This is a genomic window from Gemmatimonadota bacterium, assembly GCA_022560615.1.
In the GTDB taxonomy this organism is placed as follows: Bacteria; Gemmatimonadota; Gemmatimonadetes; order Longimicrobiales; family Gaopeijiaceae; genus UBA1138.
The window spans coordinates 57,672-115,342 of the sequence record JADFSR010000005.1 but is presented as its reverse complement, the minus strand read 5'-3'; the positions used below and the strand labels follow the sequence as shown (position 1 = coordinate 115,342).

49 protein-coding genes and 1 pseudogene (2 of these 50 cut by a window edge) are annotated in these 57,671 nt (G+C 65.1%); 25 read left to right on the top strand and 25 right to left on the bottom strand.

Annotation, left to right across the window (positions count from 1 at the left end):
- The 4 genes in view from IIB36_04995 to IIB36_04980 are tightly spaced (at most 34 nt apart) and all read right to left on the bottom strand, a layout consistent with a single transcriptional unit that may run on beyond the window.
- Positions 1 to 280, bottom strand: the 5' portion of a protein-coding gene (locus tag IIB36_04995; protein MCH7531106.1) for an ArsA family ATPase. Its footprint begins 737 nt before the window's first position; 280 of the gene's 1,017 nt are visible here — the first part of the coding sequence; its start codon is at positions 278 to 280; its stop codon lies off the left edge, out of view.
- A gap of 34 nt (positions 281 to 314) precedes the next feature.
- Complete coding sequence (locus IIB36_04990) at positions 315 to 578, bottom strand: DNA helicase (protein MCH7531105.1); 264 nt, start codon at positions 576 to 578, stop codon at positions 315 to 317.
- Positions 565 to 1,014: a hypothetical protein gene (locus tag IIB36_04985; protein MCH7531104.1), complete on the bottom strand. Its 450-nt coding sequence runs from the start codon at positions 1,012 to 1,014 to the stop codon at positions 565 to 567. Before IIB36_04985 ends, IIB36_04990 begins: the two co-directional genes overlap by 14 nt.
- A gap of 9 nt (positions 1,015 to 1,023) precedes the next feature.
- A complete protein-coding gene (locus IIB36_04980; protein MCH7531103.1) occupies positions 1,024 to 2,715 on the bottom strand; it encodes a carbon starvation protein A in 1,692 nt (563 codons plus the stop codon).
- A gap of 379 nt (positions 2,716 to 3,094) precedes the next feature.
- On the opposite strand from IIB36_04980, the gene IIB36_04975 reads away from it, so the two are divergent.
- Together IIB36_04975 and IIB36_04970 are read left to right on the top strand one after the other, a co-directional pair.
- Entirely contained in the window at positions 3,095 to 6,307 is a 3,213-nt protein-coding gene (locus tag IIB36_04975) for a TonB-dependent receptor (GenBank protein ID MCH7531102.1), read from the top strand.
- A complete protein-coding gene (locus IIB36_04970) occupies positions 6,307 to 7,896 on the top strand; it encodes a hypothetical protein (GenBank protein MCH7531101.1) in 1,590 nt (529 codons plus the stop codon). The genes IIB36_04975 and IIB36_04970 overlap by 1 nt, the downstream gene beginning before the upstream one ends.
- 102 nt (positions 7,897 to 7,998) lie before the next feature.
- Here the strand turns inward: IIB36_04970 and IIB36_04965 are convergent, their stop codons facing one another.
- Positions 7,999 to 9,159 carry a DUF3179 domain-containing protein gene (locus IIB36_04965; GenBank protein MCH7531100.1) on the bottom strand — a complete coding sequence of 387 codons (1,161 nt, stop codon included), beginning with the start codon at positions 9,157 to 9,159 and terminating at the stop codon, positions 7,999 to 8,001.
- A gap of 129 nt (positions 9,160 to 9,288) precedes the next feature.
- Positions 9,289 to 10,281, bottom strand: coding sequence for a TonB family protein (locus tag IIB36_04960; GenBank protein MCH7531099.1), 993 nt, complete (start codon positions 10,279 to 10,281; stop codon positions 9,289 to 9,291).
- 163 nt (positions 10,282 to 10,444) lie between these two features.
- Here IIB36_04960 and IIB36_04955 point away from each other — a divergent pair, with 163 nt between their 5' ends.
- Both IIB36_04955 and IIB36_04950 read left to right on the top strand, forming a co-directional pair.
- Positions 10,445 to 11,206 (top strand): TonB-dependent receptor plug domain-containing protein, encoded by a 762-nt coding sequence (locus IIB36_04955; GenBank protein MCH7531098.1) that lies wholly within the window; start codon positions 10,445 to 10,447, stop codon positions 11,204 to 11,206.
- Positions 11,203 to 11,580, top strand: coding sequence for a hypothetical protein (locus tag IIB36_04950; protein ID MCH7531097.1), 378 nt, complete (start codon positions 11,203 to 11,205; stop codon positions 11,578 to 11,580). Before IIB36_04955 ends, IIB36_04950 begins: the two co-directional genes overlap by 4 nt.
- Here IIB36_04950 and IIB36_04945 read toward each other — a convergent pair.
- Positions 11,564 to 13,495 (bottom strand): malate synthase, encoded by a 1,932-nt coding sequence (locus IIB36_04945; GenBank protein MCH7531096.1) that lies wholly within the window; start codon positions 13,493 to 13,495, stop codon positions 11,564 to 11,566. The two genes, IIB36_04950 and IIB36_04945, sit on opposite strands and share 17 nt — an antisense overlap.
- Positions 13,496 to 13,530: 35 nt before the next feature.
- Here IIB36_04945 and IIB36_04940 point away from each other — a divergent pair, with 35 nt between their 5' ends.
- Complete coding sequence (locus IIB36_04940) at positions 13,531 to 13,989, top strand: hypothetical protein (GenBank protein ID MCH7531095.1); 459 nt, start codon at positions 13,531 to 13,533, stop codon at positions 13,987 to 13,989.
- Between the two features lie 10 nt (positions 13,990 to 13,999).
- Here the strand turns inward: IIB36_04940 and IIB36_04935 are convergent, their stop codons facing one another.
- Together IIB36_04935 and IIB36_04930 are read right to left on the bottom strand one after the other, a co-directional pair.
- Complete coding sequence (locus tag IIB36_04935) at positions 14,000 to 15,283, bottom strand: tetratricopeptide repeat protein (protein ID MCH7531094.1); 1,284 nt, start codon at positions 15,281 to 15,283, stop codon at positions 14,000 to 14,002.
- Positions 15,284 to 15,380: 97 nt separating this feature from the next.
- Positions 15,381 to 16,094: a TonB family protein gene (locus tag IIB36_04930; protein MCH7531093.1), complete on the bottom strand. Its 714-nt coding sequence runs from the start codon at positions 16,092 to 16,094 to the stop codon at positions 15,381 to 15,383.
- A gap of 257 nt (positions 16,095 to 16,351) precedes the next feature.
- Between IIB36_04930 and IIB36_04925 the strand changes: the two genes are divergently transcribed.
- Positions 16,352 to 17,431: a matrixin family metalloprotease gene (locus tag IIB36_04925; protein ID MCH7531092.1), complete on the top strand. Its 1,080-nt coding sequence runs from the start codon at positions 16,352 to 16,354 to the stop codon at positions 17,429 to 17,431.
- 73 nt (positions 17,432 to 17,504) lie between these two features.
- Here the strand turns inward: IIB36_04925 and IIB36_04920 are convergent, their stop codons facing one another.
- The 5 genes from IIB36_04920 to IIB36_04900 all read right to left on the bottom strand — a co-directional run bounded on the left by IIB36_04920 (position 17,505) and on the right by IIB36_04900 (position 23,023).
- Positions 17,505 to 18,740, bottom strand: a complete 1,236-nt coding sequence (locus tag IIB36_04920; GenBank protein MCH7531091.1) for a hypothetical protein — start codon at positions 18,738 to 18,740, stop codon at positions 17,505 to 17,507.
- A gap of 140 nt (positions 18,741 to 18,880) precedes the next feature.
- Positions 18,881 to 20,590, bottom strand: a complete 1,710-nt coding sequence (locus IIB36_04915; protein ID MCH7531090.1) for a GMC family oxidoreductase — start codon at positions 20,588 to 20,590, stop codon at positions 18,881 to 18,883.
- Positions 20,591 to 20,623: 33 nt separating this feature from the next.
- Complete coding sequence (locus IIB36_04910) at positions 20,624 to 21,358, bottom strand: gluconate 2-dehydrogenase subunit 3 family protein (GenBank protein MCH7531089.1); 735 nt, start codon at positions 21,356 to 21,358, stop codon at positions 20,624 to 20,626.
- A complete protein-coding gene (locus IIB36_04905) occupies positions 21,345 to 22,007 on the bottom strand; it encodes a YbhB/YbcL family Raf kinase inhibitor-like protein (GenBank protein ID MCH7531088.1) in 663 nt (220 codons plus the stop codon). Before IIB36_04905 ends, IIB36_04910 begins: the two co-directional genes overlap by 14 nt.
- Complete coding sequence (locus IIB36_04900; GenBank protein ID MCH7531087.1) at positions 22,004 to 23,023, bottom strand: NADP-dependent oxidoreductase; 1,020 nt, start codon at positions 23,021 to 23,023, stop codon at positions 22,004 to 22,006. Before IIB36_04900 ends, IIB36_04905 begins: the two co-directional genes overlap by 4 nt.
- 150 nt (positions 23,024 to 23,173) lie before the next feature.
- Here IIB36_04900 and IIB36_04895 point away from each other — a divergent pair, with 150 nt between their 5' ends.
- The 5 genes and pseudogenes from IIB36_04895 (at position 23,174) to IIB36_04875 (ending at position 28,487) form a co-directional block, all read left to right on the top strand.
- Positions 23,174 to 24,733, top strand: a complete 1,560-nt coding sequence (locus IIB36_04895; protein MCH7531086.1) for a hypothetical protein — start codon at positions 23,174 to 23,176, stop codon at positions 24,731 to 24,733.
- Positions 24,734 to 24,893: 160 nt separating this feature from the next.
- Complete coding sequence (locus tag IIB36_04890; protein ID MCH7531085.1) at positions 24,894 to 25,826, top strand: carboxypeptidase regulatory-like domain-containing protein; 933 nt, start codon at positions 24,894 to 24,896, stop codon at positions 25,824 to 25,826.
- Between the two features lie 141 nt (positions 25,827 to 25,967).
- Positions 25,968 to 26,258, top strand: a pseudogene (locus tag IIB36_04885) (hypothetical protein).
- Between the two features lie 76 nt (positions 26,259 to 26,334).
- Positions 26,335 to 28,056 carry a hypothetical protein gene (locus IIB36_04880; GenBank protein MCH7531084.1) on the top strand — a complete coding sequence of 574 codons (1,722 nt, stop codon included), beginning with the start codon at positions 26,335 to 26,337 and terminating at the stop codon, positions 28,054 to 28,056.
- The gene (locus IIB36_04875; GenBank protein ID MCH7531083.1) at positions 27,939 to 28,487 is read left to right on the top strand and encodes a hypothetical protein; all 549 of its coding nucleotides are present in this window, start codon (positions 27,939 to 27,941) and stop codon (positions 28,485 to 28,487) included. Before IIB36_04880 ends, IIB36_04875 begins: the two co-directional genes overlap by 118 nt.
- Here IIB36_04875 and IIB36_04870 read toward each other — a convergent pair.
- Positions 28,444 to 30,060 (bottom strand): M28 family peptidase, encoded by a 1,617-nt coding sequence (locus IIB36_04870; GenBank protein MCH7531082.1) that lies wholly within the window; start codon positions 30,058 to 30,060, stop codon positions 28,444 to 28,446. The two genes, IIB36_04875 and IIB36_04870, sit on opposite strands and share 44 nt — an antisense overlap.
- 108 nt (positions 30,061 to 30,168) lie before the next feature.
- Here IIB36_04870 and IIB36_04865 point away from each other — a divergent pair, with 108 nt between their 5' ends.
- Positions 30,169 to 31,677 carry a M28 family peptidase gene (locus IIB36_04865; GenBank protein ID MCH7531081.1) on the top strand — a complete coding sequence of 503 codons (1,509 nt, stop codon included), beginning with the start codon at positions 30,169 to 30,171 and terminating at the stop codon, positions 31,675 to 31,677.
- A 203-nt stretch (positions 31,678 to 31,880) separates the two neighbouring features.
- On the opposite strand, the gene IIB36_04860 is transcribed toward IIB36_04865, so the two are convergent.
- The gene (locus tag IIB36_04860; protein MCH7531080.1) at positions 31,881 to 33,986 is read right to left on the bottom strand and encodes a PQQ-binding-like beta-propeller repeat protein; all 2,106 of its coding nucleotides are present in this window, start codon (positions 33,984 to 33,986) and stop codon (positions 31,881 to 31,883) included.
- Positions 33,987 to 34,225: 239 nt separating this feature from the next.
- On the opposite strand from IIB36_04860, the gene IIB36_04855 reads away from it, so the two are divergent.
- The 9 genes from IIB36_04855 to IIB36_04815 all read left to right on the top strand — a co-directional run bounded on the left by IIB36_04855 (position 34,226) and on the right by IIB36_04815 (position 42,399).
- Positions 34,226 to 34,798 carry a hypothetical protein gene (locus tag IIB36_04855; protein MCH7531079.1) on the top strand — a complete coding sequence of 191 codons (573 nt, stop codon included), beginning with the start codon at positions 34,226 to 34,228 and terminating at the stop codon, positions 34,796 to 34,798.
- Between the two features lie 96 nt (positions 34,799 to 34,894).
- The gene (locus IIB36_04850) at positions 34,895 to 35,161 is read left to right on the top strand and encodes a hypothetical protein (protein ID MCH7531078.1); all 267 of its coding nucleotides are present in this window, start codon (positions 34,895 to 34,897) and stop codon (positions 35,159 to 35,161) included.
- A complete protein-coding gene (locus IIB36_04845) occupies positions 35,131 to 35,544 on the top strand; it encodes a hypothetical protein (protein MCH7531077.1) in 414 nt (137 codons plus the stop codon). Before IIB36_04850 ends, IIB36_04845 begins: the two co-directional genes overlap by 31 nt.
- Positions 35,545 to 35,561: 17 nt before the next feature.
- Entirely contained in the window at positions 35,562 to 36,593 is a 1,032-nt protein-coding gene (locus IIB36_04840) for an alpha/beta hydrolase (GenBank protein MCH7531076.1), read from the top strand.
- Positions 36,587 to 38,926: a carbohydrate binding family 9 domain-containing protein gene (locus IIB36_04835; GenBank protein MCH7531075.1), complete on the top strand. Its 2,340-nt coding sequence runs from the start codon at positions 36,587 to 36,589 to the stop codon at positions 38,924 to 38,926. Before IIB36_04840 ends, IIB36_04835 begins: the two co-directional genes overlap by 7 nt.
- Before the next feature lie 18 nt (positions 38,927 to 38,944).
- Positions 38,945 to 40,591: a TlpA family protein disulfide reductase gene (locus tag IIB36_04830; GenBank protein MCH7531074.1), complete on the top strand. Its 1,647-nt coding sequence runs from the start codon at positions 38,945 to 38,947 to the stop codon at positions 40,589 to 40,591.
- A gap of 36 nt (positions 40,592 to 40,627) precedes the next feature.
- Entirely contained in the window at positions 40,628 to 40,906 is a 279-nt protein-coding gene (locus IIB36_04825; GenBank protein MCH7531073.1) for a hypothetical protein, read from the top strand.
- A gap of 63 nt (positions 40,907 to 40,969) precedes the next feature.
- Complete coding sequence (locus IIB36_04820) at positions 40,970 to 41,158, top strand: hypothetical protein (protein MCH7531072.1); 189 nt, start codon at positions 40,970 to 40,972, stop codon at positions 41,156 to 41,158.
- A 119-nt stretch (positions 41,159 to 41,277) separates the two neighbouring features.
- On the top strand, positions 41,278 to 42,399 hold the full coding sequence (locus tag IIB36_04815; GenBank protein MCH7531071.1) for a hypothetical protein: 1,122 nt from the start codon (positions 41,278 to 41,280) through the stop codon (positions 42,397 to 42,399).
- Between the two features lie 76 nt (positions 42,400 to 42,475).
- Here the strand turns inward: IIB36_04815 and IIB36_04810 are convergent, their stop codons facing one another.
- From IIB36_04810 to IIB36_04770, 9 genes are all read right to left on the bottom strand, one after another.
- Entirely contained in the window at positions 42,476 to 43,396 is a 921-nt protein-coding gene (locus IIB36_04810; GenBank protein ID MCH7531070.1) for an SUMF1/EgtB/PvdO family nonheme iron enzyme, read from the bottom strand.
- Positions 43,384 to 44,958, bottom strand: a complete 1,575-nt coding sequence (locus tag IIB36_04805) for a hypothetical protein (GenBank protein ID MCH7531069.1) — start codon at positions 44,956 to 44,958, stop codon at positions 43,384 to 43,386. Before IIB36_04805 ends, IIB36_04810 begins: the two co-directional genes overlap by 13 nt.
- 113 nt (positions 44,959 to 45,071) lie before the next feature.
- Positions 45,072 to 45,494 (bottom strand): hypothetical protein, encoded by a 423-nt coding sequence (locus IIB36_04800; GenBank protein MCH7531068.1) that lies wholly within the window; start codon positions 45,492 to 45,494, stop codon positions 45,072 to 45,074.
- Positions 45,446 to 46,885: a Gfo/Idh/MocA family oxidoreductase gene (locus IIB36_04795; protein MCH7531067.1), complete on the bottom strand. Its 1,440-nt coding sequence runs from the start codon at positions 46,883 to 46,885 to the stop codon at positions 45,446 to 45,448. Before IIB36_04795 ends, IIB36_04800 begins: the two co-directional genes overlap by 49 nt.
- The gene (locus tag IIB36_04790) at positions 46,882 to 48,510 is read right to left on the bottom strand and encodes a GMC family oxidoreductase (GenBank protein MCH7531066.1); all 1,629 of its coding nucleotides are present in this window, start codon (positions 48,508 to 48,510) and stop codon (positions 46,882 to 46,884) included. Before IIB36_04790 ends, IIB36_04795 begins: the two co-directional genes overlap by 4 nt.
- 194 nt (positions 48,511 to 48,704) lie before the next feature.
- On the bottom strand, positions 48,705 to 49,988 hold the full coding sequence (locus IIB36_04785; protein ID MCH7531065.1) for an iron-containing alcohol dehydrogenase: 1,284 nt from the start codon (positions 49,986 to 49,988) through the stop codon (positions 48,705 to 48,707).
- A gap of 337 nt (positions 49,989 to 50,325) precedes the next feature.
- Positions 50,326 to 50,496 (bottom strand): hypothetical protein, encoded by a 171-nt coding sequence (locus tag IIB36_04780; GenBank protein ID MCH7531064.1) that lies wholly within the window; start codon positions 50,494 to 50,496, stop codon positions 50,326 to 50,328.
- 32 nt (positions 50,497 to 50,528) lie between these two features.
- Complete coding sequence (locus tag IIB36_04775) at positions 50,529 to 50,885, bottom strand: hypothetical protein (GenBank protein MCH7531063.1); 357 nt, start codon at positions 50,883 to 50,885, stop codon at positions 50,529 to 50,531.
- Positions 50,872 to 51,084 (bottom strand): hypothetical protein, encoded by a 213-nt coding sequence (locus tag IIB36_04770; GenBank protein MCH7531062.1) that lies wholly within the window; start codon positions 51,082 to 51,084, stop codon positions 50,872 to 50,874. The genes IIB36_04775 and IIB36_04770 overlap by 14 nt, the downstream gene beginning before the upstream one ends.
- Before the next feature lie 99 nt (positions 51,085 to 51,183).
- Between IIB36_04770 and IIB36_04765 the strand changes: the two genes are divergently transcribed.
- The 4 genes from IIB36_04765 to IIB36_04750 all read left to right on the top strand — a co-directional run.
- Complete coding sequence (locus IIB36_04765; protein MCH7531061.1) at positions 51,184 to 52,494, top strand: cytochrome c; 1,311 nt, start codon at positions 51,184 to 51,186, stop codon at positions 52,492 to 52,494.
- A gap of 5 nt (positions 52,495 to 52,499) precedes the next feature.
- Positions 52,500 to 53,945, top strand: coding sequence for a serine hydrolase (locus tag IIB36_04760; GenBank protein MCH7531060.1), 1,446 nt, complete (start codon positions 52,500 to 52,502; stop codon positions 53,943 to 53,945).
- 134 nt (positions 53,946 to 54,079) lie between these two features.
- Positions 54,080 to 56,512 carry a DUF1592 domain-containing protein gene (locus IIB36_04755; protein MCH7531059.1) on the top strand — a complete coding sequence of 811 codons (2,433 nt, stop codon included), beginning with the start codon at positions 54,080 to 54,082 and terminating at the stop codon, positions 56,510 to 56,512.
- Between the two features lie 42 nt (positions 56,513 to 56,554).
- Positions 56,555 to 57,671: the 5' portion of a DUF1552 domain-containing protein gene (locus IIB36_04750; protein ID MCH7531058.1), read on the top strand. The gene runs 272 nt beyond the window's last position; only the first 1,117 of its 1,389 coding nucleotides appear in the window; the start codon lies at positions 56,555 to 56,557; its stop codon lies beyond the right edge, outside the window.

Genomic DNA, 57,671 nt, shown 5'->3' with positions numbered 1-57,671 from the left:
GCCTCATCGTTGCCTTCACGCGAGCGAGGTAGCTCTCCACTTCCGCCTCCGGATCGATCTCCAGAGCGTGAAGCCCGGGCAAGATCTCGCGCTCTCGGTCGCCGATGGACATCCCGAACAGGTCTCCCAGAGAGTGCGCGGGGTCGGTCGATACCAGGAGGATCCGCTCACCCGCTTCGGCCATGCTCACGGCGAGGGCTCCAGCGGCGGTGCTCTTTCCCACGCCGCCTTTGCCGCCCACGAAGAGGATCGAGCGGCCCGCCAGATCGAGATGGGTCATGGACAGGTGGGCGTCCTAGTGGACTGGCGGTCGGCTAGCAGCAGCGAAAGTGCTCGAATGGGGAGTGATCCATGCCCATGCGGATGTGCCACTCGTGGAAACCCTCGTACAAGAGGGGCAGCAGCTCCAGCGTGTAGTAGCTCGACGGGTTTTCGATCCCCATCATCTCCGAGAAGACCAGGAGCATGAAGAGGTCGTCCTCATCTCGGCGCTCCCGCGCGAGCGCCCCGCGGTGACGGACCTCGTAGAACTCTCTGACGAGCTCCCCAGCCCGCGCCAGCCGTTCACGCCACCCCACCCACGACCTCCTCCCGCTCAGACGGTGGATCCCCCAGCGCGGCATACACCTTGGCGGGGTCGGGCCACCGCCCCCGGGCCAGGAGGCGTCCGTTCACGACGACCGTATTCACCTTGAGACGGAACAGCGTGCGCAGCGCGTCCAGAATGCCGACGTGGTGGGCGCGCGCGTCACGCAGAAGCAGGGCGATGACGGAAATGAGGTTTCGTGGATCCACCACCGTGATCTCGAGCGCGGCGCCGTAGCGCGAGCGGAGGTCTCGGTACAGGGGGCCCATGGCCTCCATCACCGCGCGCCGCTCGGGGAAACATCGCTCTCCCCTTTGCAGCAGGAAGTCGCCCTCCAACCGGCCGCAGCATCCGGAGGAGGACATCTGGGTCTCCCACTCCCGGATCAGTATGACGCTCGGCCGGGCGATCGCTTCCGTATTTCGCATGATTCGTTTCTACCGCGCCAGCGCGCCGGGGTTCACCCGGCGGCGCGCTCGCGCGGCCTTCCGCAGCGCGGTCAGCGACTCGAGGGCCACCCAGATCGTGGTCGCGAGGATCACGACGTCGAGCGTGACCAGGAAGTAGCTGCCCAGCTCCCAGAAGGCCCGGAGCTGCCAGAGCAGCGCGAGCACCGTCATGCCGAGGATGAAGACCATGGGGGCGAGTGTGTAGATCGTGGGCCGCCCCTTCTTGAGAAGGAAGACGCTCAGTACGAGCAGCGTGAGTCCGGCCAGGAGCTGATTGGTGGTGCCGAACAAGGGCCAGATGACGAGGCCCCCCGTTCCGGCTCCACCCCCCGCTCCGAAGGCCAGGACCAGGCAGCTGCCAACCGCCAAGCCGGTGGACAGCCCCTTCCCCGTGAGCGCCGGGATATCGTAGATCGTCCCCCACTCCTGAACGATGTAGCGCTGTAGCCGGACCCCCGTGTCCATCGTCGTGGCGGCGAAGAGGATCGCCATTACCGCCAGGAGCGTCTCGCCGTACTCGATCGGTAGCCCGAGACCAGCAGCGAGGATGCCCCCGCCGCCTTGCACGAACGCCAGCAGTCCTCCCGAGGCGAACGAGGTGTAGTAGCTCTGCCAGTCCACCTGCGTAGCAAAGCCCGCAGTGCACGCGATGATCGCCGCTAGGGCCAGGGCGCCCTCGCCCACCGTGCCCAGGAAGCCCACGAAGCGTACGTCCTGCTCGTTGTTGATCTGCTTCGAAGTCGTCCCCGACGACACCAACCCATGGAAGCCGGAGATCGCGCCGCAGGCAATCGTCACGAAGAGCAGCGGGATCATGGGCGGTACGTCGTCCGGGAGCGACGCGTTGATGGCCGGCGCCACCACGGTCGGGTTCGCAAGCAGAACCGCCAGGAAGAAGATGCCCAGCCCGATGAAGAGCTGGAGCCCGTTGATGTAGTCGCGAGGCTGGAGGAGAAGCCAGACCGGGAGCAGCGAAGCGACGGCGGCGTATGCGAACAGGACGAGGACCCACATGCTCGGTGCGCCCAGCCCGAGGACGGTTTCCGGAAGGGTCAGCGGTAGCGCGACGCCCACGAACATCGATCCGTACAGGAGCACGACGCCGATGATGGAAGGCCACAGGAGCGGGACGCCCTTACGGTAGAGCAGGTAGCCGATGGTGATCGCGACGCCGATCACGAACCAGGCCGGGATCACGCTGCTCGGGAAGCTCACGAAGAGCCCGGCGATGATGATGGCGAACACCGCGTTCACCATCAGGAGCAGCAGGAAGATGACGATCATGAAGAGGGAGCGAGCCCTCTTTCCGACCACCACCTCGGTGAGAGCCCCAATGGATTTGCCTTCGTTGCGCACGCTGGCCCAGAGGGCTCCGGCATCGTGGATTCCCGCAAAGAACACCGTCCCCAGCGTGACCCACAGAAACGCGGGCAGCCAACCCCACACCACGGCTATCGCGGGGCCCACGATGGGCGCGGCACCTGCCACGGAAGTGAAGTGGTGTCCCCACAGGACCCACCGGTTGGTGGGCACGAAGTCCACCCCGTCCTCCAGGGTGTGGGCCGGCGTCCGGAAGTCCGAACTCAATTGGAAGACTCGCTCCGAGATGAAGCGCGAGTAGAAGATGTAGCCCACCGTGAACGCCCCGAGCCCAATGGCCATGAGCAGAATCGCGCTCATCTATATCTCCGTCCCGATCGTGGTCCCGTCTCGTCGAGCCCGGCGGACTTCCCGGCCCGACGTGGGACTCCCGCGTGTGGGAGCCGGGGCATTATCCGGGACTGGCGGCAGTCGCGCAAATCGGGGCTACGAGCGAAGGGGTCTCGCGGTAGTGGACGAAGGACCCTTGCACGGTGCCGCTTCAGGTCGTACGCTGTCGTTGAGGCTCTCTATGAGAGTCCCGACTTTTCGTCCATCCATCGGTGGTCGTGCGGCGTAAAACCGTATGACAAGGTGGTACTGACTGATGTGTGTACCCTCCCAGCTCTGGCTGTACGCTGCCCGCTCTATGCGGCGAGGCCGGCTTGTGGGGTCCACCCTCGAGACGGAGGAGTGACCCATGTATCGATTTATCCGTTTGCGTATGACACTAGCTCTGGGGGCGCTGGCAGCCGTGCTGCTTTTCGCGCCGCCCGATCTCGCGGCCCAGGGCGGTTCGATAACCGGTCGAGTCAGCGACAGTCAGACCGGCAACCCGGTGGCCGCGGCACAGGTCTTCATCGCGGAGCTTGATTTGGGCGGGCTGACACGGCAGAACGGCTCGTACCTCCTCCTCAACGTACCCATCGGAACGCATACCCTGACGGTCCAACGGATCGGGTACCGCACGGTCACCGTGCAACTATCGGTGGCGGCTGGCGAGACGATGGCGCAGGACTTCCAGATCACGGAAGAAGCGCTCAGCCTCGACGAGATCATCGTTACCGGAACGCCGGGCGGTACTCAGCGGCGGGCCATCGGGAACACGGTCACCACGGTGGACGTGAGCGACATCGTCCAGAACGTGGCGATCTCGAACATGCAGGACCTGCTGTCCGGACGAACCCCCGGCCTCCAGTTCGCGCGACTGAGCGGAAACGTGGGGACCGGCTCGCCGATCACGATCCGGGGCGTCGGAAGCTTCAGCTTCACGCGCAATCAGCCGCTCGTCTACGTGGACGGCGTCCGGGTCAACAACGACCCGGAAGCGGGCCCCAACCTCGGTAGCGGCGACAACGTGAACGTGCTCGACGACTTCAACCCCGAGGACATCGAGAGCATCGAGATCATCAAGGGACCGGCGGCGGCGAGCCTGTACGGAACCGAGGCGTCGGCCGGTGTGATCCAGATCATCACCAAGAAGGGACGCGAGGGCGCCCCCCAGTTCAACTTCTCGATCAAGCAGGGGACCAACTACCTGAGGAATCCAGCCGGCAGGCTGGGCGACATGTTTACGTGCCCGACGGACCCGAGCCCGGGTCCGACGGACTGCTCAACCGAAGCGGAACTCGCGGGCTACAACATGTACAACGAGGCGAACCGGTATATCCGGGAGGGATACTTCCCCTGGCCTACCGAAAACCTCTATCAGAACGGTCTCAACCAGAGCTACAACGTGGACGTGCGCGGAGGCACGCAGTCGATCCGTTACTTCCTCTCGGCCAATTACGAGGAGGAAGAGGGCATCGTCTGGTACAACAAGGACGAGACGTTCAGGATCCGCGGCAACGTGGGCGTAGTCTTCTCGGACAAGTTCTCGCTCGACATGTCCACAGGGTTCGTGGACGGATACACGAGGTTCGCGGCTCCGACCATCTCCGACGGCGGACTCTGGCAGGACCTGCTCTGGTCCAACGGCTTTTATCTGGACCGCATCAATCCGTTCGACGGGTCCAAGAGCTCGCGCGCCAACGCCCGTCTCGGTGGCTTCCAGGAGCACCTGCCTTCGGACGTGGCCGACATCGAAGCCACGCGGGACTACACGCGCTTCACGGGGTCCGCGACGCTGAACTTCCAGTCCGGTGACTTCGGTTTCGCGGGTATCACGTCTTCGCTCACGCAGCGGCTCGTCGTCGGGATCGACAAGGGCTGGGACACCAACCGGAACCTGTTCCCGTTGGAAGCGGGCCCCGTGCCGGAGAACTTGACCGACTTCAAGGACACTTGGGCGTCGGTGTACTCCGAGACGGTGGACGGGACGATGGTATACGAAAGACCCGTGCAGACGAATCTCAGCTTCGATTACTCGCTCACGCTGGACACCGACGTGAGCGATGCGTGGGGGCTCAAGTCGTCGTTCGGAGCCCAGTACTACGCGGACGAACAGGACTTCTTCGCCAGCAACGGAACCGGCTTCGCTTCGCCGTTGTCGACCACGATCAACCAACTGTCCCCCTCCACGATCACCACCCGCTACGCGCTCGTCCAGAACAGGTCCCTGGGCTTCTACGTCCAGGAAGAGGTGAGCTGGAACGGTCGGATCTTCGTGGTCGGCGCGATGCGCTTCGACGACAACTCGACGTTCGGCGTTGACGCTCCGGCGCAGAAGTACCCGAAGGTCTCGGGCACGTGGGTCGTGTCCGAGGAAAGCTTCTGGAACTTCGACCTGCTCAACTCGCTCCGCGTACGCGGAGCGTGGGGGCAGGCGGGTCGCCAGCCGTCCGCCACCTCCGGCCAGAACATCTACCGGGCGATTCCCGGGCCGGGCGGGACCGCGGCCATCCGGCCGTCGAGCCCGGGCAACCCGGGCATCAAGCCTGAGGTGAGCACGGAGCTCGAGCTGGGCTTCGATGCTGCGCTGTTCGATGATCGCATCTCGGCTGAGGTCACCCATTACTGGCGGAAAGACGAGGACGCGCTGCTGAATATCGCGGTACCGTCGAGCTTCGGCTTCCCGGGCTCGGTCTCGACGAACCTGGGCCGGATCGACAACTGGGGCTGGGAGGCGATCGTCGGCGCCCGGGTCTACGAGAACTCAGCCTTCTCGTTCGACCTCGATCTCGCGGCCGACTATACGAACAACAAGATCATCAGCCTGGGTGCCTACCCGGGCACGACGCGCATCGCGCTCGGCCTGCCGTATCCCAACCACAACGAAGGTGACATCGTGGTGGCTGCGCGCTTCGACCCCGACGGCGACCGCAGGAACCCGTTCGGCCAGAGGATGAGCGCGGAGTGCGACGAGGGCATCAGCTTGGCTCCCGAGGGCGCCGCGGATCCGGAGAAGTGGGGCCGTATCGAGGGCGGCGCGGCTCTGCCCTGCGCAGACATTCCGAACCAGAACATCTACGTCGGCCGGTCGTTCTTTACGAACACCTTCAGCGTGGCACCCAGAATCAGCCTGCTCGGCAACCAGCTTCAGTTCTTCGCGCTGGCCGAGGGCAAGTACGGCAAGACGCACACCGATAACGGCGGCCAGTGGGGCCACGTCTACAACAATACGAAGGCTTCCAGGCTCGAGAACGACCCGATTTGGTCGTACAGTGATGAGCTCAACCCCGGAGGCCAGTTTACCCGCACGAAGACGTATTTCGACGCGGACTTCTGGAAGCTCCGTGAGGTCGGTGCGCGCTTCACGCTGCCGCAGGCGTGGATCGAGGGCATGGGAGCTTCGCGTGCTTCCTTGGCGGTTTCGGCCAGAAACCTGTGGACGATCTGGCAGAGGCAGGACAACATCTACGGGCAGTCGATCGCCGATCCCGAGTACGGCACGTCGTCTCTCTCCGGGACCAGCAACTACTGGGAGACCCCGCCGCTCACGAGCTTGAACCTGACGCTGCGGGTGACGTTCTGATGAGGACGATGACAGGGAAGGGATGGGGGAAGGTCACCGTGGGCCTCAGCCTCGGCCTGTCGCTCGGCGCGCTGAGCGCCTGCGACGAGCTGCTGGAGGTGAGTTTGCCCCACCTGCTCACGGATGCCGCGATCGAGGGGCAGGCGACAGCCGAGACGCAAGTCAACTCGGCGATCGCGCTCTTCGAGTGCGGATATACGGCGTTCGGGCTCATGGGGATGGGCGCCGAGGACCTCATGCAGTCGATCGCGGGCGTGGCGGGCGGCATGCACGTGTACGACAACACGCCCGACACAGGCACGTGTGACTCGAGCTCGTCGAGCGATGCCTGGTTCGACCAGATCATGGGCACCAGGGCCATGCTCACGACTTCGCCGGACCGACTCGTCGCCACGGCGACCGGGGCCGGGAGAGGCGTCTACGACCGGATGCAGGACGAGTGGGAGCTCGGTGCGCCCGGAGAGAGGCTCTCGGCGATCGCCGCGATCTACGTGGCGGCCAGCCTCGGCCACATGGGGGAGTTTCTGTGCGAGGCGGCCATCGACGGTAGCGACCTCTTGACGCCGACCGACATGCTCAACATGGCCGAGAGCTGGATCACGAACAACGCGCTCGGGCATATCGCCAGCTTCGGCGACTTTGCGATGCCGCACGGCATCGCGAGCAGCGCCCAGAGCATGGCGATATCCATGCGGGCGCGGTTCCGTTGGGCGAACGGCAATCTGTCGGGCGCCGCGGCCGACGCCGCGACCATTCCACAGGGCTTCACGGCCTGGGTGACACGAGAGCAGGGGGCCACGCGGAGGAACAAGATCTACCACGCGGCCACGGAGGTGGGTTTCTCCGGCATGCTCGGCATCAACACCTGGTGGAACCCGGCGATCCGACGGCCCAACCCGGCGACGGGCCAGCTGTGGCCCGATCCCATCCCGTTCACGGGGTACTTCTTCTTGGGCATCATGCCCGACGGACGGGCTCTCGAAGCCGGCAACCTTCCGGTTGTGTGGGCGGAGGAGGTTCGGGACGCCAATGGCGATCCGATCTCGACCGGCAATGGCGCGGTGGCGGACAGCCGGGTCCAGCACCACATACAGCCCATCCAGGGCCCGGTGCCGGAGGAAGTGCCTGACAAGTACTCGGCGAACGACGATGACATCGCGTACTCGAGCTGGCAGGAGATGCGGCTCATCGAGGCCGATTTCGCGCACTCGACCGGGAACCTGCAGGGTGCCATCGACTTGGTGAACATTCTCCGGACGCACAGCGGCTTGCCGCTCATTTCGGGGGCGTATCAGACGACGCTCTTGGCCGACGGCACCGCGGTCCGCTCCATGCTCATGGAGGAGAGGAGGAGGGAGTTCTTCGCCGGAGGAGCACGCTACTGGTCGACGAAGATCCAGAACAATGACATTCTCTGGTTCCCCCGGCGCCAGGGAGACACACCGTTCCAGGGGTTCGCCTTGTTGGGTGCGGTCCGGCAACTGTTCGCCGGCGACGAGTACGAGCAGAACCAGTACTTTATCGACAGGGGTGGCTTGGATGCTCGTGGGACCGGCTGTTCGGCCCTCCAGGCTCCCAGGATCAACTGATCGGACGGGAGCTAGTCCGAGTGGCCTGACGAAACGGGCCCGGGGGCGCATCGCCCCCGGGCCCGTTTTGCGCGTGCGTGCGCGAAGTCGACCGGTTTGCGGTTACTCCCAGAGTCGAGTAGTCGGATGGAACGCCGCCCAGGCGCCCCAGAAGGCCGTATGGGTCCGTTCGATGGGTAGCAGGCGGGCTCCCTCCAGCGGACCGGAGACGGCCCGACCTTCGACGGTCCAGCGGCTCCCGGTCCCCTCGTCCTCGAACCCCGAGGGCGTGGCACGCAGAGTCAACGGCTCTCCACCCTCCGTCACCGGCCGAAAGGCCGTTCCGCCCTGGGCTTCATCGCTCCACAGCACGAGCGCGGCGTTGCCCTCGTAGACGAAGTCAACGACCTGGAAGGATCCCTCCCGGTCCGTCAGCGCTCCGAAGGGGAAGGCGATGCCCGCATCCGAGGCGGTCGGGGGAAGGCCCACGACCCTTTCCTTCGAGAACCGCCTCAGGTCCAGCGGCGGCATGGTCGTGGCGGCCCTCCAGTACGGCTCGGTCTCCCGGTAGTTGCCGTAGGGATAGCCGAGCCTGTCGTATTGGAAGAAGATGGGATCGAAGCCCTGGTCCTGGGCGAGCACGCGGGTGGACGGGTGGAGCTCGACCCAGTGGGCCCACTCCATCTCGACGAAGGGGTGCTGGGCGAGCTTCGCTCCGATCCCCGAGCCACAGCGAGCCTCCGCGAGCATCTGGGGCCAGAGGGCTTCGTCGGGCCCGCGCCGATCGAAGAGCACCAGGTTGTTCATGAAGGTGAGGCCCGAGACGCCGAGGGTGGCGCCGCCGACCGACTCGCGATCGAAGACCAGGGACGAGCCGGTGAGGGGGCAGTACGTGATGGCGAGCTGCGGCCCGCTCGGCCCGCCCGGCTCGAGGTTCACGACCTCGTGGTGCCACAGAATGTTGTGGGGGATGGCGTACACCAGTCCGAAGACCTGGATGCCGATGACCCGTGTGTCGGGATCCAGATAGGCCGGTATCGACTCATCGGCCCGCACCCACCGCGGGTTGTCGAGAGATTGGATGCCGCCTCGGGCCGCGGCCGCGATGAGGAAGTCGACGTTCAGGTCGCACCCTTCGAAGCGCGGCGCGTCTCCGGGGTCCTGGAGATCGATCGGAGACTCCACTTGGCAGGCAGCGAGTCCCACGACGGCGAGGGCCACCTGAACGGTGCGGCGGGCGGAAGCGAGGACCGCTCCCGTCGCCCGCTTCATCTCCTTAGGCATCGTCGTGTCCTGGCGGCTTCGCGCCGCGCCGCGGGATCGGGCGCGGGATCGGAGAGGGAGCGGCCTGGCAAACCCCCCCCTGTAATCTCGAATCGGCGAGAGGGAGGCGCGGTTCCCTCTCGCCGACGACTACCAGGGAAAGGCGACAGAGAAAGTTACGGACCTCGATACGGATATGCCCTGTTCGCGGGCGGCGCGAAACACGACGACCTCGTTGAACAGCGCTAGCGCAAACTCGTCCAGGTCGAGGCGTCCGCTGGACTTGCTGATCTCGGCAAACTCCACGGAGCCTCTCTCATCGATCCAAAGCGTCACGCTGACCGACCCCGTCGCCGCGGGATCCAGTGTCCCCCGCCTGTAGCTTCGCTTCAAGAACGCCTCGACCTCCGTCGGATTCCGCACCAGCACCCACACCTCCGGCGTCAAGAGAGCGAGCTGGGGGCGCAGCGCCGCCAATCGGTCGAGGTCCAGTGAGCTCAGCTCGGGCGACGACGGCGGGTCCGGCGTCGAGACCTCGACGCTGATCGCGGGGAGCCCTCCGTCGCTTGCGACAGCACCGGGGTTGGTAGCTTCGCGATTTGCCTCGGCTTCGGCTTCGGGCTCGGGATCGGGCTCAGCTTCGGGGTCGATCTCCTCCTCCACCTCTGGCTTGGGCTCCGCTTCGGGCTGGGGCTCGGCCTGAACGTCGGGTTCGGGATCGGGCTCCGCGACGGAAGGAGAGGGGTCGGCCCCCCCGGCCGGCCGCTCGCGAGGAGTATCCGACCGTTCCACGACGCCTGCGTCGGCTAGCACCCCCCACTCCTGGAGACCGGCCTGGAGATCGGACGGGCCGGGCTCCCCAAGGCCCGACACGGCTGCCAGACGCACACCGCTGAGACTCGACCGGTCCGCGACGAAGGGAGGAAGCCCGAACCCTCGACCGGATTCCAACGACAAGTGGGTGGATGGGAATGAGACCGCCTCCCAACTGGGTCCGAAGATGAAGAGCGCCGCGTGAGCGGCGAAGGCCGCCATCATCGACCACGCTACCCGGGCATTCCAGCGCGCCTTGAAGCGCGCGTTGGCGTTGGCGTTACTGACCCGCACGTGCGTCGGGTCTCGGTCACCGATGGTTGTGCTCATCACATGGGTACTATAACTCGGCACTCGTTGAAGCGCACAAGAACGGTGACGGCGCGCCGACGGCCACATGTGCGCTTGGGACCCCGGTTGGGACGGACGGGGTAACAGTGCCGTGTCGTTCCACTATTTCTGTTTGTCAGGGTCTGTTCGTCAGGACCAAGAGGTGATCCCGATGATCCTCTTCCGCCGCCCCTCCCTACTCGTTGGCCTGGTCCTCGTCCTGATCGCCCTCGTCCTCGCTCCGGGCTCACCGCTTGAAGGTCAGGGGGCAGGCTTCTTGGTCGGTACCGTGCTGGACGAGCGCAGTAAGGACCCGCTGAAAGGGGCCACAGTTTCGATCGTCGGCACGGAATTCGAGGTCGTCACCGACGAGGAGGGGTGGTTCGAGCTCGTAGGTCTTCCCATCGGAGCGGTCACGATGAGGACGTCGATGCCGGGCTATGCCTCGGTTGTGGAACCGCTCGTGGTGTCGGCGCCCGAGCTGGGCTTCCTTCAGGTCTGGCTCCGCCCGGTCGATGCGATCCTGGATGAGCTCCTTGTGAGCGTCGGCAGGGCCCCTCCCCGGAACTCCGGCCTCGGGGGGCGCGAGACGAGGCCTCAGGAGACCTGGAGGAGTGCCCTCGACCTCATCGAGCAGGAGGTCCCGGGCGTGGAGGTTCGGAGGGCCGGCAGTAATGTCGGCACGGGCGCCTCCATCTCGATCCGGGGTGTGGGTTCATTCGAAAACAACGCCCCGGTCATCTACGTGGACGGAATCCGCATCGACGATTCGGCCGGCACTCTACGGGCCATGCACGCCCTGGACCTCATTCCTGCTGACATGGTGGCGCGTGTGAGGGTGCTCCGGGGTCCGTCCGCGGCCGCTGCCTACGCCTTCGGAGCCAACGGGGTCATACTCATCGAAACAAGGAGGGGCGGACGATGATCATTTCGCGCGGTCCCAGGCTCATCGCCCGAGCACTTTCAGGCTTCTTGCTCGCGGCAACGCTCACGGGTTGTGCGGTGCAGGGGGGGCAGCTAGAGGCGACTCCATTCACCGAGGTGCGACCGTTCGACGAGGACGTGCTCCTCACCGTCGAGAACAACGACTTCCGGGATGCGACGATCTACGTGTTTTGGAGCGGGGTGAAGCGCCGTGTGGGTAGGGTGACGGGGAAGACGAAGAAGACGTTCCGGATGGAGTGGCTGTCCGAGGAGGCCCAGTTTGGGGCGGACTTCCTCGGTCGGGGCGGCTTTCGCACGGAGACCATCCCCGTCGTTCCCGGTGACCACCTGAATCTCCTCATTCCGATCGGCTGACCGGAGACACGAAGTCCAGATTCTCGGTGATCCGAGTACCGTCGTCGGCGAACGCGTCCAGGTACGTCCGGATCCGATCTCGAGCCGTCGCTAGGTCGAAGTTGTCTAGGTTCACGTTGAGCAAATCGATGTACCAAGGCGTTTTCAACTCGGCTTTGACATACGCTTCGACGATCTCGCCCGCGATCGGCAGCGTTGTGGCTTTGGAGTCATCATAGACGTCGCGGTTGCCGGCGCCGTGCAGCTTCTCCATCTCCTCGCGATGCAGCCGCTCGTAGAGCTCGAGCGTAAAGATGTCGCCGGCTTTCACGCCCGTCTCCGGATCGTCCTCCGTGAGCCGCCCGCGCTTGTGTAGCCATTCCCACAGGATGCTCAGCCGGATCTCGCCAGTGGCTGCGTCCTCCATGAGGTACAGGACGTCGTCGTCGCCGAAGAAGTCGGCGGGCTTGAGCGCCGCCGCCTGCATGCCCTGGCCGAAGGCGTTGCCGTACTGCAGCGCCACGCTGAGGAGGTTGCGAGCGCCGCGGATCGTGCGCGGCGCCGGCTCGAGAAGGAACAGGTCTGCCGCGTCCTGCTCCGTGTAGGTCAGCGGCGGGAACGCGCGGCCGGCCTGGTTGGCGTCCCCGATCTTCTCCCACACCGGGCGCACGATGTGCACCATCTTCCAGTGGGCCACCCACTTGCCGCAGGCGCCCTCCCGCTGCTCGCGTTGGGCGCCCTCCAGCGCACGCTTCATGCTGTCTTCGACGCCCTTCGCCGAGCCGACCGGAATGTTGGGCTCCATGCCGCCCTGCCACAGCGCGAAGTTGCCCGCGCGGTCGGGCGTGTTCGTCGCGCGGCGCACCCGGTCTTCGTAGACTCGCATGTAGCCGTAGGTCATGCCGATGGACTCGATGTTGGGATCGATGAAGCTGGAGTCCCAACCCATCGCGTCGGCCACGGAGTTGATGTAGTCCCAGCGACCCGTGTTGTAGCCCACGAAGTGCCTGCCCAGCACCGCGCGGATCTCCATGAGCTGGAACGACGCCTCGACCTGCTCGACGAGCACGTACACCTTGATGGTGCCCACGTCGAGGCCCAGATGTTGCTCGAGCGCGGATAGGACGCTGTCCCAGACCGCGGCTTCTTCGGCCGTTTGGATCTTCGGCAGATACAGAACCAGCGAGCGCCCCGCGTCGAGCAGCGCCTCGCGGTTGTTCACGACGAACAGGCATACGTCCACGATGGACGCAGAGAAGCCCGAGCGATCCGTGTTGCGGATGTGCCGGTCGTCGAGGTGCAGCCCACGAGCACGAAAGATGACCGTGGTGAAGTCCAGCTGCTCGCGCCAGTCAGAGATGATGTCGCGACCGAAGAAGCCCCGTGCCCATTCATTCATTTCGCCGGCCACGCCTTCCGCTACGCGTAGGAACAACTCGTCGCGGGCGAGCGCTAGCTTGAGGTTGCGCTGGTTGTCCAGGGCCATCGTGTTGGTCTGACCGAGTGCGTCCTCGCCGTCGAACATCCAACCGTCGGCGCCGCTCAGTAGAGCATAGGCGACGTTACGGATGGATCTCTCGAGCGGCGTGTTCGGCTTGGCTGCGGGTCCAGTGCCCTGGATCCACTGGCGTCGCAGGTCGTGCGGGATCTCACTGCCCACGAAGTTCCCGTCACGCGCGTCCTGCACCTTGATGTCGGCACGAGGGATCGTGGCTTCAGGATCGAGGAACGCGATACGCTGGCGGTCGCGGTAACGAGACGTTCGTCGTTCGATGCGCGACGCCATGACCGCCTTGCGATCGTCGTCGAGGGCGGCCAGCGCTTCGATCGCCGCCAGCGCCTCGGGGGTGTAGACGTCCGAGTACTCTTCCTTCAGGCCTGTACGAATCTCAACCTTGCGAGGCTGTCGAGATCCGAGCCCGTGGGCCTCTCCCATCGATTCTCCCCCCTGCAAAGAAGTACCTTCCTGGCATGCGCCACAGTGGTCCAGCCTTCTCGCTCTTTGTGCTCGGAAGTTTCCTCGCCTCGTGCGGCGGCGAAGCGAACCCGACAGCTCCGAGCGGAGACCGCGACGAGCCCCAGATGGAGCGCATGATCAGGCGGCTTCCGTCGTTCAAAGAGGACATTCAAGAGATTCTCGTACGAAGGGGGTGCACCAGCGCGCTCAACTGTCACGGCATAGGCCAGGGCGGTCTGACGCTCGGCGCCGACGCCGTCACAAACTACATGACCCTCGTGAACATGCCCGCGGAAGCCGAAAGGGAGTTCTTGCTCGTCAAGCCTCTCGACGCCATGAACAGCTACGTGATCATCCGGCTGGAGAATCGCCAACGTGTCGGAATACCGATGCCGGCCGCCGGCGCCCCGCTCGACAGCATCGATCTAACCAATATCAAGAACTGGATCAACAACGGCGCACCGAACAACTGACGTGCCGAGGTCAGGGGAGCACTTCATACCGATAGGCCGTAGCTCGCCCTTCGAATGCAACCACGAACGCTTCGTCTTCTCCAGCGGGAGGAGCAAGCACCGTGACGGTCTCGCTCCCTAGAGCCCCCTGATCGCTGTAGAAGGTGAATCGCAGACGGAAGGCAGTGCCCGGTGCCGCCCGGTTCCCGACGATGCGCCCCTCGACCGTCGTCTGAGCACCCGAGGGGCGTAGCTTCAGCTCCTTCAGATAGACGGGAGCTTCATCGGTGCGCCCGAGCCCCCTGCGGGCGGCATCTTCGTCACCCGCTTCCAGATGAGCCCGGGCTGTGATCAAGCCTGCGTTCTCGCTCAGCGGATCAAGTTGCACGAGCCGGTCACCTGCCGCGGCCAGCGCGTCCCAATTCTCTGCGGCGAAGAGCGAGTTGGCAAAGTTGAACCAGGCGTCCCGCGAGTTCGGCTGGAGTTCGGTCAGCCGCTTGAACGCCTGCCCGGCGCCGAAGAAGTCGCCTGAACGAAACAGCGCGACACCGAGGTTGCGGGCCTGAGTGGCCGCTATCGTCGTCGAGGAGAGGAGGGCCGTATAGATCTCCGCGGCCTCGGTGTGCCGCCCCTGGCCGGCGAGTGTGGTCGCCAGGTCGCTCTGAGCATCGAGATTGCCAGGCTCACGGGCGAGCCGGCGCCGGAGGAGAGGTTCCGCCTCCGCGAACCGGTTCGTGAAGAGGAGAAGGCGCGTGAGGCTCTCCTCTATTCCGGCGCTCCTTTCTTCACGCTCCCGGAGTGCCTCCCGCTCGAGCACACGGGTAGCGGGCAGTTTCTCCAGTCCGGCCAGCGCTCGCTGGTAGACGTCGATCGCCTCGGAGTACATCCCTTCTCCGGCGAACAGAATCGCGAGGTTCCGATGGGCCTCCGGCCGCAGATCGTAGATGTGAGCCGCGCGCTGCCATGCCTCGGTCGCGGCATCGAGCTCCCCGACATTGAACGCCTCCAGCCCGTCGTTGAGCGCCACTGCCCACGCCGCTGCGCGCTCGGGCTCTACCTCCAGTTCGTAGGCCGGGTAGATGCGCTCCGCTTGGTCGAACATCGCGTCGGCTTCCTCGAGCACGCCGAGTCGGGCGTACGCAGTGCCGGCGAGATAGTAGTGGACCGCATTCTCCGGATCGGACTCGATGCCTTCGAGCGCCAAGTAGAGCGCGCGCTGAGGGTTGTCCCGACGCAGGTAGAGTGTCCCGGTCTGCGAAAAGCGGGTCGCGACAGGTGGGGTGCCGAGCGGGTATACGAACCCTGTGGGTGACACGACCGGTCCTGCCGGCCCTCCGCCCGCGGCACAACCTCCAAGTATAAGACTCGCGGCGAAGCCGACGACCGTGGCGTGGCTGCGCCTCATCCGGCGATTACCACGGAAAGTTGACGGCGAAGACCACGGACCGCGAAACGGAGACGCCGTTGTCGCGCGCCGGTCGGAAGGCCACGACCTCGTTGAACAGCGCGAGGGCGAGTTCGTCGAGATCCGGCCGTCCACTGGACTCGGTGATCTCCGCCCACTCGACGGAGCCCCTCCTGTCGATCCAGAGCGTCACACTCACGCGTCCGGTGACCTCGGGATCCAGCCTTCCGAGCCTGTACGTCCTCGCCATGAACGCCTCGACCTCCGTCGGGTTCTGCAGCATCACCCAGGCCGATACCAACGAGAGAGCCAACTCGGGGCGAAGGGCGGACAGGCGGTCGAGGTCCAGGGAGCTCGAATCCACCGACGTCGGCAGCTCCGCGAGCGAAGCCCTACCACCGATCACCAGGGATTCTTCGTCCGCGGCGGACGGATCGTCGGTGGGACTCTCGGGCTCGGACTCGGGTTCGCTTTCTGCGATCGCGGGCGCCGGCAGGGATCTGCTCAGCAGGCGGGCGCGAAAGGACTCGAAGCTCTCCTCCAGGTCCCCTCCTTCGACCGCCGTTCCGTCCGCCAGACCCGGTTGGACTGGAGTCGGGCCCTGCTCGTCACTGACCGGCGTGGCGAGTGGAAGTTCGGCTCCACGACCCGGAAGAGCCCCGTCGGCGGGAGTCCAAACCAGCCGCACGGCCTGCAACCGCTCGGCATCGCTTGTCGTCAAGGACGCTCGCCAGCTAGGTCCTGCCGCGAAGATCACCACGTGCACGGCCACGGCCACCAAGGTCGACAAGGCCAGGCGGGCATTCCACTGCGACTTCCAACGTTGGTTGGCGCTGTACAATTGCCGGTCTCGCGAAGTCTGGTTCCGCGCTGGTGGCCTCATCGCTTGCCTCTGCTAGCAGCCTGAACTACTTAGGGTATGCGACACAAGCCGGCCTGCACAACCGTAGCAGCCCCTGGTGGAAGGGGATCCAAGTCATGAGAATGCGATTCGCGATCGGCGTGGGGGTCCCCGCGCTACTCGGGCTGGCGGCGTGGACCGCGCGGGGCGAGCCGAGCGGACTCGACCCGGGAAGCTCGCTCGCTGGTCTTGACCGCGCCCAAGTCCTGTCCGATCGGACAGATGGATCCGCGGTCCCGTGCGCAGTCCCCCTCGCCTGGCGAATCGCCAGGGTGGACGATGAGTTCGGCCTGGGCATCGCCGCAGCGAGAGAGTCTCTAGTCGAAGCGGCTGGCCTTTGGGAAGCAGCCGTGGGCCGCTCTCTGTTCTTGAACGACTCCACCGAGGGCTTTCCCATCCGCTTCGTATACGACGACCGTCAGGCGAGGACGAGGGAGCGGATCCGTCGTCAGGCGGAGCTCGACGACTTCGACCGGAGGCTGGACGCCTGGCGCGGGGAGCTGACCGAACAACAGGAGCGCCACTCGCGAATCCGGGCCCAATACCAGGAGCGTCAGCGGGAGCACGAGCGGCGCACCTTCGGCCACAACGCTGCCGTGCGCGACTGGAACGGGAGGGGGGGCGCTCCGCAGAGCGTACGGCGGGAGCTTCAGGCCGCCGGCGACGCGCTGGCGGTGGAACGCCGGGAACTGGACGATGAAGGCGGAGCGATCGAGGCCGCCCGCCGAGCGCTCGGGGACCAGGCACTGCGCTTGCACGGGCAGGTGGAAGAATACGACCGGCAGGCCGAGGCGCTGGTCATGGAGTTTCCGCCAACACACATCGAGTCAGGGCTCTACCGGGAAATGGTCCGGACGAAGAGTGGAGGCGTCGTTTCAGTCAGTCGGGAAATCCGGATCTACCGGTTCGACGGCCGCGATGACCTTCGGCTCGTGGCCGCCCACGAGCTGGGCCACGCATTGGGGCTCGGCCACAGCGCCGCTCCGGATGCAGTGATGAGCGAAGAGTACGGTAGACAGGGCGATTCCGGACGAGGCCGAACGAGTGGATCCGAGCGAGTCACCGGGATCCAATCGGCCGACTTGGAGTTGCTGCGATCACGGTGTCCGGACTTGCTGACGTCGCGTCCAGGACCGCCTATGCGGTCCGAGAGATGACCGGCCTCCAGGCCGTCGGGAGACCACCTGAACTTCTTACGTCTTCAAGCTGCCTTCGCGCTAGCGGTAACGTCTAGCTGCCTCGCCGCCGGTCCGCCGGCCACGCCGCTCCCATGTCACCCGACGGGACCGAACCCATGCCCATGTACTTGAACTTCTGGATGCGCTTACCCTCGTAGGTCTCCGTCGTGTAGATGTTGCCCTGGGAGTCCACGGTAATGGAGTGCACCGCGAAGAAGAGCCCGGGCTGCCGGCCGCCGTCGCCGAAGCTGTACAGGATTTCCAACGACTCCCGGTCGATGATGTACACTTTCATGTTCTGGCCATCGGCCAGATAAAGGAACTTCTGCTCTTCGTCGTGGGAGAAGTCGATATCCCAGGTCGACCCCTGCGACAGGGTCGCGGGCGCGATGATCACCTCTTTCACGAAGGTCCCATCCGTCTGGAATACGGAGATCCGGTTCGACGGGCGGTCACACACGTACAGGAGCCGATCGTTCGAGAGCTCCGCACAGTGCACCGGTGTGCGGAACTCCTGAGGTGGCGTCTCGCCCGGCTCGTAGGAGCCCGGATTCTCGCTTGCGTCCGGAGGATCGCCGTAGGCGCCCCAGTAGCGCTTGAGCTCACCCGTGCTGGCGTCGAGAACCGCCACCCGCCGGTTGAGGTACCCGTCGGCGATGTACGCCTCGTTGGCCACGCCATCGACGAAGATCTTGGCCACTCGGCCGAAGCTCTCCATGTCGTGGCTGTCGGCGCGGGGGACTGAGTCTCCCTCGGGCGTCCGTGCGCCCGAACGACCGTATTGTGCAAGGAACTGTCCATCTCTGGTGAACTTCACGATGTGCGAGTCCCCTCCGCCGTTGCCGCCGATCCAAACGTTGTCGTTGTGGTCCACGGTGATGCCGTGGTTGGACGTCGGCCACTCCCACTCACCCGTATCCGTTGGGCCTCCCCACGAGCCGACGAGGTTGCCGTCCGGGTCGAACTCGAGCACGGGAGGCGCGGGGGAGCAGCACTCGCTCACCGGGGGGTCTTGTGCCGAGCCGAGCTCCGTCCCAGCCGCGAACTGGTTGGCGGTGTTCCGCTGCACGAGCCAGACGTGATCCCGCGAGTCGACATCCACGCCAATCGTCGCGCCCATGATCCAGTGGTTGGGCAGCGGCTTCGGCCAGAACGGATCGACTTCGAAAGTCGGGACCATCCCGTCCTCGGCCATGGCCATGTCGTCCAGCGCGTCGGCGGCACAAGCGAGGGCCGTAATCGACACTGCGAGCGCCAGCGCGATGGTCAGTTTTCGCTTCGGCATCATCCATCTCCCGTAGGGCATGGGCAAAATCGTGACAGAACCGACCGATACGCTACGCCGCGGACCGCGATCCGGCAAACCGGCCGCATAGCGCCGGCCCCCTATCCGCGCATGGCCGCCCTCGTTCCGAGGCGGATCGGTCCCTACTCGGCGATCTCGCTCCAGCTCTCGACGAGGTGTTGTGCCGTACGCCAGGAGAGAGCCTGTGCGGTGAGCGTCGGGTTGCGCGCGCCGCTCGTTCCCATCACCGAGGCGCCGAGCACACCGAGGTTGGGCGCCTCATGCGAGAATCCCCAGCGATCCACGACGTTGGTCTCGGCGTCGTCTCCCATGCGGGTACCGCCGTACGCGTGCGTCGAAGGACCCATGGAATTCCCGAGCCCGCCGCGCACGATCTCGCTCGCGCCCGCCTCCCGGTACCACTCCTCCGCCCGGTCCTGCATGAAAGCGGCGATGGCTAGCTCGTTCTCCTTGTACTGTCCGGTGATGCGAATGACGGGGAAGCCCAACGGATCGGTGACCCGCGGATCCAGATCCAGGTAGTTGTCCTCGTACGGCAGGGTCGTCTTCTGGATGTAGAAGTAGTGGGAGCGGTCGGAGTTCTCGCGGATGAATCGCTTCCACGTCGAGCCCCAGTTCCGGCCGTGCCCGAAAGTGCTCATGCCCGCCGCGGAGATCGGGCGGCGGTCGGACATCGCCCACAGGTTTCCACCGCCGATGAAGTCGAGATCGGAGTGATCGAAGTTGTCGTCCGCCCAGTCGTCCACCGCCACACCCTGAGCGGGCAGGCCGTACCACGCATCCAGGTCGTACGGGAAAAGCGCGGACACAGCCGCCCCCTGGTGATGGCTCAAGTAGTGGCGTCCCACCTGCCCGCTGTTGTTCGCGAGACCGTCCGGGTATGCCTGAGACTTGGACAGGAGCAACAGCCGCACGTTTTCGTACGTGTAGCTGGCGAGCAGGACCACCTTGGCGGGCTGGAAATACTCTGTGCCACCCGACAACAGGTAGTTGACCCCCGTGACCCGTCCTTCCGAGTCCACTTCCAGCGTGGTGACATGAGCCTGAGTCACGACCCTCAGATTCCCGGTGTCGACCGCCTTGGGAATCGTCGTGAGGTGGGTGGCGTTCTTGGCGTCGATGGGGCAGCCACCCTTGTTGCAGAATCCATGGTAGACACAGCCACGGCGACCCTGGTAGCGCTCGGTATTGATGGCGGCCGGCCCAGGGAACGGATGCCATCCGTGGTTGCGGGCCGCTTCGGCCATACGCTCGTTGAAGGCGGTCCACCGCAGGGGCGGCATCGGGAACTCCCTTCCGCGAGGACCCTCGAACTTGTTCCCTCGCGCATCGATCGCACCGCGAACGTTGCCGGCCTGTCCGGACACGCCGATCTCGCGCTCGACCCGGTCGTAGTACGGCTCCAGCTCGTCGTATTCGAAGGGCCAGTCTTCGACCGTCGAAGCGAGTGGAATCCTCGACCTGCCATAGCGACGAGTGGTTTCGGTCACGACCCGGAAATCCCACGGGTTCAAACGCCAGCTCTGAGCCCAGTAGTGCAGGGTGGTTCCGCCCACCGCATTCATCATGGGGTGGCTGCCGACCTGATTGGCCGTAGACGCTGACGTGGCTCGCGACGTGGGCCGTTCCTGCTCGGCCTTGTCGACCAGCATCGGCCAATCGCGGTAGTTGTTCCGAATCTCGTCCGGGGCAAAGTCCCTCCGATCTAGCCAGGTCCCGGCCTCTAGTCCGACGACGTCGAGTCCGGCATCGGCCAGCGGGTACGCCGCTACGCCGCCTGCTGCGCCCAGCCCTACGATGACTACGTCGGTCCCGCGTAGTTGAGTCGCCATGACGTCAGCACCCCCGCGCGGAGCGCCGCGGCTTCACTGGGGATCTCCTGTTCGGAAGGTGGCGTAGTCGTACGCGGACTGGCGGACCGGTGTCAGTTGGTCCGCTTCGAGGAGCTGTTGCTCTTCCTCGCTGACGTTCATGCGCACACCCGGATAGCCGATGAGGTCCCAACCGATGAAGTCCACGTTGCCACCGTAGTGCGGATCCCCGAAGGTCCCCTGCCACGTATGGCTCTTCACCATGTTGAAGAACGAGCCCGAGCTCCCCACGAAGCCGACGTCTGCGCCCGTCGCGCCGCCGGTCTGGAGGTCGATGAGGACCGAGTCCTGATCGTTTGCCGAAAGCTCAATGAAGGCGGTGCCCCGCGAGTATCGACTGTAACGGTCGAGCGCCGCGAGGCCGGAGCGATACGCGCTCGCCGAGTCGGACTCCGCTTCGCTCAACGCGCGATCGATGAAACGCAGCGCTCCGGCTTCGAGAGCACCTGGACCGAGCTCGTCCGAGGGGATCAGCCGGTCCACCATGGCGCTGAGAATCTCCGTTTCCCTTGCGGTCAGATTCATCAGTGGAAGCGTGGGTGCCGGGGCGGCGCCTATGCTCGGCCCCGTCAGGGCGGCCGCGACGGGCTCCATGGAATCGGCCGTCATGGCTGCGGTTACAGAGCGCGGAATCAGCGCGGCGGCACCGGCTGCGCCGGCTGTACGAAGGAGATCTCTGCGAGAGATCGCAGAAGCGTCGGATTTCTCCTGAAGGTCATCGTCGTTCATCGAGGTCCTCTGGAATCAGAAACGGAAACGGAGCGCTGCCGCCGGAGGGCTGTCTTCGGTACAAGGGCACCATGCTCCCGAGCCCGATGACGTGGCCTTCGATCGCCTCGAGCAGCTCGTCCCGAGTGAGTCCCGGTGGCAGATCGAGCTCCACATCCAACGCGAACACGGCGAAGTGATAGTGGTGGAGCGATGTTCCGGGAGGTGCCGGGCCACGATACATGGGTAGCCCCCAGCCGTTGTTCCCCTGCGTGGCCCCGGCGATCTCAGCGGGCATGGGCTCGGACGGGTCGAAAGGGATTCCCTCAGGCAGCCCGGCGGCGTTTCCGGGGATGTTGTAGATGATCCAGTGCACCCACGGCGGAGGACGGCCCGCGCCATGATCCTGGCAGAGGACCGCTATCTGGCGGGTTCCGTCGGGGAGCCCCTGCCACGTGAGCGGGGGAGAGACGTTTCGCCCGTCCGGACTGTAGTCTCGGGGCATCGTCACGCCGGTCTGCATCGTCGGACTCTCCACGATGAAGCTCGCGGGCGTCTGAGCGCTCAATGTGGTCGCCGCGGCAGCCGTCACGAGGAGGGCCGCGCACACCGGCACGGGAAGGCTAGCCGGGCGCAGGAGGCGCGCCGGGCGCGAGACGCTCGGCTTCACGCGTCCGCCGCCAGCCGCACGAGCATTTTTCCCATATTCCCGCCGGAGAAGAGGCCTATGAACGCCTGGGGCGCATTCTCGATGCCCTCGTGCACGGTCTCCCGCCACACCACCTTACCCTCCGCGATCCACGAGCCCATCTCCTGTGCGAATGCCGGGAACCGATCGAGGTGGTCGGACACGATGAACCCCTTCCACATGAGCCTCTTGCCGATCATCTGAAAGAGGTTGGGGGGGCCGGGCTGAGGCTCCGTCGCGTTGTAGGTGGAGATGCTGCCGCAGGCGATGATACGGCCGTAGTTGTTCATCCCCCACAGCGCCGCCTCGAGATGGTCTCCTCCCACGTTGTCGAAGTAGACGTCGATGCCGTCGGGGCACGCTTCGAGAAGAGCCGCGCGCAGGTCCTCGACCGTCTTGTAGTTCAAGGCGACGTCCACTCCCGCTTCGTCCTGGAGCCAGTCGACCTTTTCCTGGGAGCCGGCGCTGCCCACGACCCGACATCCCTTCTCTTTCGCGATCTGGCACGCTGCGGATCCAACGGCTCCGGCGGCACCCGATACGAACACGGTCTGCCCTGGCTCCGGCTTTCCGATGTCCGCGAGCCCTAGGTAGGCGGTGAGGCCCGGCATCCCGAGCACACCCAGGTAAGCGGACAGAGGCGCCAGACTTCCATCGACCTTCCGAAGCGTGTCCCCCGACGAGAGGAAGTACTCTCGCCAGCCGTTCATGCTCAGGACGTGGTCGCCCTCCTGGAAGCCGTCGGCCCTCGACTCGACGACCTGCCCCACCGCGCCCCCCTGAAGTACCGCACCGACCTCGAATGGGGGTGTGTAGCTCTTCCGGTCCATCATGCGGCCCCGCATGTACGGATCGACGGACATATAGATGTTCTTGATGAGGACCTCATTCTCGGTCGGGGACCCGACCGTAACCTCGGCGAACTCGAAGTCCGACTCCTTGGGTAGTCCCACGGGGCGCGTCTTGAGGCGGACCTCACGACTCCGATGCTCGCTCATGCCTGGTCTCCAGCCGACGGGGAAGCAACGCTACGACTCGTTGTGCGCGCATGGTCAAAATGCAGCCTGGGCGTAAAACCGCCAGGGAACGATGTTGACACGACATCGTCCCAGCCGGACGTTCGCGCCACGCCAACCGAGAGGTCGCCCATGCGCCGCATTCTCCCCTCCTTCGAGTTCCCCGCCCTTGCGAGCCTGGTTCTCCTCTGTGCCTGCGGGCCTACGGACCGCGGCTCATACTCGGCCATGTCACAGCTCGACGCCGACCTGCTGCTCACGGCTGAGCAGGCGCTCGAGTGGCACGCCGCGAAGGACGCAGGAGGGCCGACGTACGCCGGCAACGAGTCGTGGCTCGCGTATCTGGAGCTCATCGAGTCAAGTTTGCGTGACTACGGAGCGGTGGACTTCATCAAGAATCCGTGGACGTACGACCGCTGGCACACGTCGGATTGGCCGGATGACTCCGGATGGTCGCTCGTCTCTGGCGGTGAACCGGTACGCGTCGCTCACTACGCCGCCAACTCGGGCTCGACGCCTGAAGAGGGCGTGACCGCGCGCCTGCTCTTCTACGATCCCGCGGATCCGCCGGAATCCTTGGAGGGCAGGATCGTGGTGTTCTGGACGCGAGCGCCCGACCCGGATTTCACGCTTGGCCAGTATCAATACCCGTCGCCTGTGGACTACGAGTACATCTCCGATCCGGAGACCTTCCCGGACATCAATACACCGCGGGGCGTCAGCATGGAAGTGACCCCGCGGCCCCAGATGCGACAGGTCGGTGGCTACATCAGCATCCTACGCGACAGTGGGGCTGCAGGAGCCCTCTTCGTCCTCGACGCGGGATACGAGCGCTTGGCCGGGCTCTACACCTTCCCCGTGAACACCGTGTTCGGCGTGCCCGCGCTCTACATCGACCGAGAGGCAGGCGCACAGGTCGTCGAGCACGCGCGGTCGGAGCGGACGGCCACCTTGAGGTTGGTCGCTCCGGTCGAGCCGACCGAGACCTACCAGCTGCTCGCGCACCTTCCGGGGCGCGACTACGGAACGGATCAGGACGAGATGATCCTGCTCGTCACGCACACCGATGGCCCTTCGATCTCACAGGAAAACGGACCGTTCGGGCTGATGGGGATCGTGCACTACTTCTCGTCGATTCCGCAGAACGAGCGGTCGCGAACCCTCCTCCTCTTCATGGACAACCGTCACTACATGCCTGGCGCCGAGAGAGTTTTTTCGGAACAGAACTGGTTCGCCAAGCATCCCGACGCGTACGACCGCGTCGTGGGTGTCATCAGCACCGAGCATCTCGGTCAGTTGGAATATCGCGAGGTGGGTGATGCGCTCGAGCCGACCGGGCTGGTCGAGCATTCGATGTTGCACGTCACCAACAACGACCAGCTCGTCGGCCTCGCGATCCAGGCCGTGCGCGAGCACGACTACCGGAGGGTTTCGGTCCACAGCGTCGGTCGGCTCGGCATCAATGGTGGCGACCAGGGCAACTGGTATGGCCTGGGGGGCGTCGCGCGTCGTCTGACTGTTCCCGGAGCCGCGACCATGGGTTCGATGGGCGCGTACTGGGGGACCAGCGCTCGCTTGGCTCAATTCGATGCGGAGCACTTCGTGACGCAGGTGGCCGTGATGACGCAGCTCACCGCCGTGCTCATGACTGCCGACCTGAGCGAGCTGGCGGCCGAGGGGGACAACCGGTGAGGCGGCGGCTGCACTCCCCCTGACGCGCGGACGCCATGGCCGCTGCAAGCCTCGCACACTATTTTGGAACATGAACATTTTGTACCGAGCGCCATCCGCCTGGGCCGTGTTCACCGCGTGCCTAGCGTCAACTGTGCTGGCGCAGGAACCGACGAGCACCGTGACCGGCTCCGTGGTCGACTCCTCGAATCAACCGATCAGGGGGGTCCTCGTCTTCATGGACGAAGGGCCTGGCTCAGACACGACGGGTGCGGTCGGAGCGTTTCGACTGGAAGGCATTACTCCCGGCACGCATATGCTGAACGTTCGCAAGGCGGGATTCGCGCCGCGCACGTTTCGCCTGGTATTTGCACCAAACGAGCCGGACCGCCGTGATGTCGGCGGCATCGTGCTCCAGGACGGACCCGATCCGACAGCCACCATTGTGGGTCAGGTAACCGCAGGGGTCGGTGGGCAACCGCTTGGGGGCGCCGTGGTGGAACTCAACGGCGACCGCATCGCGCTCACCGATGACGACGGCTTCTTTCTTGTCCGCGACGTAACTATCGCTTGGGGCAGCAACCGGCTCGAGGTGCATCACCTTTCCTTTACAGATGCGAGCGACGAGTTCTGGATAGCCAACCTGAACGAGACGCTCGAGTTCTTCGTGTCCCTCGACGTTCAGCCGATCGAGCTTTCTGGGATCGTTGTCGAGACTGCACCCACGCTGAACGAGATCAGAATGAGGCCGTTTTACGAGCGGCGAGGAAAGGGGTATGGGCACTTCATTACCCGCGAGGACATCGAGGCAAACGATCGGAACACCTTCACCGAACTGTTGCGTGGTATCCCCGGGGTGCGTGTGGAATACGGGGGGCCCTACGGTATTCAGGTCTACTTAACCCGCTCTCCGGGGAGCCGAAGTCAGTGTCCGTCCCCCGTGGTCTATCTCGATGGAATGCTCATAGTAAACACAGGCGAGGCCGTTGACCTCAACACTCTCGTGACACCCGAGCAGATAGAAGGGATCGAGCTGTACGGGAGCCTCAATGTGCCCATACAGTTCAACAGGAGTGGCAGTACGTGCGGTGTCATCGCGATCTGGTCGCGATGAGGGTCTCGACCGGCGAAATTTAGCGAGGTACTCTCGTCAGCCGAGCGGTCGGCGCGCCCTGTGAAGGGAGCTTGGCGAGCTCAGTAGGCCGGCTTCCCGGTAGCGGAGGGTTGTGACGGACTCACGCGCGCGCTCGACGATCTGTGCCAAGCTGCGGCATCGGCCGTGGACGAGGGGCACAGCGCGCTCGTCATCAGCGATCGTCTCGTGGATGAGCAGCGAGCGCCAATCCCGATGTTGCTGGCGGTTGCCAGCGTACACCACCACCTGATCCGGACCGGCCGGCGCATGCGCGCCAGCATTCTGGCCGAGGCGGGCGACGCGCGCGATGTGCACCATCTGGCCGCGCTAATCGGCTTCGGCGCTTCGGCGATCTACCCGTATCTCGCGCTGGAGACGGTGGCTGCACTCGTCGACGCTGGAAAGCTCGGGGAGAGCGACCCCGAGGAGGCCGGTCCGAGCCTACCTCCTGGCTGCCGAGGACGGCATCCTCAAGGTGATGTCCAAGATGGGTATCTCCGCCGTGTCGTCGTACCATGGAGCTCAGATCTTCGAGGCGCTGGGGCTCGGCGACGAGGTGATTCAGCGCTCCTTCCCGGGCACCACGTCCCGCATTGGCGGCATCGGATTTCGCGAGATCGCCGAGGACGTGCTCGAGCGCCATGAGCGGGCGTTCTCTGGGGAGGCGCTGGAGCGCGGTGGGTGGTACAAGTACCGCCGCGGCAGTGACTATCACGCCAACGGGCCGCCGGTCTGGAGGGCGTTGCACGCGGTCGTCCAGGGGGGTGGCCGGGAGGAGTACTGCGCGTACTCCGAGCTGGTTCATTCCCGCCCGCCAACGGCCTTGCGCGACTTACTGGAGTTCGCGCCGGACCGTGAGCCGATCGATATAGAGCGAGTGGAGTCGGTGGATCAGGTGCTTCGTCGATTCCAGACAGGCGCGATGTCGTTGGGTGCGCTGAGTCGTGAGGCCCACGAGGACGTCGCTCGAGCCATGAACCGGATCGGAGGCCTCGCCAACACCGGCGAGGGAGGTGAGGACCCCCGCCGCTACGCGCCTGACGGCGACAAGCGGGATGCGAACTCGGCTGTCAAGCAGGTCGCTTCGGGTCGCTTCGGAGTGACTCCGGCGTATCTGGCCGGCGCACACCAGCTCGAGATCAAGATGGCGCAGGGCTCCAAGCCGGGAGAGGGTGGCCAGCTCCCGGGCCACAAGGTCACCCCGTACATCGCTAGCCTCAGGCACGTGATCGCGGGAACGCCTTTGATCTCTCCACCTCCGCACCACGACATCTACTCGATCGAGGACTTGGCCCAACTGATCTACGACCTCAAGACCGCCAACCCGAAGGCGAAGATCGCCGTGAAGTTGGTCGCGTCAGAGGGTGTCGGGACGATCGCCGCAGGCGTGACCAAGGCGTATGCGGACACGATCCAGATCAGTGGCGCGGATGGTGGTACGGGCGCCTCGCCACTGTCGTCGGTCAAGTATGCCGGGGCCCCCTGGGAGCTCGGCCTGGCGGAAACGCAGCAGACCTTGGTCATGAATGGACTCCGGGGGCGCGTGACCTTGGCCGTCGACGGTGGACTCCACACCGGGCGCGACGTCGTCATGGCGGCCCTCCTGGGGGCGGACCGGTTTGGCTTTGGCACGACGGCATTGATCGCCATCGGGTGCAAGATGGCGCGACAGTGCCACGACAACACCTGCCCGGTGGGGATCGCCACGCAGGCAGAGGACGTCCGTAAGAAGTACTTCGGCACGCCGGAAATGCTCATCAGCTTCCTCACTCATGTCGCTGAGGAAGTACGCGAGATCCTGGCCGAGTTGGGATACGAGCGGCTGGAGCACCTCATGGGTCACGCAGATCTCCTCCGCCAGATTCCCTCGCACGAGAATCATCGGTGGCGAGCCGTCGACCTGTCGAAGCTCATCACGCCGGCAGCGGGAGCGCCTTTGCACTGCGTTCAGGATCGCAACGATCGCCCCGGCGCTCCGTTCGACGACCACATCATCGAGGAGCTCGGCAGCACGCTCGAGGACGGCACGCCCTTCAGGAGCTCGTACGAGATCGAAAACACGGACCGTGCAGTCGGCGGGAGGATCTCGGTGTGCATCGCAGCTGTCCACGGCCACGCGGGGCTCGCGCCGGCGAGCGCTTCGCCGTACGCAACTCGGGCGGCGTCGCGGTGGTGGAAGGCGTGGGAGAGCACGGGTGCGAGTACATGACGGAAGGGGTGGTCGTGGTCCTGGGTGAGGCCGGCCGTAACTTCGGCGCCGGTATGTCGGGCGGCCTGGCCTTGGTGCTGGACCGGCGCGCCGACTTCCCGACCCGCCTGAACCGAGAGTTCGTGACCTTGGAGCGGACCAGCGAGGCTGGAGAGATCGAGCTGCTGAAGGCGTTGATCGAGCGCCATCGGGAGGAGACGGGTTCTCTATTCGCCCGCGAGCTCCTGAACGACTGGCCGGCCGCGGTGGGGAGCTTCTGGACGGTGGCTCCCAATTCCGTTGCGATGGAAGAGGGGCGGGCCGATATCGTGCTTCGCCAGCTAGAGACGCTTCAGGAGCGGATCTCCGTAGCGGATCTCGGGGATGCCGCGCCAGCGAAGCTCCTCCCTACGGATCGATTTCGTTCAGCGGAGCACGATCTACTTCCTTGATGAAAAACGCGAGGAAGCGCGCCATGCGCTCCAGACCCGGAGTGGAGATCGTCTCCAGCACCTCACCGCTGGTGTGGTACAGCGGGGGCGCCTGCATCGTGGTGACGATCGGCACATCGAGCGACCTGTATCCGCCCCCCTCGCCGCTCGCCATCGAGGAGCCGCCGGAAACGAAATTGGTCCCGTAACGCGTGACTCCGCGCCGGAAGAGGTCCTCCAGAAACGGCGAGCGATTGGTGACACCCGCGACGATCGGCGCTTCGCCCGAGTCCGCGATGTACTCCCGGTAGCCGTCGTCGAACAGGCTGCGGGCCCTGGACAAGTTCCGCTGCGCGACGTGCTCGATGTTGAGGACGAGCACGGTGCTCTCCGCGAGCTCCGGGTTCATCGCGACGAAGTTTCGTGGACCGTTCAGGCCCGGCGAATGGTGACCCGCACTCGCGACGAACACGAGCGTTCGCGCGGGCCGGTTCTCGGGCTGGGCGAAGTGCCGAGCCAACGCGAGCAGCACCGACAAGCCGTCCGCGTTGTCTCCGGCCGCGTCGAACCAACCGTCCGCGTGGGCATTGAGAATGATGCTCTCATCGCTCTCGCTGCCACGGATGATGGCGACGCCGTTCTGCGCTTCGAGGCCCGACCGGCGCTCCACCTCCAGGCTGAGGCGGACACGCAGCTGACCCAGCGTGCCGGCTTGGGCCGCCCCGTCCATGACGCGCTCGAGAAAGAACCCGTCCCGACCGCCGAGGTTGAAGCATGGACCGCCGCAATTGCTGAAATCCCGCGCGCGGCCATTGCCGGGCTGGTCGATCACGGTGATGACCGCGACGGCTCCTCGACTCATGAGATCTTGGGCCCTCGGCACTGCGGGAGTCCGCTCGAAGACCGTGTGGGCCTGCGGCCTGACATGTTGGACAGCCACCTTTCCCACGACATCGATGTGTACGAGCTCGGCCGGGCTGGCCGTCCCCACGAACAGCAGGGGCGCCGTCAGGCTGCCGCCCTCTATCTCGGAAGTTGAGAGAGGCATCGCGGTCTCGAGGACGACGTCTTCGCTTCCCGTGCCGAACACGCGGTCCCCCATGAGTCGCACTTCCCACCGCAGCGGCAACCAGAAGGATGCGTCTGAGGCTTGATCGAACGCTTGCAGCTCGACTTCCGAAATGCCCGCGGCTCTGAACTGCTCGGTGGCCCAGGCTACGGTCTCCGCGCCAGACGGGAAGCCGGTGATGCGCCCCCAGAGTTGTCCGTCTCCCACCTCGCGACGTTGACGACTCTGCCGGGAGAACGCGACGATCGTCTCCAGGTCCCGTTGGATTCGTGCACCTTCGAGCTCGCGGTGCCCTTCCTCCCCCGGGGGCACGGTCGCCGGCACGGGTCCACGGTCACCGATGATCGCCGGCGGCGTGTGAGGTTGAAGCCCCGGCGGCAGGGGAAGACCGAACCAAGCGTCTTGCCCCGGGTCGATCTGGGCCGCGGAGGCTCCCCATGGAAGCGAGCCGATCAGCGCGACGAGAAGTAGAGCGCGTCGAGGGACGTCCACGCGAGGCCGGCTCTTCCTTACCGAGGCATGCATGACCTGCTCCTTCCGGGTGTTGGCCGAGCGCCTTCTACGCACACTAGCGTGAGCGGCGTGAGGTAGCTACGCATGACGCCCGTCCGTCCCTTGCTGTGAGGACCTTCCATGTCAGCCATTGAGCGCATCTGTCGTCGGTGGAGTCTGTTGGGCACGATCGCAGTTCTGGTCACGTCCGTCGGGCCCGGGACCGCACTAGCGGCCCAACAGAGCGTGCCGCCCAACCCGTTGGGACAACCCTTGCTCGATGCGTCAGGCAACCTGCGCGAGGACGCGTTCATCCACATCCCGCTTCGCCCCGAGGACTCCCGATACGCGGATATCCAGGGGGAGCGCCTGAAGACGATCCTACTGGAAGTCGATGCCATCTCTCTGTCGGACCGCGACGCCGGCAACGTCTTCTGGGGTCGCAACGTCGGCACCGCCGGACACGAAGCTATCCAGGACTGGGTCGAGAGCTACTTCCGCGAGAACGGGCTGGAGGACGTGCACCGCCAACCGTTCGACCTGCGCCCGCAGTGGGCTCCCCGCAGTTGGGAAGTCACGTTCATCTCCGGCGCAGAGACGTTCACGCTGGAGTCGGCACGTCCGCCGCAGGGCGCCCCGTCGACTCCGCCGGGCGGCCTGGAGTTCGAGCTCGTGTGGGTCGGAACGGGGAGTGACGCCGACTACCTTGGACGCGACGTCGCGGGCAAGGCGGTGTTGATTCACGACATTCCGAGACCGGGCACGCTGCGGCACACGCTTCGTACCGAGGGCGCGGTGGCTCGCGCCTATGAGAGGGGTGCCGCCGCCGTAGGCATCGTCTACGGGATCTCGGACAACTTCGCCGTTTGGCAACGCACCGGCGACGGGCCAGGCTTCAACGTGGGCTATGCCGACGGCATGCGGCTGCGTGACAGGCTCGGCCGAGGCCAACGGGTGACTGTCCGACTGCAAATGGAGAGCGAGATGCTCGCGGGCCTGTCAGCCGCCAGCGTTTGGGGCACGCTGCCTGGCATCAGCGACGAAGAGGTCCTCGTGATCGCTCACATGGACGGGTACTTCCAGTCGGCGCTCGATAATGCGTCGGGGCTGGCGGTCATGATGGGGCTCGTGGAGCACTTTTCCAAAGTCCCACGCGCCCAGCGAAGGCGGACCATTCGCTTTCTGGGCTCCGTGGGTCACCACGGCGGGCCAGGTACGAGCTGGCTTCACGACAACCGTGAGACCGCCCTCGCGAACACCGTGTTCGCGATCAACCTGGAGCACGTGGCCGTGACAAGGACGAAGTATTGGGGTCCGAACCTCCGCATGATGAATGCGGTCTCCCCCATGCGCTGGTGGTTGTATAGCAGCCCGGCCGCATTGCACATCGTGCTCGATGCCTTCAACCGCTTCAACGTCGGGGTCACCGCGGATCTGGAGCCGGGCGCCTCGGGCGAGATGGGGAGGATGGCCCGGGACGTGCCGTCCATGCAGGTGATCACGTCACCGGAGATCAAGCACACCGAGCAGGACACACCCGAATGGATTCCGGCTGTAGGTCTGGAGCAGATCGCTCGCGCCTACGCGAAGATCATCGATGAGCTGAATACGCTCGAGCGGTCACAGATCGCGCCTGAGATCGGCCTGTAGGTTGGTGTCAGTCCTCCATTACGCCCGGCGCTAGGAGTCGCTCCGATGACAAGAGCCCTGAGCCGTCCTCTCCAGCCCGGACTCGTATCCTTCATGCGATCCCACCTCCGCCGACTGACCTCGTTGAGCGATCTGGACCGATGACAGAAAAAGCCCCGGCCGGAGCATCGCTGCTCCGGCGCGGGGCGCCTTCAAGTCCAGCGTCAGTTCGGGAGCGCTAACGCCGCCAGCCCGTCATTGAGCTGGATGATGATGTATTGCTTGCCCTCATGCACCCAACTCGACATGCCGTACCGTGACCCGCCCGGCAGCTCTACCGCGCCAACCCGCTGGCCGGTGGCCTTGTCGATCGCGAACAGGTGAGGTGTGCCATCACTCGTTTGGCCTGAGGCAAACAGCAGCGTGGGACTCACCACCATCGCAGCGTGCCCTCGCCGGCCCTGGTTGATTGGAACTCCACTGACGCCCTGAAGCAGAGCGTGGTTGCGGATCAACTCCTGCTCGTCGTCCGGCGCATCGCCGTGCGGGATCGTCCAGAGGTGTTCACCTGTGTTCATATCGATGGCGACGATCCGTCCCACAGGTCCCTTCCAGATCGACAGGCCGTCGATGGTCGATGCCGCTGCACCGCCGCCCCGGCCGCCCCGGCCGCCGCCGCCTCCGAGCGCCCGAGAGAACTCCGAGTGGGTTACACCCGTCTGTCGGTCGCTGTCCAACGGTGACTCGACGCCCGGTGCCAGGTACGCGGGTGAGCACCCGCTGGTCGATGTAACGAAGAGCACACCCTCCACCGGATCGGCCACGGGTGGTCCGGTGATGTTCGCGCCGCCGCCGCCCCCGGGGCAGATATTCGCGGGTCCGGCCGGATCACCCACATGCGTCGGCGGATTGAACAGCGGTGCGAACAGGTTGCCGTTCTGTGCCACTTCCATCGCGCGCCGAAGGATCTCGGGCGAATAGTCGATGAGGTGGTCCTCGGTACGTCCCTGGAGGTCGAACGGCGCCGGCTTGGTCGGGAAGGGCTGCGTGGCGGACAGCTGCTCGCCAGGCACCCTCGACTGCGGTACGGCGCGCTCCTCGATGGGCCAGATCGGCTCGCCCGTTTCGCGGTTGAGCGCGTAGACGAAGGCCTGCTTGGTGACTTGGAAGACTCCCGGGATCTCTTGGCCGTCGACCGTGACGTCCATCAGGATCGGTGCAGTCGGCGTGTCGTAGTTCCAGATGTCGTGGTGGACCATCTGATAGTGCCAGACCCGTTCACCGGTCTCTACGTCCAGCGCGATGAGCGTCGTGCTGAAGAGGTTGTCGCCGGGATGGAAGCCACCGTAGTAGTCGATCGTGGCCCCATTGGTCGGGATGTAGACCAGCCCCAATTCAGGATCGACCGACATCGGCGCCCAAGACGAGACGTCGCCCGTCCACTCCCACGCGTCGTTCTCCCACGTGTCGTGGCCGAACTCGCCCGGACGCGGGATGACGTGGAACTTCCACTTGAATGCTCCGGTGCGCGCGTCGTACGCCATGATGTCACCGGGGACCATCTCTGTGCGGGTCTGGTTGTAGCCCTGCTCGGCGGAGTTCCCGACGATCACCACGTCGTTCACAACGATCGGCGGCGACGAAGCGGTGATGTAGCCGATCTCGAGCGGGATGCCCTGATAGGGATCGTACGTCTGGTTGAGATTCTCCCACGGGCCCCAGTCCTCGATCAGGTCCGCGACGAGGTCGACGCTGCCGCTCTCCGGGAAGCCGGGGATCGGTACTCCCTCACCCCAGTTTTCGAGGGGCTGGCCGGTCTCGGCGTCCAGCGCGTGTAGGAAGAAAGCGGGGGTCGTGATGTAGACGACGCCTCTGCCGTCGATCTCGCCGTAGGCGATCCCCTTACCGTAGCCCTTGCGCATCGAATACTGGTAGCGCTCGGTGTTGGGCTCGGTGAAGCTCCACAGGAGCTCCCCGGTGGACGGATCGAGCGCGATCACGTGCCGGCGCTCGCCGGTGACCGTAATGAACTTGCCGCCGACGTAGGTTCCCGTCGACTTAGGGGTGCTCGGACCGAAACTCGCCGCCTGAAACTGCCACGCAATCTCGAGGTTCTCGAAGTTGGCTGCGTTGATTTCGGTCGCCGGCGTGTACCGCGTATGCCACGCGTCCCCGCCGAGGAACGTCCACTGACCGTCTTCAGTGCCCGGTCCCTGAGCCGTTACCGCGATCGGAGCGGTGACCAGCACGCCGAGTGCCAGCGTGAGCCAGAGGAAGGGGAACGGGGAGGGGGACGGTCGCGGGGACCGCCAGCACTTGTCGTTCGTCATAGTCGTCTTCCCTTCGCGGGTTGAGCCCGCCTGATTTGATCCGGTCCCAGGGGACCGGATCTTCACTGCACAATTCGCCATCGTGACCGATTGCTCGGAAGTGCGCAAGACCACCCACGTTAACGATCGGCGAGGGTCCCGGCTGCTTGACCCCTGGCGTCGCGACGGGGGCGTGAATAACGTCGCCATTACATCCGGTCCGCACGCTTCAGCTTCACCGCACCGCCAAGGAAAATCCGATGCGCAACGTCATGTCCAGGGTCATGCCCGTCCTCTGCCTTTTGTGCCTTCTCGGGGCGTTGTCGCCCAGCGTGGTTCACGCCCAGGGGCCCACGGTGGCCATCGATATTCCCCTGTCCGACATCGAGGCCGTGCTCGCCGTTCCGGACGGAGGAACCGATCGGCAGATTCGCATCCTGGATATGGGTAGCTACAACCTGGCCGTGGGAGTCATTCACCGGGGTGCCACACAGGGAGACGGGCCTGTCATGGGCATCATTCACTCCCTTGTGACCGAGACCTACGTGATCACTTCGGGGACCGGCACGCTGGTCACCGGAGGCGGAATGGCGAACCCCAGGGAGGCGGCGGCTGACAGCCACGTGGTTCGGGTCCTCAACGGTCCCACCCGGTTCGGTCGCAGTGAAAACGGACGGGCCCGCGTGGTGGTGCCGGGCGACGTGATCATCATTCCGGCCGGCGTCCTCCACGGCTGGACCAACATCGCCGATCACGTCACCTACCTCAGCGTGCGACCCGACCCCGAGAAAGTGCTCGAAGCGGGGTATGTGAACCCGGCTGTGCAGCGCTAGCAGCCCGCCGTACTTCTACCGCGGGAGGCTAGGGGGAGGTTGCCGCCGGCAGGACCGCCCAATCGCTGTGTGAGCGTAAGCCGCTTACGTTACTACATGGACGATTCGATCCGAAGCTACCTGGCCACCATCGGCCGCGCAGGCGGCCGCAAGAGCCGCCGCACGCTGGATCCGGAGACCGCCCGAGACATGGTTCGAATCCGGGAGGCCCGACGCGCGTACCGGCGGTTCCACACGTCGTGCTTCTGGTCGTACCGGGCAGACCTGACGATCGGTAAGGATGACGTGCTCTGGGTGGCTGAGACGCTGATGAAGAATGGAGGTCGTGAGGCGTGGCGGGTCGCGACGGCACTTTGCCGCTGACCGAGTTCCAGGGGAAAATCCTCGCCGTGGTCGCTCAGACGCGAGCGCCGGACAGTTACCTCGCTGGCGGCGCGGCGCTCCACTTCGCTCCCAACTCTGTTCGCTACAGCAACGACCTGGACTTCTTCCACGACTCAGTGGAACGGGTCGCTACGGCGTTCGGCGCGGACGCCAGGCTGTTGGAAGACGCCGTAGCTCCACTCTTCGATGAGCTGTATCAGAGTGTCAGCTCGGGGAACGAAGCCCGGATCGTGATCGAGACCTGCAGCGCGGACGACTACCGAGACCGGTTGGAGAAAGAGCTGGCCGAGCTCGCCGACGAGGAGATCTGGCGCGCGGGGAAGCAAGTGCGCTCATTGAGGCCGGAAGCATCCGGAACCTAACTCTGGGAGACGACTGAATGATCATGCGAAACACGCTTCGGCCGTATCGATTGGGGCGGTACCTATTGGCTCTGGTCATGCTGTCGTACGGCGGCCGGCTGCAGGCTCAGTCGGCTTCGCCGCCGTCCGAACCTCCTGCGGACTGGGGCCCCGTCTCCATCAACATGGAAGACGTGCCCTACCCGCATCCCGTGAGATTCCTCGATCGGAACCTGTACGGCCAAGATGTGCGGATCGCATACATGGACGTGGCGCCCGTCGGCGAGCCCAACGGCCGGACCGTCGTCCTGTTGCACGGCGGGAGCTATTACGGGTGGTACTGGGAAGCCACCATCGAGGCGCTTCGCAACGAGGGGTACCGGGTGGTCGTGAAGGACCGCCTCGGATGGGGCCGCTCGTCGAAGCCGATCCTGCCGTACAGCATGAACCTCCACGCGTCGAACACGCACGCGATTCTGGAACATCTGGGTATCTCCAAAGCGGCGGTGGTCGGCCACTCCATGGGTGGGCAGATGGCGAGCCGCTTCGCCTTTCTGTATCCCGAGACGACGACTCATCTCGTAATGGTGAATGCGATCGGGATGACTGATTCGCGGCTGGGGCGTGGCTGGAGGGAGCCTTCCGGCGGGAGCTCGACGCCTGATCTCCAACAGGTGTATGAGCGCAACCTGGCTACCGAAGTACGCCGGGTCGTGGAGTGGAAGCCCGAGTTCCTGGAGCACGTGCGCATCCGCTACGGCATGGTCCTGAGCGGTGAGTGGCCCCGCCTGTCCTTGGTTCGGTCCATGGCCAACAACGCCCGTTCGATCGATACAGTGGTGAACGACTGGCCTCAAATGGCGACCAAGGCGATGATCATCGGAGGCGCGGAGGATGGGCCTAATTTCCCGGCAATCGCTCGAAACGCCGCGGAGTCACTCCAGAATGCCGAGCTGGTCCTCATCCCGAACGTGGGGCACAACCCGCACCTCGAGGTACCGGACATCCTCAACCGAGAGTTGATCCGCTTCCTGGCGTCAGACCCAGTGGCCGTGACGGGAAGGTGGTAGCACGCTCCACGCCCCGACTCCGTGTCGGCCCCCTTCTACCGCTCGGGCTGCTACTGGTCGTTGCACCCATGCAGCTATCCGGTCAGGCGGAAAGCGAGCGGCTCGAACCGACCCCTAGCGTAGCGAGTCCGAGCCTGGCGGAGTTGGGTCTTCTGCCGGGGCGACCGCGAATCACCCCGACCAGGACGGACACCCCCCCCAAGATCGACGGATTCCTGGACGACGAGGTGTGGCGCACCGCCGCCCACATCACTGAATTCACCCAGCAATCACCGTTGGATGGCGCCCCCGCTACAGAAGAGACCGACGTCTACATCGCCTACGACGCAGAGTACATCTACTTCGGTTTCCACGCTCACTACGAAGACCCCTCGATCATGAGGGCGAATCTCGGCGAGCGCGACCGGGCGTTCTCGGACGACCTCATGACGGTCTATTTCGACACGTTTCTGGACCAGCAGCGGGGCTACGACTTCGACGTCAACGGGTACGGCGTGCAAGGAGACGGAATCATGTCGGCCGCTCGTCGTACTGGTCGCGGCCGTGGCGCCGCCGCGATGGCGATTCCTCCGGCGGATCGATCCTGGAACGTATTGTTCGAGACCGGCGGCCAGATCGTGGAGGACGGATACACTGCCGAAATGGCGATTCCTTTCAAGAGCCTTCGCTACCCGACCCCCGCCGAGGGCGAGCCGCACCGGTGGGGATTCCAGATCGTGCGGGAAGTGAAGGGCAAGGACCAGGAGAATCAGGTCTGGGCGCCGATGTCTCGAGACGAGACGAGCTTCTTCGCCCAGATGGGGCTGCTCGAAGGGATGACCGGCCTCTCCACCAGCAGGAACCTCGAGATCCTCCCGACCTTCACCGCGATCCAGTACGGTGACATCGACCCGACCCGACCAGCGTTCGTCAATCAGGACACCGATCCCGATGCGGGTGTGAACGTCAAGTACGGGATCACTACCAACCTCACCGCCGATTTCGCGGTCAACCCCGACTTCTCACAGATCGAGTCTGATCGGCCGCAGATCGAGGTCAACCAGCGCTTCCCGCTCTTCTTCTCGGAGCTGCGACCGTTCTTCGTGGAAGGCGCGGAGATCTTCGACATGCGGGGCCCCGTGACCTTCGTGCACACGCGCACCATCGTCGACCCGGACTACGGCGCGAAGCTCTCCGGGCAGGTGGGGCGGTTCTCGATCGGCGTGCTGACCGCGAATGACCGAGCGCCCGGGAAGGTCGATGACCCGGCGGACGCCGCCTTCGACCAGACGGCCCAGACGTTCATCGCGCGGGCGCGCTACGACCTGTACACGGAATCCAACATCGGGACCATCGTCACGGACCGAGAGTTCCTGGACGGCTACAGCCGCCTGATCGGCCTGGACGGGAACTTCCGCCTGACTCCGACAATCACCGCCGTTTTCGTTGCGGTGGGCTCGCGCTACAAGGACATCGGCGGGGGCGCCGAAGTGGAAGGCCACATGCTGGCGACCCGGATCGGTCAGACCGGTCGGAACGTGCGCTGGTCGATCTTCGCGTACCAGACATCGCCCGATTTCGACACCAAAGTTGGCTTCGTCCGCCGACGGGACGTTCGCAACATCACGAACAGCCTCGAATACCGCTTCTGGCCGGAGAGCTGGATCATCAACTGGGGACCGCAGATCACCTACACGCGGAACTACGACTACGACGACATCCTCCAGGACGAGAATCTCTCGGGGCGGATCAACTTCTCCTTCGCGCGCAGCGTCAGCCTGAACGGGAGCGTCAGCCGCAACATGGAGCGCTTTGGGGGGATCGACTTCGACAAGACGCGCTTTTCAGTTGGAGGGAACGTCAATACGAGCCGCAGCTACTCGTTCGGGGGCAACTTCTCCATCGGCGATCAGATCTACTACCTCGGGCCCTCCATCGGCCACCAGGTCAACTGGAGCGTGAACAGCACGCTGCGCCCGCTCGACCGCCTGCAAACCCGGTTGAGCTTGAACTCCCGGCGTCTCACCGATCCGTCCAACGGCGGCGCTGAGCTGTTCGACGTGACGATCATCCGGGGCACGACGAACGTCCAGTTCACCGAGCGTCTGGGCATGCGCAACATCACGGAGTGGAACACGCAGGACGAGACGTTCGACTTCAACGTGCTGTTCAACTACAGAATCAACGCCGGAACCGTGTTCTTTCTGGGCTACGACGACCACTACCAGCAGGCCGATCTGATCGAGGGCGACAGCGACGGGGACGGCCTACAGGAACAGCTCTTCTTCACGGAGGGACTGCGCCGCACCAGCCGCGCGATCTTCGTCAAGCTCCAGTACCTGCTTCGGTACTGACTTCGGGAGCCTGACTCTTTGCTCGCTCCGGGAGACTCCGCGCCGGACTTCACGCTCCGCTGGCTGGACGGGACCGATTGGCGACTCGCGGAGGCGGCGGCAGAGGGTCCACTTCTGCTCACGTTCATCGAGACCGACTGCCCCACCTGCCGGCTCACGCTCCCGTACCTGAAGCGCCTGGCCGAGGCGCTCGGCGCTGACAGCCATCGGGTCGTGCTGGTCTCGCAGGACGGCGCCGAGGAGACGCGCGAGCTGGTGGAGAATTATGGCGTGACCTTCCCGGTGCTCCTGGACGCCGATCTAGATGTGAGCCGCAGCTACGATCCCCCCGCCGTCCCGGCGCTGTTCCTCATGAGCGACGGGGGCCGGATCGAGCTCTCCGAGGTGGGCTTCCACAAAGAGGGCCTCAACTCGGTGGCCGCACGAATGCTCTCGAGCCTGGGACTTCCCCTTCGCACGGTGGCGGAGCTCGACGATGGCGCTCCGCTGATGAAGCCTGGGTGCTCGTCCCGCCACCTCGAGTCCGCGGTTATCGGCGGACCCGCCGGGCTGGACGTCGCCGCGCCTATAGAGTCGTCACCCGAGCCGATCGATCTGCTACCGGAGCGGGCACCGCGGGCCACGCGCCTCACGTTGGCCGTGGACGAGGACCCGTACGAATACTGCATGAGCGCCGGTTTTTCGCCCTTCCTTCCCGTGGTGCCACCTACCGTGGAACGGGTCGATGCCTTCCTCGCAGCGGTCCCACACCCGCCGGATCGTGTCGTAGCGCTGGTCCCGCCCTGCTACGGAGCTGCCACGATCGAGAAGATCGCCGCCAACGCGGTGATGGCGGGCTGCAAGCCCGAGTACATGGAGGTTCTGCTCCCCGTGGTCAGGGCCGCTTGCGACGAACGCTTCAACCTGCATGGCGTGCAGGCCACGACGAATTCCGCTACTCCGTTGATCATCTTGAGCGGACCGGCCGCCAAACGCCTGGGCTTCGCGAGCGGGGCGGGCGTATTCGGAAACGTGGCTCGGGCCAACAGCTCCGTGGGCCGGGCGCTCCAGCTCATGATGGCGAACCTGGGAGGCGCGCTCCCCGGTGAGATCGACATGGCGGCGCTGGGGAACCCCGGACGCTTCTCGTACTGCGTGGCCGAGAATCACGAGCACAGCCCGTGGCAGCCTCTGCACGAAGAGCTCGGTTTTGGCCGGGACGAGAGCACGGTCACACTTTTCGCCGCGGGGGGGCTCATGGAGGTGAGTGAGCACACGGCGCGAACCGGCGCTGGAGTGCTGCGCACGATCGCCGCCACGCTCTCCATGGTCTGGAGCTGGAGGACGTGCGGGCGCGTCGAGGCGGTGCTCGTATTGTGCCCGGAGCATGCGGCGACCTTGAGCTCCGACGGATTCTCGAAGAGCGACGTGCGCGACTTCCTCTTCGAGCACACCGGTGTTCCCCTGCGGGCGTTCGAGCATGAGGGCACGGAGGGTAGTCAGGCTCGTGGTCTCTACGAAGAGGTCCTGATCGACGGTGAGCCCCACTATCGGAAATTCCAGGACCCCTCGCAGATTCGCATCATCGTGGCGGGTGGCACGGCCGGAAAATTCTCCGGGGTTCTGGCGGGTTGGTTGGCGGGACCGGAGGGCTCTCAGAGCGTTACCTACCCGCTCAAGTGGTAGGGACGCAGAACGTACAAGTACAAGTTAGGAGGTCCGATGCCTACATTGGTGAACCCTCTCGATGAGCGCTCTCAAGGAGTGAAGCCACCGGCGCTCAGGCTCGACACCCTCGAGGGCAAGACCCTCGCCCTGCTCGACATCAGCAAGCCCAAAGGGAAGGAATTCCTGGACCGGCTGGAGCAGCTCCTCAAGGAACGGTACGGCGTTGCGAAGATCGTTCGCGAGATCAAGCCGACCTATACCAAGCCCGCTTCTGGGGCGCTGCTCGAGAGGCTCGCTTTCGTAGACGGAGTGATCGAAGCGCTGGCCGACTGAGGCTCCTGCACAACGTGCAGTTTGCACGACAGCGTTCGACTCGAAGAGAAAGGAATCCCCTCCGTGCCCTTGGTCACGGACGAGTTCCGCACTGCCGCGAGGGTGCAGGCGAGCCGCCTCGGCCGGCCCGACCTGGACGCCGTGTTCGTTCCGCATCCCATCCAGGATCAGACTCGGGCCGAGATCGAGGCCCGGGCGGACGCCGTGATCGAGGAGGTTGTCGCACAGCTCACCGGCCGCGGAGACTCCTGAGACGTGATACTCGTCACCCTGCTTTGTTACCCTTGCTTCCTTGCCCCGCCTCCCCACGCCATCTAGTCTGCCCCATCCGGGTCAGGGGCAGAGGAGGCCTGTAACAGGTGAGGGGCGTCATGACGGTCGTGAAACCAGTGGGGTCGACCCTTGCGGTGGGGTGCGTTCTGGCCGCTCTCGCATGCGCTGAGTCCGTTGAGAGGGAATCAGAGCCGCAGTCAGAGCCTATAGGGGATGCGGTCGCTCTGGTCCAAGAACCGATCAACGACCTGCCCAATCCCTATGATACGGAGGACGGGTGGGGGAAGCTTCCCGACGGCAGGACGTGGGGATCCACGGCGGGGGTCGATATCGATCCCGACGGCGTACACGTGTGGGCGATCGATCGATGTGGAGGAAACAACTGCGCGTCGTCGGACCTCGATCCGATTCTCAAGTTCGATCCGCAGGGCAACGTCGTGGCCAGCATCGGCGGCGGGCTGCTCATCTTCCCTCACGGCCTCCACGTAGACCGGGATGGCAACGTGTGGGTGACCGACGCTCAAGGACCCAACGGCACCGACGCGAACAGGGACGGCAAAGGCCATGTGGTCCTCAAGCTCAGTCCCGAGGGTGAAGTTCTGCTGACGCTCGGTCGGCCGGGGGTCGCGGGCGACGGCACGGACGAGCTGCTCAATACGCCCTGCGACGTGGTAACGGACGACGACGGAAACATATACGTCGGCGATGGCCATGGAGGCCAAAGTCCGGATGCGCCTCCGGGCACGGTCGCACGCATCGTCAAGTTCGACCGGAACGGAAGGTTCATCACTTCGTGGGGAGGCTTGGGATCAGGACCTGGTGAGTTTCGCACTCCTCACGCTTTGGACATCGATTCCCGAGGCCGGTTGGTCGTCGGAGATCGCGGAAACAACCGCCTGCAGATCTTCGAGCGGGACGGCACCTACATCGAAGAGCTGAAACAGTTCAGCAGACCGAGTGGCATCTATATCACGGACGACGACACGATCTACGTCGCTGATTCAGAGTCGGAATTCGACGAAGTGCGCAACCCTGGCTGGAAGCCTGCCATCAGGGTGGGGAGCCTCAGGGACGGCATCGCCAGGTTCTTGATCGACGGAACGGTCGCCGCCTATCCCGATGGCTCGAACCCGGAAGGAGTGGCCGTCGATGCAGCGGGTAACGTGTACGGTGCAGTCGTGTCGGGTGGTGGCGCGCTCCTCAGATCCGTCAGGCGCTAGAATCAACTCCGCCTGGACGCGTCCTCGACTCTGTTGCCTCGGGCTCGCCGTCGCGACGGCGTTCCTAACCCTAGCCCTACCGTGAAATCGATACGCGGAACCCGATGAACGGCCGTCGAGCGCCTGGGTCGGCACGCCCGCGGTTGGCAGTGCGGACGAAGCTCTCGGGATCCCCGAACGAGCCGCCACGCATCACCCACAGCGCCTCCGCCTCGAGGCCGACGCCGTCGTCCGTCGCGTCGTAGGGGTAGGGCTGATAGGGGCTCCGGGTCCACTCCCAGACGTTGCCGGCCATGTCGGAGAGACCGAAGGCGCACTCCGGGCATTCGTAGCTGCCCACCGGTGTCGTGCTTCTTCCGCCGTAGTTGGCGCGGTCCCGCCTGGGCTCGTCCCCCCACGGATACACTCGGCCGTCGGTACCCCGCGCGGCCTTCTCCCACTCGGCCTCCGTCGGCAAGGAGATGCGCCACCCGTCGCGGAGCAGCGCGGCAAGCCGTGGCGGTGTCGCTGACGACTCCCCCAGCGTCGCGTCGAGCCAGCGAGCGTAGGCGAGCGCATCGGGCCAGGAGACGGACCTCGCAGGATGATCGGGAGGCGCCTGAAGCGCCTGCGCATCTATCGTGTACGCTGTGGCCTCGACGAACGCACTGAGCTGAGCGACCGTGACCTCGTACCGCCCCATGTAGAAGACCGGCAGCTCCACCGTTCCCTGCGCGCTCGAGCTGGACCACCGCTCGATGTCGAAGGCGCGCACATCGACGCTCGGGTCACTACCCATCAGGAACACGCCGGCCGGAATCTCCACGAAGCCGAGCAGCTCCTCGTCGGGGAGAAACCAGGCGTCCGCTCGAAAACCGGCGACCTCGCCGAGAGCGGCACGGGGCGGTGGGGTGCTCGCGGCCTGCGCAGGCGGGCCCTGCGAGAGTCGTAGAGCGATCCACACGGAGGCGACGATCACCAAGAAGGCGAGCGGAACCGCGCCTTTCATCGACTGCACGCGAAGGCCCAGTCGTGATCACACGCGCGGGCGTACAACTCCTGCTCAGACATCTCCATCAGGTTCTGGCCCGCCTCTCGCAGCAGCAGTCTGAGATCGAGGAGCCGGGGGTCGGTGCGGTTGAAGCCACCCGGGTCCAACAGGTTGACGCACGCGGCCTGGAACCGGAGTTCGCAGGCTCGCGCGAGGTAGCCGCGCGCCAGCTCGGAATCGGAGGCCACGATTTCCCCCTGCGCGAAGTGTATGCCGAGCTCGTTGCACGCCCATGCCGAGTTGTCGCCGCAATACGTGGTCTCCAGCTGGATCAACCGGGTGCAAGCGTTGGAGCGGCCTTCCGCGCACGCCTGCTCCCAGAACGGCAGGCTGTCACCCGTGTGCTTTCCGTCGGTCCTTCCCATCGCGGTCATCGCTCCGAAGAACACGATCCAGGCGGCCATGTGCGCCAGGTTGGCGCGCAGGGGAGCCCATTTCAGCCGCCATCGTGCGAGCACAGGGCTTTCCCGCGCGACGTGAACCAAGCTGTCGATCCCACGAACGCTCAAGTTCAGAAGCGGCACGGCCAGGAGCTTGTCGTAGAACGTCGGCGCCCCGGCGGCCCCCAGGACCATGTAGAGGCCGAACACACCCGCTCCGTACAAGCCTCCGAAGAGGAGCTTCCCGGGTGATGTCCGCGGCGACGTGGACGGGTCGGTTATCAGGAGATGGAGGCCGAGGAAGACCGCGGCGGGGATGTCGGAGTCGAGGAAGTAGGGGACCCCCGTCAGAGACGCGTACAGTGCGCTCAGTCCGAACAGCACGGCCGCGGCGGAACCTGCGACGAGCGTGATCGAGAAGAAGTACATCACGATCAGGCCCAGCAGGAACAAGTACAGGTAAATCAGCGGCGCGAGCGTCAACGTCGAGGCGATCTCCTGTCCCCAGGTGAGGTCGGTCGCGCCCGTAGTGATCAGCACGAGCGAGAAGAGTCCGAGCGCGAAGGCGGACGGGTTGAAGATGTGCACCTTCCGGCCTCCGCGGTGCCAGCGCACGAGCTCTTTCCCGAGGAAGCCGACCCCGATCATCAGGAACTGCAGGTAAAACCAGTCGTCCCTGAACCAGAGGAAGAGGTTGATGCTGAAGATGATCGGGAACGGACCGAAGCCCAGCACGTACGTCTCGCGCCGGGACCACGCGAGCAGCATGTCGAAGACGTAGGCGAACACGAGCTGCGCGGCCAGCAGCAAGGCGAAGTCGTAGACGGGTCGCCAGTACCATCCCCAGTAGGCGAATACCGCGACCTGGACCAGCGCCTGCACATAGTGCTGTGGGCGGAGTACGCTCTGGAGCGACCGGCCGGCGGAAGTACTCCGGAGTCGCAGGAAGAGCGCGGTCTGCCATATCAGAAGCGCTCCGGCCGTACCCCAGAACGACCACGCGAGACGAAGGTTGCCCTGCACGCGTGGCAGGAGCGACAGCACCAGCAGGCCGAGCGTCAGCGCCAGCGGCAGATAGAGCACCCGCCGCGAGGTCGGCGTTGGCGTAGCCCGAGCTTTCGCGGAACGCCGTCGTCGGGCAGCTGACATGGAGCCTCTGGTGCGGGGATGAGTACCGCAGTCGAAGCCGCGGTCGCGCACTTTCGCGGTGGGTCGAGAAGCTAGGACTGGCGGTTCGCTGGAGGAAGGAGGCGCTCGGCATGCTACATCGCCCGGAGTGATACGAACGCCAGACCGAAGGACGCGAGCACGCTGACCCAGATGAGTACGTACAACGGGACGAAGTATCGCCGTCGCTCGAGCATCGCCGGAAAGAGGATCGGCTTACGCGCGAACTTTCCCCTCGGCGTCGACGGGAAGAAGAAAGTCTTGTACGTATCGAGCGTCGCGACGGTGAATCCGATCGCGCACAGCGCGATGAGCGGGTAGCTTTCGGTGAAGTTCGAGACCAGCAGCCCGTAGATCGTCGCGACCACGGGGCTCCGGAAGAAGTTGAGCGATTCAAAGCCCTCGATCGGGGCGTCCTTGAATGCGCCACCGAACGCCGAGTACCAGCCACCCGCGCTTGAAACGAGGATCAGGCTCCAGAGCGGCGCGGCGACACCTGGCTCCGGCTGAAGCGCCATGGTGCCCGTGAGCAGCGCGAGCCCAGCCCCGTGACGAGCCCGAGCCCCACCGCGAGACGTGTGCCTCGATTTTGGACGACTAGACCCATCACGTGGAGCTGCATCGGGATGAAGTACTTCGATTGGTCTTCGTCGCGGACGAACGTCTTCCAGAACTTCGTCACTGCCCGCTCTAGCGCGTAGGTGAGACCGAAGAGGAGCACGATCCCGGAGGCGGTGGTTGAGTCGATGCCGGTGACCGCCGCCGCGAGCGGCGCGAGCATCACTCCTACTAGGATGCTCCGTAGGTATTTGGCGACCGTGAAGCCCTCGTGGATCGAGTCCTTGAACATGCCCCAGGTGGCTATGTGCCCGCCGACGGCCAGGCCCACGAGAATTTCGGTGATCAGGTTCAAGCGGTCCTCCCATGCGAAGATGATTTCAGGTGGAGCCGGCATACGCCGACCGGACGAGCTCCACGTCACGTCGGGCGTCTGCGAGCGTGAACTCTGGTGGTGTGTTCGTCGTGAGGGCCCGGATGAAGTCTCCGAGCATCGCGCGGTACCCGGCGATGTCGGTGAGACCCGGAGCCCAGAGGCGTGGCCGGGGCCCACTGCGTAGCACGAAGAGGCCGTTGGACTCGAAGAGGATCGAGCCACGCGTCCCCCAGATCCGCGAGAGCCTGAGGCCCCGGAGTGTGCTCGGGATCTCCCACGAATAGGTGAGAACGCCCACAGCGCCCTGACGGTATTCAGCGACGAGCACCACGCTGCGCTCGTGCTCCGCGGGGGCGTCGGGGAGGTAGCAGCGTACGTCTTTCGAATCTCTAGGCCGAGATTCGCCATCAGGCTCACCCAGTGGATGCCGCCCTCGAAGAGGGCCCCGCCCCCCGCGCGTGCGGGATCGGCACGCCATCCTTCGACCGGCTGCCGCTTCACCGCGTTGATTTCGATGATCCGCACCTGGCCTAGTACACCCGACTCGATGACGTCTCGGAGGCGGCGACGCAGCGGTTTGTAGAAGTAGTTTTCGGCGACCAATACCATCCGGGATGCCTCGGACGCTGCCCGCTCCACTTCGTCGAACTCCCCACCTGTGAGGAAGGCGGGCTTTTCCACGATGACATGCTTGCCGAACGCCAGGGCCTGCAAAGCCAGGTGACAGTGGGTGTCCGGGGGCGTCGTCACGAAGGCGGTGTCGAACTCGTCGTCTCTGAGCGCTTCGTCCCAACTCCCCGCGAAGGCGCGCCCTCCGAAGGTGTGAGCCAACTCCGCCGCCTCGCCCGCCGATCGGCTGAAGTAGCCGAGGCGCACGGCGGGGAAGCGCCTCGCGAGCACTTTCGAGTGGAGGCGGGTGGCGTAGCCCGAACCGATGAACAGGATTCCTGGCGCCGAGCGCGGCCGCGCCGTCATCGGTCGATTCCCATGAGCACTGGGAGGGTCCGGAGCCTCTGCGCACGAGAGCGATGGGTACCGCGCCGCTCGTTCTCGGCAATGTGTTGTCCCGCCTTGAGCGCGTCGGCCGCGATGGTGAGGCTCGGATTCACCCCTCCCGAGCGGGGCATGAAGCTGCCGTCGGTCACCCAGAGGTTGTCGATGCCCCGGAAGCGTGATGTCGGATGCAGCGGGGACGTTCTCGGGTCCGGCCCCATCCGCAGCGTTCCCACTGCATGCGAGAACGTGGTGAGCCGGATGCCGTGCGTGAAACGAGCCCCGGCGTTCTTCAGGATCGCTGTGGCTACCTGCGCGAGCGAGCGCCGGGCGTGTACGTCTCGCCACGTGTATCGATGTGTGACGATCGCTCTTGGAAGCCCATACCGGTCGGTGCTCGAGCGGCTTAACGAGACTCCGTTTTCTCTCCGCGGCTCGTCCTCGGCGATCACCAATAGTCCTGTGCACCGATCCGCGAGCGGCTCGGCCACGCCGCCCAGGAAACTCGGTGCGATCTCTCGCACCAGCCCCGTGGGCGGCGGATGGATCGACTGAATGCACCCGAGTTTCGGCTCGCCCTCGTTTCCTCCGTAGAAGTCCAGGATTCCGACCTGCTTGTGAAAGGCTCTCGAACCTTCGAGCCGATGGGGAAAGAGCCCGAAGACGATCTTGTTGCAGTGCCGCATGAGGCATTGACCGACCCAGTCCCGAGCCGGAGAGGAGGCCTCGAGCCCCGAGCTCAGGATCAGGTGCGGGGAGCCCAGGGCGCCCGCCGCGAGGACGTATCGGTCACCGCGGAAGATCCGACGGCGTCCCGTGGCGCGATCCACAGCGACGACACCCTCGATGAGGCCTCCTCGCCTCAACAAGCGAACGACCACCGTGTTCGAGACGAGCGCGAGGCCTTGCCTCACGAGGGACGGAAGCACGGCGGTACTAGGGTCGCGCTTGGCACTCACCGCACAGGCGTAGCCGTCGCATGTGCCACAGCGTCTGCACGCCGACTCTTCCTCACCACTCTGACCGAAGTCGATCGCCAGGGGCAAATAGGAAGGTCGGAGCCCCAGCTCGGTCGCCGTGTTCCAGATCAAGCGGGCCGGTCCTTGTACGTCGGGCGTCCGGCGAGGGTATGCCTCACTCCGCCATGGCTCTGTCGGATCGTGGCCCTGTCGACCTGCGACGCCGAGGATTCGCTCTGCCCAACCGTAGTAGGGCTCGATCGCTCCGTACCCGTAGGGCCACCGGGCGTCTGCCTGGGCCGCGATCTCGGGGCATTCGCCGAAGTCAGCCTCGCGCATACGGTACGCGACACCGCCGTAGAAGACCGACGCTCCGCCGACGCATTGGAACGTGCCCTCGCGGCCAGGATCGTCTCCGCGCACGACGTAGTGGCCCTCCATCGTGTAGTAGGGGCTGAGCTCCAACGAGGCCGCGGGTGCCCAGTTTTGGGGCCCGCGGAGAACCGGCGGCCCGCGTTCGATCATCAATACGCTGAGCCCGGCTTCGACCAGCGCGTAGGCGGCCATGGAGCCGCCCATGCCGCTGCCGACGATCACGACGTCATATCGCATAGAGGCCCGATGGTCGCTCGAAGGGTGCTCGTTCATCTGACGGTCCTTGCTTCAGAGGGCGAGAAAACCGCAGTCCACGGTTCACGCCTGAACGCTAGGAGCCCACGTCAGATCACCGGATACGTCGCGCGACGTAGGAGAAGACCAAAAGAGTGCCCAGCGGCTTTGTAACAGCCCGGGCGCACGACGTACAACGCTTTGTAACAGCTCGGCCTGTACAGCCCGGGGAGCTACCAGATCGTCATCGATTCTTCGAACAGAGAGGTCAGCTCCTCTGCTCCGGCCGGTCTGGGCGACAGCTTGGTCACCCGATGCTGAGGCAGCGTCCCCTGTACCAGTGCCGGGATGTCATCCGTGGTATAGCCCACGGCCGCGAGACCGTTCGGGACGCCTAGCTCACGCATGAAGTGGATGACGCGCTCGGCGAGGACCTCACCGGACTCGCTCGGCGTCGCGTCCGACACGTCCGCGCCCAGCGCCGACGCGGCTCGCAAATGCCGCTCCGGATTCGCTGAGGCGGTGAAGCGCACGACGGCGGGCGTGTTGAGGATCACGGATATCCCGTGGGGCACCAGCGCGTGGTCGACGACGTACCCGTCGGGCCGGTGGCCACGAACCATGCCCGCGACCGGGTAGGACATCCCGTGCGGTAGGTGGACTCCGGCGTTTCCGAAGCCGATGCCGGCGATCGCCGCGGCCAGGAGCATCTGCGCCCGCGCCTCTTCGTCACTGGCATCGGCGTACGCGCGCGGGAGAAACTCGGCCATCAGCTCGAGCGCGCGCAGCGCCCAGATGTCGCTGACCGGGTTCGAGCCCTGGTAGGCGGGGCGCTCCAGCGGCCTAGCCGGTTTGGGGCGCTGGTCGAACGGCATCGCGGTATACGACTCCAGCGCATGGCTGAGCACGTCCAGTCCTGTCGCCGCGGCCACCGCGGGTGGAAGCGTGCGCGTGTTGTCCGAGTCGACGATCCCCAAGGTCGGCTTGAGGTATCGGTGCGCGATGCCCGTCTTCGCCTTTTTCTCCACGTAGTCGAAGATCGCCACGCCCGTCGTCTCGCTTCCTGTGCCCGCGGTGGTCGGGACCGCGATCAGCGGTTTGAGCGGCCCCGGGATGGGGTGTCCGCGGCCGATGGGGGCGTTGACGTAGTCGAAGAAGTCGGACGGGTGGGTGGAATAGAGGTTCGCCGCTTTCGCCGTGTCGATCGTGCTACCGCCACCCACCGCTACGAAGGAATCGAACCCCCCGTGCGTCGCGAAGTCTGCCGCAGCCTTGAAGCTGGCGTCGGTCGGCTCGATCGAGACAGCGTCGAAAACCTCGAAGCCGATGTCGTTCTGCTTCAGCGACTCGAGCACGGTGTGGCCCACCGGGTGATCGCGCAGTGCCGGATCGATGACCAGCATCGTCAGGCGGGCCTTCAGGTCTACGAGATCCATCCCGATCTCGCCAGTGACTCCGCGGCCGAACCGGATGTTCGACGCGGCTATCTGGAAGGCGGTGTCGCGTTCCGTTGGCATCGCGGGGCTCCGTCTCTCTGTTGCTAGAAGGCTGTTGGAAGAAGTACAGCGGGCCGCGTTGCGGTGCCACCGCAACTCACAAGCTTGTACGGTATTGTCACACTTGGCGTTGGGCATATGGTGGTTGGTCCAACGCCACACCGCGGCAACCGCGGCGATCGCCAGCAGCCTCGCGATCAACCTTCCGCGCGCGCATCACCGGGACGTCGATGCCGTACGGCATCGACGTAGGCGCGGTCTCGCTTGTCGTGTCCCTGACCCTGTTCTTGAGTATCTCGCTGCTCAGCGCGCCCGATGAGCTCGACGCCGATGTCGAGGCGGTCATGGAGATGTGATTCTACACGGCAGGATCCGACACCAAGCTCCATTCCTCGGAAAGATCGAGCCGGTCGACCCATTCCCCGATGCGCTCCAAGTCGATTTCCGTTCCGGAGATGTCGAGCATCGCACGAACGTCTCGCAGATGCTTGTCGGAGCCACCGAGTCGGTAATACTGCAGCTTCTTCACGATCAGCTCCTCGGCAGAGGAGAAGACCGCCGTCAGGCCCGGCAGAGCGGGGAGGCGACGACCGCGCTCGATCTGGCTCCGGCGACCTCGTCCTTCTTGTCCGAGAAGACGTCGATCTTCAGGCCGGACGTGGGGTGGATGATGTTGAATTGAGCGCCTTCACGCATCGCGACATCCGCCGCGTCGACATCCAAATGGAACTCCCCGGGCGGAAAGCGCCGACAGAAGGCCACTAAGTTCTCGGAATCGAGTGACACGACGACGTCGATGTCGAGTGTAGCTCTCGGCTCTCCGTATGCGATGCTCGCGATGGAGCCTCCGAGCGCGTACGGAACACCGACCTCCTCGAGTGCTGTGACCAGATAGCGGAGGAGCTCATCCGCTCCCACGGAGGAACCTCCGGGCGATTTCGGACCGCACTTGCTCGGGCGTCCAACCCTCACGTGCACCGAGGTGGGCCTCCAGACGGGAACGCACGAGCCGTGTCGCGTCGAAGGCCGCCGCAAGTCGCTCGTCGTGCGACATCTCCTTATAGATAGCGATCAGTCGTGGGTCGAGTCGTTCCGGCGGGCGGACGTCGGGTTTCATGGATGACAATCTAGCCCCATCAGACTGGCAGCCCCTCCCCGCGCCGCACTATGTTCTCTCGGGCTCTCCTCCCCGGGCCCGCCAGAAGAGGATACATGAATGCGCGTCCGTGAAGCTCTCCCCCTCGTCTCGATGCTGGTCCTGGTCGTTCTCGTAGCCGCTTGCGCGACTTCAGCTCCCGGAACCTTCGCAGACTCCGAGGTCTCCAGCCCCACCTTCTACGCCGACGTCGTGCCGATCCTCCAGGAGAACTGTCAGGTCTGTCACATGGAGAGCGGACAGAATCTCGGGGGCATGGTCGCGCCCGTGGCCTTCACCAGCTACGAGACGACCAAGGAATGGGCTCCCCGCATCGCGCGCGCGGTCCGCACCGGAAGGATGCCCCCGTGGCATGCGGCCCGTGAGCACAAGGGAGATTTTTCGAACGAGCGCGTGCTCGAGGACTCTGAGATCGCGACACTACTGGCCTGGGCCCGGTCCGGGACCCTTGCCGGCGATCCGGCCGACGCGCCGCCGGCGGCGGAGTTCAACATGGCGACGAACGGCTGGTCGATCGGCGAACCGGACCTGATCGTGCGGCTACCGGAGCCGTACCTGGTTCACGATACGATCGAGGACCAGTACATCGACTTCGAAGTGCCGATCACCGCGGACATGCTTCCGGAAGATCGATGGGTCAAGGCGGTGGAGTTCCGCGCCGGCAGCTCCGCGGTCCACCACGTCATAGCGAGCCCCATCGGCGGCATCGCGCCGGGCAATGCGCCGCGCGTGTTTCCCGACGGGTACGGGACGGTGTTGCGCAAAGGCACGACCGTGACGTTCAGCATGCACTACCACAAGACGCCCGGCGAAGGCACCGCGGTCTGGGACCAGACGTCTGCGGCGATCGTCTTCTACGCGCCGGGCGAGATCATCGACCACGTAGTCCAGAGCCAGTCCCTGGGCATGTTCCGCTTCGAGATCCCGGCGAACGATCCCAACTACACCTTCCGTAGTGAGCACACGTTCGAGAAGGACGTGAATATCCTGTGGATGCTCCCGCACATGCACCTGCGCGGCAAGGCCGCCCTGTACGAGATCACACTGCCGGGCGGTGAGAAGGAGACGCTGTTGCACGTACCGCGCTACGACTTCAACTGGCAGCACACGTACATCTTGAACGAGCCTGTCCTCGCCCCGGCGGGAACCAAGATCGACCTCACGCTCTGGTGGGATAACTCGGCCGGCAACCCCCACAACCCGAACCCGGACCGTGCTGTGGGCTGGGGACGGCCCACAACGGACGAAATGGGCTACGGCTTCATGTCCTACACCGAGGTCGAGCCGAGGCGGTTCGTGGCAGGGGAGAAGATCCCGGAGGAACTTTTCGGGCCGACGGGGTCGCAGCGAAACCCGGGGAGTCCAGAATGAATCGCATGACCACGATCCTCTTCGCCGCCGCGCTCTTGCTTCCCGCGCCGAGCCACGCCCAGCAGCAGGAGTCGTACGACTACTGGCGCGCGCAACGGGACATGATCCAGCACGGCCAACAGGCGATCTTCATGTGCAATGGCTTGTTCACGTCGAATCGGACGCTCGAGCAGGTCTTCGACAAGGAGCTCAAGTACCTCCGCCAGCCGGTCGGCACACCCCGCGGCGGTGACTACGAGGTCGACTGGGACCGAAAGGCCGTAGCGATCGGCGCATCGGGCGGCACGCCGATCATGCGCGCGGCGTTCCGGCAAGGCATCGGGTGCGTGATTCTCGCGCCGGATCAGACCTTCGAGGACATCGACGACCTACCGATCATCGACACACCTCCGCTTCCAGGAGACGCTGCCACGATCCCGTGGCCGGAAGGCGACTGGGTGGCGGACAAGACGCTCCCCTCCAACCTCGACCCGGTCGCATTGCAGGCTGCCTCCGATTGGGCGTTCGAGCGCGAGTCGCCGGAGCAGGTCACGCTCAGTCTGATCGTGGTGCAGGGTGGGGACATCGTTCATGAGCGGTACGCGGACGGCTTCGACATGTCTACCCGCACGCGCACATGGTCGACCGCCAAGAGCCTCGCGGTGACCCTCATGGGCATGATGGCCGACGATGGGCGCCTCAGCCTCGACGAGTCCCTCGGCTTCGAGTGGCTGCCGCGACAGGCCTCGCCCGAGACGGATCCCAGGCACGCGATCACGCTACGACACGTGCTCAACATGTCGAGTGGGCTCAACACCGTGGACAGTCGGGGCCTGGAATACGCCACCGGGTCGGGCCTGGCATACTGGGCGGGCGCGAGCTCCGTGCGCGGGGCTCTGAGCCGGGCGCTGATACGGGAGCCGGGCACGAGCTGGGACTACGAGAACTACGACACGCTGCTCGGGGTCCTCGCTATGAAGCGCGCGATCGGCGACGACCAGGCCTACCTCGAGTATCCGCGCAAGGCGCTGCTCGACCGCATCGGCATGCGCAACACGCTGATGAGCGTGGACCGTTTCGGCGACTTCATCATGAGCAGCCAGGTCTACACCAATGCGCGTGACCTCGCGCGCTTCGGGATGCTCTATCTGCAAGACGGCGTGTGGGACGGCGAGCGGCTGCTCTCCCACGAATGGATCGACTTCGTGCGCACGCCGGCTCCGGCGACCGCGGAGCGGGGAAACCACTACGGGGGACAGTGGTGGCTCGTGCCGGACGATCGGAACGACGTGCCGAAAAGCGCCTACTCCACCTCAGGGAACCGAGGTCAGTACGTGATCGTGGTCCCCTCGCACGACCTGGTGATCGTGCGTCGTGGACTGGACTACGGCCGTCAGGGCTTCAACCGATGGGACCTCACCCGCGAGGTGCTCAAGGCCGTCCGCCCGATCTCGGATGGGGATGGGAGTTGAGGACGCCACACACGAGCCCTGGAAAAATTGCCGCAACACAACGTATTATCGTACGTTGTCAGTGGTCTGCCTCGCGCGTGCGGGGGACCTAACGGAGGGACCGTGGTTCAAGAGACTTCCAGGAGCTGCCAGGAATGAGGAAATCCTCACTTGCGATCCCGATGGTCGCATGCCTGGGCGTAGCGCTCGCTACCTGCACCGGGCCGGGTCAGCCCTCTTCGGCCGGGATGCTCGCCACGACCGCGCATCCGGTTCCCAGCAGCTATGAGGGTGCGAACGCCGTAGTAGACCAATACTGCACCCGCTGCCACAGCGAGCGGATGCGGCGCGGCGAGCTCGTACTGGAAGGCTTCGATGTCGCGAACGCGCCGGAGAATGCCGAGGCCGTCGAGAGGATGATTCGGAAGCTCCGCGTGGGCATGATGCCGCCCTCGGGAGCCCGGCGGCCGGAAGAAGCCGTGCTCCAGGCGGTTGCGAGGGAGTTGGAGACCATCGTCGATCGGGCTGCCGCGCGGAACCCGAACCCCGGCGCGCGCACGTTCCAGCGGCTCAACCGGGCCGAGTACCGAGGGGCGGTTCGCGACGTGCTCGGAATCGACGTGGACGTGAGCAGCTTCCTGCCCCTCGATACCAAGAGCGCCAACTTCGACAACATCGCCGACGTGCAGATGCCGTCGACGACTGTCATGGAAGGCTACCTGCGGGCGGCCGGACAGATCGTTCGCGTCGCTCTCGGAGACCCGGATGCCGAGGTCGGCAATACGATCTACCGCGTTCCCCGAGTTCAGTCCCAGAGGGAGCGGGTCGAGGGTGCGCCGTTCGGAACGCGTGGTGGGCTGTCCGTGGTGCACAACTTTCCGGCCGATGGGAAGTACGTCTTCCACATCATGCCGTACGCCGCGGTCGAGGGTGAGGTCTTCGCTCGGCCCTACGGTTATGAGCAGATCGAGGTCTCGATCGACGGTGAACGGGTGGCGCTACTGCCCGTCGACCGGTGGATGTCGGAGTCCGAGCCCTCGGGTCTGAACATCCGGACGGACTCTATCCAGGTCACCGCGGGGCCCAAGCGTGTGACGGCTGCCTTCGTGCGCCAGTACGAGGGTGCCGTGGACGACCTGATCCGGCCAATCGACCATACGCTCGCAGACGGACAGATCGGTGTCGGGCTGGGTGTGACGACGCAGCAGCATCTCCAGCGCATGACGGTCCTGGGCCCGTTCGAGGTCACGGGCGTGTCGGAAACTCCCACGCGTCGCATCGTCTTCAGCTGCCGCCCGACCTCACCGGATGAGGCTCGGCCGTGTGCTCGTGAGATCGTCGCACGCATGGCCGCGAAAGCGTACCGGCGTTCCGTGCAGCAGAACGACGTTGACGGTCTGCTGACGTTCTACGATCGCGGCGCGGCCGACGGCGGCTTCGAGGGCGGCATCCGCACGGCGCTCCAGGCCATGTTGACCAGCCCGCACTTCCTCTTCCGTATGGAAGAGCGGCCCGACAACGTGCGGCCGGGTGACATCTATCGCATCAGCGACATAGATTTGGCGTCCCGGCTCTCTTTCTTCCTCTGGGGCATGCCGCCGGACGAGCAACTGCTGCGACTCGCGGAGGACGGGGACCTTTCGAACTCCTCGGAGATCGAACGACAGGTGCGGCGGATGTTGGTCGACACCAGGGCGGAGGCCCTCGCGACTCGCTTCGCGGCTCAGTGGCTCCGTCTCCAAGATCTCGACAAGGTCCAGCCCGACGCACTCACCTATCCGTACTTCGATCAAACACTCGCGGACGCGATGCACCGCGAGACCGAGCTCCTGTTCGCGCACCTCGTGGCGGAAGACCGGTCCGTGCTCGAGCTGCTGACCGCCGACTACACGTTCGTGAACGAGCGTCTCGCGCGGCACTACGGGATTCCCGGTGTGACGGGTCCTGAATTCCAGAAGGTCTCGTACCTGGACGAGACGCGTCGAGGTCTGCTCGGGCACGGCAGCATTCTGACGCTGACGTCGCACCCCGACCGCACGTCGCCGGTTCTTCGCGGCAAGTGGGTCCTTGAAGTGTTGCTCGGCTCTCCGCCGCCGCCCCCGCCCCCGGACGTGCCCGCGTTCGAAGAGACCGCGGACGCGACCGACGGGCGCTTCCTCACCGTGCGCGAGCGCATGGAGGAACACCGGGCCAACCCCGCGTGCCAGTCGTGTCACAAGGTGATCGACCCCATCGGATTGGCGCTCGAGAACTTCGACGTAACCGGGGCCTGGCGGGCGCGTGACGGCGGCAACCTCGTCGATCCGGCGTCCGAGCTCTACGACGGGACGCCATTGAACGGTCCGGGGGACCTCCGTAACGCGCTGCTCAGCCGCCGTGAAGTGTTCTTCAGAGTCTTTACCGAGAACCTGATGGCATACGCGCTGGGCCGTCGCGTCGAGTACTACGATATGCCTACGATCCGTTCGATCACGCGTGAAGCGGCCAAGAACGACTATAGGGTCTCTTCCTTCGTGCTCGGCGTCGCGCAGAGCCCTGCGTTCCTGTCGGCGCGGGCGACCGTGGCCGATCAGGCTGGCCAGAACTGACTTGTTGAACCGACTACGTAACCTCGAGCGAGGTCCGAAGCGATGAACTACATCACCGGAATGCACATTTCGCGGCGCACGATGCTTCGCGGCATGGGTGCGGCCGTGGGTCTTCCTCTCCTCGATGCCATGGTTCCGGCGAACCGTCTGCGGGCGGCGACGGAGGCGGGCAGGGCTGCCGACAAGACGCGGCTGGTGTGCATCGAGCAGGTGCACGGGGCTGCCGGATGCAACGATCTCGGCGCTTCGCTCAACCTGTGGTCGCCGGCCAAGACGGGGCGTGACTTCGACCTCTCGCCCACGAGCATGAAATCGCTCGAGCCGTTCCGTGACTATCTGACCATCGTGTCCGACACGGATTGTCGCGAGGCGGACGCGAAGGCCGCGAAGGAGATCGGTGGTGACCACTTCCGCACTACCGCTGTTTTCCTGACGCAGGCCCACCCGAAGCAGACCGAGGGCTCCGACGTCTACAGCGGGATTTCGTTCGACCAGATCTTCGCGCAACGCTTCGGTGGGGATACTCCGATCCCCTCGATGCAGCTCTCGATCGAGAATGTGGATCAGGCCGGCGGCTGCGCGTACGGTTACGCGTGCGTCTACACGGACACGATCAGCTGGGCGTCGCCGACGGAACCGCTCCCGATGATCCGCGACCCGCGAGCCGTCTTCGAGCAGCTGTTCGGCGCCGGAGGAACACCGGAGCAACGGGCACAGCGGCTTCAGACGGACGGCAGCATTCTCGACTGGGTACTGGGCGAGATGAAGCTGATGCGGCGTAAGTTGGGTCCGGAGGACCAACAGCGGCTCGACCAGTACGCGAACAACATCCGGGAGCTCGAGCAGCGCATTCAGCGGACCGAGGCACGGAACTCAGGCGGAGACGAGCGTGAGATTCCCGAGGCGCCCGTCGGCGTCCCGGACTCGTTCGAAGAGCACGTGAAGCTGATGTTCGACCTCCAGGTGCTCGCCTTCATCGCGGACACCACGCGCGTCTTCTCGCTGAAGCTGGGTCGCGACGCTTCGCCGCGGGTATTTCCCGAGGCGGGCACCACGACGCCGTTCCACTCGGCTTCGCACCACGGTGGCCGCGAGGATCGAGTCGAGAACTTCGCCAAGCTCAACGCCTACCACGTGTCGATGATTCCGTACTTCCTGC

Bases quoted from the DNA above. Each gene is read 5' to 3' on its own strand.
- IIB36_04985 (MCH7531104.1), bottom strand. From the start codon at position 1,014: ATGCGAAATACGGAAGCGATCGCCCGGCCGAGCGTCATACTGATCCGG.
- IIB36_04980 (MCH7531103.1), bottom strand. From the start codon at position 2,715: ATGAGCGCGATTCTGCTCATGGCCATTGGGCTCGGGGCGTTCACGGTG.
- IIB36_04975 (MCH7531102.1), top strand. From the start codon at position 3,095: ATGTATCGATTTATCCGTTTGCGTATGACACTAGCTCTGGGGGCGCTG.
- IIB36_04970 (MCH7531101.1), top strand. From the start codon at position 6,307: ATGAGGACGATGACAGGGAAGGGATGGGGGAAGGTCACCGTGGGCCTC.
- IIB36_04965 (MCH7531100.1), bottom strand. From the start codon at position 9,159: ATGCCTAAGGAGATGAAGCGGGCGACGGGAGCGGTCCTCGCTTCCGCC.
- IIB36_04960 (MCH7531099.1), bottom strand. From the start codon at position 10,281: ATGAGCACAACCATCGGTGACCGAGACCCGACGCACGTGCGGGTCAGT.
- IIB36_04950 (MCH7531097.1), top strand. From the start codon at position 11,203: ATGATCATTTCGCGCGGTCCCAGGCTCATCGCCCGAGCACTTTCAGGC.
- IIB36_04945 (MCH7531096.1), bottom strand. From the start codon at position 13,495: ATGGGAGAGGCCCACGGGCTCGGATCTCGACAGCCTCGCAAGGTTGAG.
- IIB36_04940 (MCH7531095.1), top strand. From the start codon at position 13,531: ATGCGCCACAGTGGTCCAGCCTTCTCGCTCTTTGTGCTCGGAAGTTTC.
- IIB36_04925 (MCH7531092.1), top strand. From the start codon at position 16,352: ATGAGAATGCGATTCGCGATCGGCGTGGGGGTCCCCGCGCTACTCGGG.
- IIB36_04920 (MCH7531091.1), bottom strand. From the start codon at position 18,740: ATGATGCCGAAGCGAAAACTGACCATCGCGCTGGCGCTCGCAGTGTCG.
- IIB36_04915 (MCH7531090.1), bottom strand. From the start codon at position 20,590: ATGGCGACTCAACTACGCGGGACCGACGTAGTCATCGTAGGGCTGGGC.
- IIB36_04910 (MCH7531089.1), bottom strand. From the start codon at position 21,358: ATGAACGACGATGACCTTCAGGAGAAATCCGACGCTTCTGCGATCTCT.
- IIB36_04900 (MCH7531087.1), bottom strand. From the start codon at position 23,023: ATGAGCGAGCATCGGAGTCGTGAGGTCCGCCTCAAGACGCGCCCCGTG.
- IIB36_04895 (MCH7531086.1), top strand. From the start codon at position 23,174: ATGCGCCGCATTCTCCCCTCCTTCGAGTTCCCCGCCCTTGCGAGCCTG.
- IIB36_04880 (MCH7531084.1), top strand. From the start codon at position 26,335: ATGGGTATCTCCGCCGTGTCGTCGTACCATGGAGCTCAGATCTTCGAG.
- IIB36_04870 (MCH7531082.1), bottom strand. From the start codon at position 30,060: ATGCATGCCTCGGTAAGGAAGAGCCGGCCTCGCGTGGACGTCCCTCGA.
- IIB36_04865 (MCH7531081.1), top strand. From the start codon at position 30,169: ATGTCAGCCATTGAGCGCATCTGTCGTCGGTGGAGTCTGTTGGGCACG.
- IIB36_04860 (MCH7531080.1), bottom strand. From the start codon at position 33,986: ATGACGAACGACAAGTGCTGGCGGTCCCCGCGACCGTCCCCCTCCCCG.
- IIB36_04855 (MCH7531079.1), top strand. From the start codon at position 34,226: ATGCGCAACGTCATGTCCAGGGTCATGCCCGTCCTCTGCCTTTTGTGC.
- IIB36_04850 (MCH7531078.1), top strand. From the start codon at position 34,895: ATGGACGATTCGATCCGAAGCTACCTGGCCACCATCGGCCGCGCAGGC.
- IIB36_04840 (MCH7531076.1), top strand. From the start codon at position 35,562: ATGATCATGCGAAACACGCTTCGGCCGTATCGATTGGGGCGGTACCTA.
- IIB36_04825 (MCH7531073.1), top strand. From the start codon at position 40,628: ATGCCTACATTGGTGAACCCTCTCGATGAGCGCTCTCAAGGAGTGAAG.
- IIB36_04815 (MCH7531071.1), top strand. From the start codon at position 41,278: ATGACGGTCGTGAAACCAGTGGGGTCGACCCTTGCGGTGGGGTGCGTT.
- IIB36_04805 (MCH7531069.1), bottom strand. From the start codon at position 44,958: ATGTCAGCTGCCCGACGACGGCGTTCCGCGAAAGCTCGGGCTACGCCA.
- IIB36_04800 (MCH7531068.1), bottom strand. From the start codon at position 45,494: ATGGCGCTTCAGCCGGAGCCAGGTGTCGCCGCGCCGCTCTGGAGCCTG.
- IIB36_04795 (MCH7531067.1), bottom strand. From the start codon at position 46,885: ATGACGGCGCGGCCGCGCTCGGCGCCAGGAATCCTGTTCATCGGTTCG.
- IIB36_04790 (MCH7531066.1), bottom strand. From the start codon at position 48,510: ATGAACGAGCACCCTTCGAGCGACCATCGGGCCTCTATGCGATATGAC.
- IIB36_04785 (MCH7531065.1), bottom strand. From the start codon at position 49,988: ATGCCAACGGAACGCGACACCGCCTTCCAGATAGCCGCGTCGAACATC.
- IIB36_04770 (MCH7531062.1), bottom strand. From the start codon at position 51,084: ATGAAACCCGACGTCCGCCCGCCGGAACGACTCGACCCACGACTGATC.
- IIB36_04765 (MCH7531061.1), top strand. From the start codon at position 51,184: ATGCGCGTCCGTGAAGCTCTCCCCCTCGTCTCGATGCTGGTCCTGGTC.
- IIB36_04760 (MCH7531060.1), top strand. From the start codon at position 52,500: ATGACCACGATCCTCTTCGCCGCCGCGCTCTTGCTTCCCGCGCCGAGC.
- IIB36_04755 (MCH7531059.1), top strand. From the start codon at position 54,080: ATGAGGAAATCCTCACTTGCGATCCCGATGGTCGCATGCCTGGGCGTA.